This window comes from Haladaptatus sp. SPP-AMP-3 (genome assembly GCF_049568665.1).
Lineage (GTDB): Archaea > Halobacteriota > Halobacteria > Halobacteriales > Haladaptataceae > Haladaptatus > Haladaptatus paucihalophilus.
Genome location: NZ_CP145897.1, coordinates 1044326 through 1099610 on the forward strand (window position 1 = coordinate 1044326; position 55285 = coordinate 1099610).

The 55285-nt window shown below is 63.8% G+C and carries 59 protein-coding genes and 2 pseudogenes (1 of these 61 only partly in view); 32 read left to right on the forward strand and 29 right to left on the reverse strand.

Annotated features, from left to right (window positions below; translation table 11 throughout):
• Together V5735_RS06075 and V5735_RS06080 are read left to right on the forward strand one after the other, a co-directional pair.
• A protein-coding gene (locus tag V5735_RS06075) for a 1,4-dihydroxy-2-naphthoyl-CoA synthase (protein ID WP_423745534.1) crosses the window boundary here: on the forward strand, positions 1-215 show its 3' portion. Its footprint begins 682 nt before the window's first position; 215 of the gene's 897 nt are visible here — the last part of the coding sequence; the start codon falls outside the window, past its left edge; the stop codon is at positions 213-215.
• Between the two features lie 353 nt (positions 216-568).
• Entirely contained in the window at positions 569-964 is a 396-nt protein-coding gene (locus V5735_RS06080) for a hypothetical protein (protein ID WP_423745535.1), read from the forward strand.
• Between the two features lie 4 nt (positions 965-968).
• Here V5735_RS06080 and V5735_RS06085 read toward each other — a convergent pair whose 3' ends face one another.
• A complete protein-coding gene (locus V5735_RS06085; protein WP_423745536.1) occupies positions 969-1469 on the reverse strand; it encodes an N-acetyltransferase family protein in 501 nt (166 codons plus the stop codon).
• A 300-nt stretch (positions 1470-1769) separates the two neighbouring features.
• Positions 1770-2528, reverse strand: a complete 759-nt coding sequence (locus V5735_RS06090; RefSeq protein WP_423745537.1) for a DNA-directed RNA polymerase subunit epsilon — start codon at positions 2526-2528, stop codon at positions 1770-1772.
• A 128-nt stretch (positions 2529-2656) separates the two neighbouring features.
• Here V5735_RS06090 and V5735_RS06095 point away from each other — a divergent pair, with 128 nt between their 5' ends.
• Positions 2657-3040: a hypothetical protein gene (locus V5735_RS06095; protein ID WP_423745538.1), complete on the forward strand. Its 384-nt coding sequence runs from the start codon at positions 2657-2659 to the stop codon at positions 3038-3040.
• 332 nt (positions 3041-3372) lie between these two features.
• On the opposite strand, the gene V5735_RS06100 is transcribed toward V5735_RS06095, so the two are convergent.
• A complete protein-coding gene (locus V5735_RS06100) occupies positions 3373-4920 on the reverse strand; it encodes an ABC transporter (protein WP_423745539.1) in 1548 nt (515 codons plus the stop codon).
• On the reverse strand, positions 4917-5777 hold the full coding sequence (locus V5735_RS06105) for an ATP-binding cassette domain-containing protein (RefSeq protein WP_423745540.1): 861 nt from the start codon (positions 5775-5777) through the stop codon (positions 4917-4919). The genes V5735_RS06100 and V5735_RS06105 overlap by 4 nt, the downstream gene beginning before the upstream one ends.
• Positions 5778-5951: 174 nt before the next feature.
• On the opposite strand from V5735_RS06105, the gene V5735_RS06110 reads away from it, so the two are divergent.
• A complete protein-coding gene (locus tag V5735_RS06110) occupies positions 5952-6557 on the forward strand; it encodes a TetR/AcrR family transcriptional regulator (protein ID WP_423745541.1) in 606 nt (201 codons plus the stop codon).
• Between the two features lie 133 nt (positions 6558-6690).
• Here V5735_RS06110 and V5735_RS06115 read toward each other — a convergent pair whose 3' ends face one another.
• Positions 6691-7512, reverse strand: coding sequence for an IS5 family transposase (locus V5735_RS06115; protein ID WP_423745542.1), 822 nt, complete (start codon positions 7510-7512; stop codon positions 6691-6693).
• A gap of 283 nt (positions 7513-7795) precedes the next feature.
• Between V5735_RS06115 and V5735_RS06120 the strand changes: the two genes are divergently transcribed.
• The 5 genes from V5735_RS06120 to V5735_RS06140 all read left to right on the forward strand — a co-directional run bounded on the left by V5735_RS06120 (position 7796) and on the right by V5735_RS06140 (position 12413).
• Positions 7796-8737, forward strand: coding sequence for a 1,4-dihydroxy-2-naphthoate polyprenyltransferase (locus V5735_RS06120; protein WP_423745543.1), 942 nt, complete (start codon positions 7796-7798; stop codon positions 8735-8737).
• Positions 8734-9756: a mandelate racemase/muconate lactonizing enzyme family protein gene (locus V5735_RS06125; protein WP_423745544.1), complete on the forward strand. Its 1023-nt coding sequence runs from the start codon at positions 8734-8736 to the stop codon at positions 9754-9756. Before V5735_RS06120 ends, V5735_RS06125 begins: the two co-directional genes overlap by 4 nt.
• Entirely contained in the window at positions 9753-11216 is a 1464-nt protein-coding gene (gene menE, locus V5735_RS06130; RefSeq protein ID WP_423745545.1) for an o-succinylbenzoate--CoA ligase, read from the forward strand. Before V5735_RS06125 ends, menE begins: the two co-directional genes overlap by 4 nt.
• A gap of 119 nt (positions 11217-11335) precedes the next feature.
• Positions 11336-12037 (forward strand): NRDE family protein, encoded by a 702-nt coding sequence (locus V5735_RS06135; protein WP_423745546.1) that lies wholly within the window; start codon positions 11336-11338, stop codon positions 12035-12037.
• 25 nt (positions 12038-12062) lie between these two features.
• Positions 12063-12413: a helix-turn-helix transcriptional regulator gene (locus V5735_RS06140; protein ID WP_423745547.1), complete on the forward strand. Its 351-nt coding sequence runs from the start codon at positions 12063-12065 to the stop codon at positions 12411-12413.
• Between the two features lie 4 nt (positions 12414-12417).
• Here V5735_RS06140 and V5735_RS06145 read toward each other — a convergent pair whose 3' ends face one another.
• The 4 genes from V5735_RS06145 to gatC form a co-directional block, all read right to left on the reverse strand.
• Entirely contained in the window at positions 12418-13083 is a 666-nt protein-coding gene (locus tag V5735_RS06145; protein ID WP_423745548.1) for a bacterio-opsin activator domain-containing protein, read from the reverse strand.
• Between the two features lie 218 nt (positions 13084-13301).
• Positions 13302-13619, reverse strand: coding sequence for a cupin domain-containing protein (locus V5735_RS06150; protein ID WP_423745549.1), 318 nt, complete (start codon positions 13617-13619; stop codon positions 13302-13304).
• A 214-nt stretch (positions 13620-13833) separates the two neighbouring features.
• Positions 13834-15102, reverse strand: a complete 1269-nt coding sequence (gatA, locus tag V5735_RS06155; RefSeq protein ID WP_423745550.1) for an Asp-tRNA(Asn)/Glu-tRNA(Gln) amidotransferase subunit GatA — start codon at positions 15100-15102, stop codon at positions 13834-13836.
• Positions 15099-15377, reverse strand: coding sequence for an Asp-tRNA(Asn)/Glu-tRNA(Gln) amidotransferase subunit GatC (gene gatC, locus V5735_RS06160; RefSeq protein WP_423745551.1), 279 nt, complete (start codon positions 15375-15377; stop codon positions 15099-15101). Before gatC ends, gatA begins: the two co-directional genes overlap by 4 nt.
• Positions 15378-15646: 269 nt before the next feature.
• On the opposite strand from gatC, the gene V5735_RS06165 reads away from it, so the two are divergent.
• Positions 15647-16621: a transcription initiation factor IIB gene (locus V5735_RS06165; protein WP_007981643.1), complete on the forward strand. Its 975-nt coding sequence runs from the start codon at positions 15647-15649 to the stop codon at positions 16619-16621.
• Between the two features lie 40 nt (positions 16622-16661).
• Here V5735_RS06165 and V5735_RS06170 read toward each other — a convergent pair whose 3' ends face one another.
• The 3 genes from V5735_RS06170 to thsA form a co-directional block, all read right to left on the reverse strand.
• Positions 16662-16934 (reverse strand): hypothetical protein, encoded by a 273-nt coding sequence (locus V5735_RS06170; protein ID WP_423745552.1) that lies wholly within the window; start codon positions 16932-16934, stop codon positions 16662-16664.
• A gap of 85 nt (positions 16935-17019) precedes the next feature.
• Complete coding sequence (locus V5735_RS06175) at positions 17020-17283, reverse strand: DUF7520 family protein (protein ID WP_423745553.1); 264 nt, start codon at positions 17281-17283, stop codon at positions 17020-17022.
• A gap of 116 nt (positions 17284-17399) precedes the next feature.
• A complete protein-coding gene (gene thsA, locus V5735_RS06180) occupies positions 17400-18962 on the reverse strand; it encodes a thermosome subunit alpha (RefSeq protein WP_423745998.1) in 1563 nt (520 codons plus the stop codon).
• A gap of 147 nt (positions 18963-19109) precedes the next feature.
• Here thsA and V5735_RS06185 point away from each other — a divergent pair, with 147 nt between their 5' ends.
• Positions 19110-19934: an amidohydrolase family protein gene (locus tag V5735_RS06185; protein ID WP_423745554.1), complete on the forward strand. Its 825-nt coding sequence runs from the start codon at positions 19110-19112 to the stop codon at positions 19932-19934.
• 6 nt (positions 19935-19940) lie between these two features.
• Here V5735_RS06185 and V5735_RS06190 read toward each other — a convergent pair whose 3' ends face one another.
• Together V5735_RS06190 and V5735_RS06195 are read right to left on the reverse strand one after the other, a co-directional pair.
• Positions 19941-20864, reverse strand: a complete 924-nt coding sequence (locus tag V5735_RS06190; protein ID WP_423745555.1) for a glycosyltransferase family 2 protein — start codon at positions 20862-20864, stop codon at positions 19941-19943.
• A 51-nt stretch (positions 20865-20915) separates the two neighbouring features.
• Positions 20916-21623: a class I SAM-dependent methyltransferase gene (locus tag V5735_RS06195; protein WP_423745556.1), complete on the reverse strand. Its 708-nt coding sequence runs from the start codon at positions 21621-21623 to the stop codon at positions 20916-20918.
• A gap of 111 nt (positions 21624-21734) precedes the next feature.
• Here V5735_RS06195 and V5735_RS06200 point away from each other — a divergent pair, with 111 nt between their 5' ends.
• Positions 21735-21893, forward strand: coding sequence for a hypothetical protein (locus V5735_RS06200; RefSeq protein WP_007981657.1), 159 nt, complete (start codon positions 21735-21737; stop codon positions 21891-21893).
• Positions 21894-21960: 67 nt separating this feature from the next.
• Here V5735_RS06200 and V5735_RS06205 read toward each other — a convergent pair whose 3' ends face one another.
• Entirely contained in the window at positions 21961-22359 is a 399-nt protein-coding gene (locus V5735_RS06205; RefSeq protein WP_423745557.1) for a PPOX class F420-dependent oxidoreductase, read from the reverse strand.
• A gap of 146 nt (positions 22360-22505) precedes the next feature.
• Between V5735_RS06205 and V5735_RS06210 the strand changes: the two genes are divergently transcribed.
• The 4 genes from V5735_RS06210 (at position 22506) to V5735_RS06225 (ending at position 25102) form a co-directional block, all read left to right on the forward strand.
• Entirely contained in the window at positions 22506-22757 is a 252-nt protein-coding gene (locus tag V5735_RS06210) for a MarR family transcriptional regulator (protein WP_026177889.1), read from the forward strand.
• Between the two features lie 103 nt (positions 22758-22860).
• On the forward strand, positions 22861-23631 hold the full coding sequence (locus V5735_RS06215; protein WP_423745558.1) for an MBL fold metallo-hydrolase: 771 nt from the start codon (positions 22861-22863) through the stop codon (positions 23629-23631).
• 48 nt (positions 23632-23679) lie between these two features.
• Complete coding sequence (locus tag V5735_RS06220; protein WP_423745559.1) at positions 23680-24318, forward strand: YkgJ family cysteine cluster protein; 639 nt, start codon at positions 23680-23682, stop codon at positions 24316-24318.
• A 352-nt stretch (positions 24319-24670) separates the two neighbouring features.
• Complete coding sequence (locus tag V5735_RS06225; protein WP_423745560.1) at positions 24671-25102, forward strand: TRAM domain-containing protein; 432 nt, start codon at positions 24671-24673, stop codon at positions 25100-25102.
• Positions 25103-25430: 328 nt separating this feature from the next.
• Here V5735_RS06225 and V5735_RS06230 read toward each other — a convergent pair whose 3' ends face one another.
• Positions 25431-27158: a radical SAM protein gene (locus V5735_RS06230; protein ID WP_423745561.1), complete on the reverse strand. Its 1728-nt coding sequence runs from the start codon at positions 27156-27158 to the stop codon at positions 25431-25433.
• A gap of 497 nt (positions 27159-27655) precedes the next feature.
• Here V5735_RS06230 and V5735_RS06235 point away from each other — a divergent pair, with 497 nt between their 5' ends.
• The gene (locus V5735_RS06235) at positions 27656-27814 is read left to right on the forward strand and encodes a DUF7559 family protein (protein WP_007981673.1); all 159 of its coding nucleotides are present in this window, start codon (positions 27656-27658) and stop codon (positions 27812-27814) included.
• Positions 27811-28185, forward strand: a pseudogene (locus tag V5735_RS06240) (Hsp20/alpha crystallin family protein); the annotation flags it as partial. The gene V5735_RS06235 and the pseudogene V5735_RS06240, both read left to right, overlap by 4 nt.
• A gap of 71 nt (positions 28186-28256) precedes the next feature.
• Here the strand turns inward: V5735_RS06240 and V5735_RS06245 are convergent.
• The 4 genes from V5735_RS06245 to V5735_RS06260 form a co-directional block, all read right to left on the reverse strand.
• Positions 28257-29396 carry an NAD(P)/FAD-dependent oxidoreductase gene (locus tag V5735_RS06245; RefSeq protein WP_423745562.1) on the reverse strand — a complete coding sequence of 380 codons (1140 nt, stop codon included), beginning with the start codon at positions 29394-29396 and terminating at the stop codon, positions 28257-28259.
• Complete coding sequence (locus V5735_RS06250) at positions 29393-30157, reverse strand: creatininase family protein (protein WP_423745563.1); 765 nt, start codon at positions 30155-30157, stop codon at positions 29393-29395. The genes V5735_RS06245 and V5735_RS06250 overlap by 4 nt, the downstream gene beginning before the upstream one ends.
• Before the next feature lie 99 nt (positions 30158-30256).
• Positions 30257-31042 (reverse strand): DUF7388 family protein, encoded by a 786-nt coding sequence (locus V5735_RS06255; RefSeq protein WP_423745564.1) that lies wholly within the window; start codon positions 31040-31042, stop codon positions 30257-30259.
• Between the two features lie 373 nt (positions 31043-31415).
• Positions 31416-32942 carry a flippase gene (locus V5735_RS06260; RefSeq protein ID WP_423745565.1) on the reverse strand — a complete coding sequence of 509 codons (1527 nt, stop codon included), beginning with the start codon at positions 32940-32942 and terminating at the stop codon, positions 31416-31418.
• A 338-nt stretch (positions 32943-33280) separates the two neighbouring features.
• On the opposite strand from V5735_RS06260, the gene V5735_RS06265 reads away from it, so the two are divergent.
• Together V5735_RS06265 and V5735_RS06270 are read left to right on the forward strand one after the other, a co-directional pair.
• A complete protein-coding gene (locus tag V5735_RS06265) occupies positions 33281-34567 on the forward strand; it encodes a hypothetical protein (RefSeq protein WP_423745566.1) in 1287 nt (428 codons plus the stop codon).
• Between the two features lie 188 nt (positions 34568-34755).
• Positions 34756-35967, forward strand: coding sequence for a glycosyltransferase family 4 protein (locus tag V5735_RS06270; protein ID WP_423745567.1), 1212 nt, complete (start codon positions 34756-34758; stop codon positions 35965-35967).
• A 2-nt stretch (positions 35968-35969) separates the two neighbouring features.
• On the opposite strand, the gene V5735_RS06275 is transcribed toward V5735_RS06270, so the two are convergent.
• The 3 genes from V5735_RS06275 to V5735_RS06285 all read right to left on the reverse strand — a co-directional run bounded on the left by V5735_RS06275 (position 35970) and on the right by V5735_RS06285 (position 39154).
• Positions 35970-36683, reverse strand: a complete 714-nt coding sequence (locus tag V5735_RS06275) for a TOBE domain-containing protein (protein ID WP_423745568.1) — start codon at positions 36681-36683, stop codon at positions 35970-35972.
• A gap of 31 nt (positions 36684-36714) precedes the next feature.
• A complete protein-coding gene (locus V5735_RS06280; RefSeq protein ID WP_423745569.1) occupies positions 36715-37716 on the reverse strand; it encodes a M48 family metalloprotease in 1002 nt (333 codons plus the stop codon).
• Positions 37717-37801: 85 nt separating this feature from the next.
• Positions 37802-39154 carry a cytochrome P450 gene (locus tag V5735_RS06285; protein ID WP_423745570.1) on the reverse strand — a complete coding sequence of 451 codons (1353 nt, stop codon included), beginning with the start codon at positions 39152-39154 and terminating at the stop codon, positions 37802-37804.
• Positions 39155-39244: 90 nt separating this feature from the next.
• On the opposite strand from V5735_RS06285, the gene V5735_RS06290 reads away from it, so the two are divergent.
• The 3 genes from V5735_RS06290 (at position 39245) to V5735_RS06300 (ending at position 41844) form a co-directional block, all read left to right on the forward strand.
• A complete protein-coding gene (locus V5735_RS06290) occupies positions 39245-39907 on the forward strand; it encodes a helix-turn-helix domain-containing protein (RefSeq protein ID WP_423745571.1) in 663 nt (220 codons plus the stop codon).
• Between the two features lie 110 nt (positions 39908-40017).
• Positions 40018-41256: an MFS transporter gene (locus V5735_RS06295; protein WP_423745572.1), complete on the forward strand. Its 1239-nt coding sequence runs from the start codon at positions 40018-40020 to the stop codon at positions 41254-41256.
• A 51-nt stretch (positions 41257-41307) separates the two neighbouring features.
• Positions 41308-41844, forward strand: a complete 537-nt coding sequence (locus tag V5735_RS06300; RefSeq protein ID WP_423745573.1) for a 20S proteasome subunit A/B — start codon at positions 41308-41310, stop codon at positions 41842-41844.
• Between the two features lie 33 nt (positions 41845-41877).
• On the opposite strand, the gene V5735_RS06305 is transcribed toward V5735_RS06300, so the two are convergent.
• From V5735_RS06305 to V5735_RS06315, 3 genes are read right to left on the reverse strand one after another with little or no spacing between them, the layout of a single operon-like run.
• On the reverse strand, positions 41878-42639 hold the full coding sequence (locus V5735_RS06305) for an ABC transporter ATP-binding protein (RefSeq protein WP_423745574.1): 762 nt from the start codon (positions 42637-42639) through the stop codon (positions 41878-41880).
• Positions 42636-43706, reverse strand: coding sequence for a FecCD family ABC transporter permease (locus V5735_RS06310; RefSeq protein ID WP_423745575.1), 1071 nt, complete (start codon positions 43704-43706; stop codon positions 42636-42638). Before V5735_RS06310 ends, V5735_RS06305 begins: the two co-directional genes overlap by 4 nt.
• A 14-nt stretch (positions 43707-43720) precedes the next feature.
• A complete protein-coding gene (locus tag V5735_RS06315; RefSeq protein ID WP_423745576.1) occupies positions 43721-44920 on the reverse strand; it encodes an ABC transporter substrate-binding protein in 1200 nt (399 codons plus the stop codon).
• Between the two features lie 60 nt (positions 44921-44980).
• Between V5735_RS06315 and V5735_RS06320 the strand changes: the two genes are divergently transcribed.
• Both V5735_RS06320 and V5735_RS06325 read left to right on the forward strand, forming a co-directional pair.
• Complete coding sequence (locus tag V5735_RS06320; RefSeq protein ID WP_423745577.1) at positions 44981-45694, forward strand: hypothetical protein; 714 nt, start codon at positions 44981-44983, stop codon at positions 45692-45694.
• Positions 45695-45773: 79 nt separating this feature from the next.
• A complete protein-coding gene (locus tag V5735_RS06325) occupies positions 45774-46664 on the forward strand; it encodes a sulfurtransferase (RefSeq protein ID WP_423745578.1) in 891 nt (296 codons plus the stop codon).
• Positions 46665-46697: 33 nt separating this feature from the next.
• Here the strand turns inward: V5735_RS06325 and V5735_RS06330 are convergent, their stop codons facing one another.
• Complete coding sequence (locus tag V5735_RS06330; RefSeq protein WP_423745579.1) at positions 46698-46853, reverse strand: hypothetical protein; 156 nt, start codon at positions 46851-46853, stop codon at positions 46698-46700.
• Between the two features lie 176 nt (positions 46854-47029).
• On the opposite strand from V5735_RS06330, the gene V5735_RS06335 reads away from it, so the two are divergent.
• Positions 47030-47332: a HalOD1 output domain-containing protein gene (locus V5735_RS06335; protein ID WP_423745580.1), complete on the forward strand. Its 303-nt coding sequence runs from the start codon at positions 47030-47032 to the stop codon at positions 47330-47332.
• Positions 47333-47336: 4 nt separating this feature from the next.
• On the opposite strand, the gene V5735_RS06340 is transcribed toward V5735_RS06335, so the two are convergent.
• On the reverse strand, positions 47337-47636 hold the full coding sequence (locus V5735_RS06340; RefSeq protein WP_423745581.1) for a hypothetical protein: 300 nt from the start codon (positions 47634-47636) through the stop codon (positions 47337-47339).
• A 112-nt stretch (positions 47637-47748) separates the two neighbouring features.
• Between V5735_RS06340 and V5735_RS06345 the strand changes: the two genes are divergently transcribed.
• Complete coding sequence (locus tag V5735_RS06345) at positions 47749-48009, forward strand: hypothetical protein (protein WP_423745582.1); 261 nt, start codon at positions 47749-47751, stop codon at positions 48007-48009.
• A 353-nt stretch (positions 48010-48362) separates the two neighbouring features.
• Here V5735_RS06345 and V5735_RS06350 read toward each other — a convergent pair whose 3' ends face one another.
• Entirely contained in the window at positions 48363-49055 is a 693-nt protein-coding gene (locus tag V5735_RS06350; protein WP_423745583.1) for an SDR family NAD(P)-dependent oxidoreductase, read from the reverse strand.
• 143 nt (positions 49056-49198) lie between these two features.
• On the opposite strand from V5735_RS06350, the gene V5735_RS06355 reads away from it, so the two are divergent.
• The 5 genes and pseudogenes from V5735_RS06355 to ilvC all read left to right on the forward strand — a co-directional run bounded on the left by V5735_RS06355 (position 49199) and on the right by ilvC (position 55261).
• Entirely contained in the window at positions 49199-49825 is a 627-nt protein-coding gene (locus V5735_RS06355) for an SOUL family heme-binding protein (RefSeq protein ID WP_423745584.1), read from the forward strand.
• Positions 49826-50057: 232 nt separating this feature from the next.
• Positions 50058-51242, forward strand: a pseudogene (locus tag V5735_RS06360) (LeuA family protein); the annotation flags it as partial.
• A 343-nt stretch (positions 51243-51585) separates the two neighbouring features.
• Complete coding sequence (gene ilvB / locus V5735_RS06365) at positions 51586-53472, forward strand: biosynthetic-type acetolactate synthase large subunit (RefSeq protein ID WP_423745585.1); 1887 nt, start codon at positions 51586-51588, stop codon at positions 53470-53472.
• A complete protein-coding gene (ilvN, locus tag V5735_RS06370; RefSeq protein WP_423745586.1) occupies positions 53469-54188 on the forward strand; it encodes an acetolactate synthase small subunit in 720 nt (239 codons plus the stop codon). Before ilvB ends, ilvN begins: the two co-directional genes overlap by 4 nt.
• An 11-nt stretch (positions 54189-54199) precedes the next feature.
• The gene (ilvC, locus tag V5735_RS06375; protein WP_423745587.1) at positions 54200-55261 is read left to right on the forward strand and encodes a ketol-acid reductoisomerase; all 1062 of its coding nucleotides are present in this window, start codon (positions 54200-54202) and stop codon (positions 55259-55261) included.
• Positions 55262-55285: the final 24 nt, after the last annotated feature.

Consider the following 55285-nt stretch of genomic DNA (forward strand, 5'->3'; position numbering starts at 1 on the left):
TGGACTGGGCCGAGGAAATCAACGGCAAGAGTCCGACCGCGATTCGCATGCTGAAGTACGCCTTCAACCTCGAAGACGACGGCCTCGTCGGCCAGCAGGTGTTCGCCGGGGAAGCGACCCGCCTCGCGTACATGACCGACGAAGCGCAGGAGGGACGGGACGCGTTCGTGGAAAAGCGCGACCCGGACTTCTCGGACTATCCGTGGCATTACTAAGCACCTTTTACCACCCACCTTTTACGACGGTCACAAACGAGAGCGATGGCGAACGCCATCGCTCTTATTGGTTCCCTGTAAAAGCTGGACCAAAAGCACTCCTCCCTCGCTTCGCGTTGCTCCGGAAGACGCAAAGCGTCTTCCGTACTCTCGTTCGCTTCGCTCACGAGAACTCCGCTCGGTCGTCGGCCCGCTCGCTCGTCGCTACGCTCCTCGCTCGCGGTGAGTGACCGACCGCCTGGTGTTCGTGGAGAGGAACTTCGAAGCGGCGGGAAAGTCGTTCAGCGGAAGGTCAATCGACCGTTTCACCCTACAGAGGCATTATATTCTCCCGGAGAAACACAAAAACGAACATGACTGAGACAGTCGATGGAAACAACACCCTGCTACCGGGGATGGCAGCAACGGGTATTTCAGTGTTCCTCGTCGTCGTTGCGATGTGGTTCTGGACCGAATTCGCGTTCGCGAAGCCACCGCTTTCGATTCCAGTAATGGTCTACTTTCTGGGCGGGGTTTCACTCATACAACTCGCACGGAGTGTCTTCATGGACGATTGGACGCGTCGCAGCGCTGCTCTCGGCGTCGTCGTCGGAGTCCTCGTGATGCTCTTCGGCATGCGGCCGATGGGCCACTGTGCAGACACGACCGCATCGAACTGCGGCACCTCGTTCAATCCCGTTTTCCCCGTTCTCGCCCTTGGATTTCTGCTGACGACCACACTGCTGTACGTCGATATTCGACGACGGTAGGTCGTCAGAGTTCCTTATCGTACACGTATCGCTCACAGTCGAAGTCGTCGTCCCAGTTCTCCACGATTCGCTCGAATCCACGCGCTTCGTAGAAGCCGATGGCGTTCTCGTTCGGTCCGATGGCCGACAGTTGCAGTCGCATCACGTTCTGTCCCCGTAGTTCCGCCTCGAACCGGTCGAGCAGTCGCGTGCCGACGCCCGCTCCCCAGTGGTCAGGATGGACGTAGATTCGATAGAGGTGGAATCCCGCTTCGCGTTCCCCGTCCGGGATGCCGATGACGAACCCGACCACCGTTCCCTTACGCTCCGCGACGAAGAACGGGCGCTCGTCGCGATTCACGTCGGCGACGACGTTCTCGACCGCGAACCACGAATCGACGGTTTCCTCGACCGCTTCCGCGCCCATCACGTCGTCGTAGGCGGCGTGCCACGAGGCACGAGCGACGCGCTGGATGGCGGCAGCGTCGTCCTCCCTCGCCCCTCGAATCGGCACGGCGTCGTTCATACGACGGTGGTCGTACCGTCCGCACATATCGTTTTCCGAGTAACTGGAACCCCATCGCTCTCCATTTAAGTAGTTCTCGTGATAAGGTGGAGATATGGACGGTTCGAGGCCGGTTCTCCGATGCTCATTTCTCGCGAGTGACTGCTCTTTTCGCACTTGATGTCCCGCGACCGTCGATAGCTGCCGCGGTTTCGTTTAAGTAGTTCTCGTGACAAGGAGGGGCTATGGACGGAACGAGGCCGGTTCTACCGTACATTACATCTCAGAGCGACAGTGACGACAGTCGCCATCGTATCCCCGTTACGCCCTGTTCTCTCGACGGTCGTCGTCTCCCCACCGGTCCGTCAAACTCGGGAGGTTCGGGTCGCGGTGCGGATTTCGGCCGTGGACGGCGAACTCCAAGTCCTGTTCCTCGATTTGGTGTTTCAGGACCCGCCGAAGTCGATTCAGACTCGTGATATCCAGTCCGTGTTTCGTCGTGAGTTCGGTGAATTGCTCCTCGTCGGTGAGCGACTGAAACGACTCGTAGAGCTCCGTCAGTCGTTCTGGGGGCTGTTGGCGAATCCACCGGTCGTCGTGCAACCCGAGGTAGTGTTCGCGCTCACGGTCTACCACGTGACGGATAACGACCAGCGCGACCTTCGGGATGGCCCGCTGGCTCCCGAAGACGGTCAAATCCAACTCGCTCATGATGCCGATAACGCAGTCTCGCTGCCACGGCGTCACCGACAGGTCGTTACAGAGCGCGTGGCTAACCCGCAGTTTGTCGAGCTGGTGCATCCGACTGCTGTGGCCCGCCATCGCGGAGTGGCGCTCCTCGTGTAGCCGACGGACGTTTTCGCTCAAATCCGATTCCGGCGAGTCCGCCCGCCCGATGACCGTCGCGCTCGGCGTGACGGGACCCCAGCGACGAACCGACTGGTCGCGCTGGAGGTCGGCCCGTCGGACCGTCCCGTCCCCCGGGCGTCTGCTCAGTTGCAGTGGCATGTCGTCGCTCACACTCCGCCCGTCGTCGGACTGCCAGTGAACGACGTGCGAACCGCCGTCAGTTTGACGCATCGCGTCCCACTACTCGGTCGATATAGTTCAAAGGTGTGCCTCGGGAGAGACCGTTGACACTATCCGGCGAAATGTCGGCTACTCTTCCCAATGCAAAGATACTTTCCGCGCGTAATGGTAGTACAACTATGAAGAATCGAACGGCCGCGCTCGTCGGAGTCATCCCCGGTTTTCTCCCTGTTGCGGTCCTGTACGCGGATGGGTATTGGGACGTACAGTTGGCGGGGGTCATCTGGGGCATCTACGCGCTCGGTGGATGGCTAATACTCCGGCGGGAAGACATCTGGCGGACGCGGGGTAACCGATGGAGTGCCCTGCTCGTCGTCGTGGCGATGGGCGGGTCACAGTTCGGCGTCCACATGGACCTCCCGATATCGGAGAAACTAACCATCGCGCTCTGGTTCCTCGTCCTCGGCGTCGCGTTCGCGGCGGCAGCCATCGGCGTCGAGATGGCCGAAACGACCGGCGGGCGGGCGTCCGAGCAAAATAGCCACGTTCCGTCCGCCGACTGACGAATGTGGACGTGCGAGATGGTGGTTGGATACCCACCGCTCACAGAGGGCCATGGTTCACCGCAGAAGCGACCTCGTACCGTCCATATCTCCACCTTGTGACGAGAATCACTTAAATGACGTCCCGCGGAGCGTCGCCGACTAATTACGAGGAGATGGCTCTGTTGAAATCCTATCGTTCCAACATTTGTCTCGCTGGAATAGCCGTTCGGTGGGTGTGCATATGTATCACTACGATTCCTGCCAGATTGGGCGCATATTGTCTATCGGCGTGGCCGAGACAGAGAGTGTAGTCAGTAGAGAACGTACGATTGCTCGCTTGAGTCAGTGTTCTACCGTCTCGTGATCGTCTTCGGCACTACGAGTTTGGCGACGCTGACAAGCGCTATCAGATGAACACCGACTCCAATTACAAACAAGGCGAACGTATTTGACTGCCCGGTCACTCCTGCAACATACACTTTCACCGGCCAGTACATCGGGAGGATGCTCGCAAGAAATTGAAGCGGTTCAGAGACCACTGCAATGACCAGTGCTGGCCCGAGGAGAACGATATTCATGAATTTACTGAGCGCGATACCCTCTATCGAGTTCGAAGCCACCAGCCCCAATACTAAGCCGATGACGGGTCCACTCAGGGCGCCTAGAACCACCGTCCCGAGAAGGATCAGTGCCGATGACTGTACGAGACCGACGACGAGCAACGCCGGAAGCGTGGAGAGAAACGAGAAGAAGAACGTGGTACTGCCTCGGTAGAGCAGATATCCGTTTAGTGAGAGTGGGGATGTTCGGTACGCAGTGAGGATATCAGTATCGCGGTCTTCTAAGATGAGCATCCCGACGATGAAGCCGAAAATTCCCGGCCCGAACACCGCCATCGATCCCGCGATCACCGGATAGTACACCGTTAGATCAACGATTCCGGCGAGTCTCGTAGTGATGACTGGGGCAATCACTCGGATGACTCCCGCGAGGAGCAACGGACCCGCCGCTGCAAACGCTAACATCGGATCACGGAGCCAGTTTTTGGCGTCCGTCACGAGCAGACCGACCCACGGAGACTGCGGCATGGGCATCCATCGATCCATTCCAGTCGATTGAGTCGATCCGTGCCCGAGTTTCCGCCCAGGGTCACCCTGCCGAAGAATGTCACGGTCGAACGACCGACGGGCCCACAAAAACGTGAGAGTCGTTCCCACTACTAGATATGCGAACGCGTAAATGACCTTCCACAACGAGACGGAACGGACGCCCGCCTCGATAGTGATGAGGAGCGGTTGAACCGGGAGGAGGTAGAATGCGGGCGTATTGAATAAGCCTAGGTATCCAAGAATCGGTGAGAAGAGGATAGTACCCCAGACAGCGGCGCTCAGGAAAAACTCGTTTATCGAATCGAAGCGAGAGACGGCAACGAACCCAAGAAAAACGATAAGCAACGAGGAAAGAAGAACTCCGAACAAGAGGACCGCGATTCGGGGCGAGAGTCCAAATTCGGAGACCGCGACAGCGAACGATGCACTGACGGCAAGAGTAGAGAGCGAAGCGGCCTTCGAAAAGAGATAGCCGGTGGCGTCGAGCGGTGAGACAACGAGCGCTTGGAGGACTCCTTCTGTCTTCTCGTATAGCACCAGCACGGCGATAAAGTAAAATCCGAGCACAGCCGGGTCTGTTGCGATCAGTAAAATGACTATATCCGGGTTAATGTCCTGCCCGGCGAGCTGGAGTCCCAGCACTAACAGGCTCGTGAGTACCACATAGACAGGGATGATTCCATATCGAAACTGAAGGCGAATATCCCATTTGAGCATCTCGACGACCGGATGGACCGCCGACCGCTCCTGGTGAGCATCATCCTGTCTTGCGCTTTGATTGGACCTCATTGGAGTGTTTCACCAGTTATCTCGATGAACACATCGGCCAGGGTCGCCTCTTCGGAGTGAATCGTCTCAACCTCATTGCGCGCAAGAAGGTCTTGGAACGCATCGTTCGTCCCGAGGTCATCAAGCGGGAACTCCTGAGAGAGGAGCTCGCCCTCCTCCCGGTATTCGACACGGACACGTTGCTGACCATGTGCGATCTTCAGCTGGCGCGGCGTATCGACGACCGGGAGCGCACCGTTCACGATGAACGCGACGCGGTCGCAGAGTCGGTCTGCGACGGTCATGTCGTGGGTCGTGAGAAAGACCGTCGTTCCGTTGTCACGGAGGGATTCGATGACGCTCATCACATCCCGGGCGCTGCTCGGATCGATGCCACCCGTTGGTTCATCGAGAAACACGAGCTCTGGGTCGTGCAGTAGCGATCGGACAAAGTTCAGGCGCATCTGCATCCCTTTCGAGTAGGTGCCGACGCGACGGTCAACTGCGTCGGCGATACCGACAGTATCGAGCAGTTCGAGGGGGTCTCGTTTGTGTCCCCCGTACAGAGACCCGAACAGCTCGAGGTTCTCGCGTCCGGTGAGTTTCTGATAGAGAGTCGGCGTTTCCGGAGAGACACCGATGTGGCGATACAGGTCGGATCCCCACTCGACCACCGGCCGGTCCAAGACTGTTGCACCTCCCTCGTAATCGTCGAGGAGTCCAGTCAGGATTTTCTGCGTCGTGGTCTTTCCGGCTCCGCTTGGACCGAGAAATCCGAACACTTCGCCAGGCTGAACCTCGAAATCCAGTCCTTTCAGTGCCTGGTGGTCGCTGCCGTGGTATGTGTATTCGAGGCCTTCCGCACGGATCACACTCATTCGTCCACAAGCGACTCGTAGCTATGTGCTACAGGGAAGGTCCCCGAGGGATTGACCATTCTCTCACAGTGCTCTTGTCGTTGCATACCTGTGTCTTGAGTGTATGAGTAATTCACTCTTTCGCTCATGAGCGATGAGCAATACGCTCATTACTCTACAGAGCGACGGATCGATATGAGCGGTTTCAGTGACGAAGAGCGACGTGAGATAGAGGAACGGCTCGTGGAGACCGGGCGTGATCTTTTCACCAGATATGGGTTCCAGAAGACGACGATGCAAGACATCACGGAACAAGTTGGGATCGGTGAGGGGACGTTCTACCAGTTTTTTGATAGCAAATCGGGGCTATACATTCGGGTGCTCCTCCGCGAACAGAACGAATTGATTAACGCGGTTGAGGCCGAGCTAGAAGGGCTCACGGATTCCGACGAGCAGCTCGACCGGTTATTCCGGAGATGGGTAGCCGAGTTCGAACAGCGCCCCTTGCTTCTGCGAAGTCATCATAATCCACAGCAGATCGTGCAGGCCGTGAATGGACAGGACTTCGCCGAGCTGCGAGACGACATCTCGAATCGGATGACTCCCTTGATTGCAGATATTCAGAATCGAAGTGAGGGATACATCACAGAGATCCGCCCAGAGGCGGTTATCGAGCTGTTGTCTCTCCTGGAAGTCGTTGCAGCGAATAAGGACGCTCATGATGAACTCGGTTGGAGCGGGTATGATGGGTTCAAAGAGATTGTTATTACAATTCTGAAACAGGGTCTGCTTTGGCAATGAGAAGTTGCTATCTGTCGAATCGTGACCGGTGTCACTAATGACCGATACGCGCTGTGTATGCAGCACGATGGAATTGACAGAACTTCGAGAAGTTGAGATTCCCGCTGATAGACTGACGCTCTATATCTAACGTTCAGAGTGTCTTGTCGATGTTGTGAGTGAGACAGCCGACAACAAGTTCACGGAACTGTTTCCACCAGTGACGTGAGCGGACGAATGCACCGTATTTACGTTTGAGGCGAGAGTTTACCGTCTCGTTTTGACTGCGCTGACCGTAGAGGGCAGCGTCCAGTCGAGCATTCCACGCTTTGTGGAGTGACGAAAATTCGCGGTGTTTGATGAGCGGACGAGCACCAGTTTCACGGGCTAACGCGCGAACCTTCTGTTCGTCGTATCCCTTGTCACCGAGGAGAATCGCTACTTCCCCGGTATTCCGCTTGATGAGTGACGGTGCGATCTGTGAGTCGTGTTTCCGTGTCGTTGTCACGTCTAAGTCGATGATGGCGTTCACCCTCGTGTCCACGAGAAGTGTGACTTTCAACTGCTGAATCGTCAGCTTCGTCCGTTTCGTGTAGTGCTTCGAGGCGTGACTTCGGTCAAAACCCGAGGCATCAATCCCGACGACACCATTGGTCGGGAGAAGCGTGGCTGAGAGGTTGAGAAGAACCCGCCAAACAGCCGTGTCGAGTCGGTTGAACGCTTTACACAACGTTGAGGGCGACGGGAGTTCCTGAAGGCCAATAGCTCTCCGAATCCGGGGCATCTCGATAAGTTCGTCAAGAAGCATCCGGTACGTCGTATTCTTCCGAACCTTGAGGCAGAGTAAGACGATGTGTTGGTGGAGTGTGTACCGCCGTTTCGAGAACTTCGAGGAGTAGCGAGCAACAGCTCGCCGAGCCAAGTGATACGCCTGCTCAACGAACCGGAGTAACCGCGACTTCGGGAGGGCCTGCATTCATTCACACTACTAGCCGTATCTGTAACTCTCTGAGGATTTCAACAGAGCCGAGGAGATGTAACGTCGAACCGAGCGGTCGCCACCGAAAATCGAGCGATTGCTGTCGAACGACGAGTACCAGAGAACGACCGCCGTACCGTCCATAACTCCACCTTGTCACGAGAACTACTTAAACCACCGTCGCGGTATCGAGTTCGGCTCCGAGACAGTAAGCGAAAACGCCGGTGGAGTTTCCTGAAACCGTAGATGCTATACACCTCTCGCGGGAACTATCTCGATAATGAACGATACGGCCACCGAAATCTCCCGACGGAAAGCGTGGCTGATGGCGGCCCGCCCACACACGCTCCCGGCCGCCGCCGCGCCCGTCATCGTCGGCGTCGGCTTCGCGCTCCACGAGGGGCTGTTTGCGCCCCTCCCTGCGCTCGCGGCGCTCGTCGGCGCGGCGCTCATCCAAGTCGGCACGAACTTCGCAAACGACTACTACGACGCCGTGAAGGGCGTCGATACCGACGAACGAACGGGTTTTACCCGCGTCACTCAGTCGGGGCTCATCTCCCCGAGCAAAGTCAAGCAGGCGATGTACGGCACCTTCCTGCTCGCCATCGTCGTCGGGGTCTACCTGGTCTACGTCGGCGGCCTTCCGATTCTCGTCATCGGTCTCGCCAGCGTCGTCAGCGGCATCGCCTACGCGGGCGGGCCGTTCCCGCTCGGTTCCAACGGATTGGGCGACCTGTTCGTCTTCGTCTTCTTCGGCGTCATCGCCGTGATGGGGACGTTCTACGTACAGGCCGCACAGATTCTCGCCGCCCCGTTTTCCATCGGAGTCCCCGGGGGAACCGTCACGATGCACGCGTTTCTCGCAAGTCTCCCCGTCGCGGCGATTTCGACGAACATCCTCGTCGTGAATAACATCCGCGACCTGGAGAACGACCGGAAAGCCGGTAAGCGGACGCTCGCGGTGCTCATCGGCTACCGAGCGAGTCGCGGCGAGTACCTCGGCATGCTCGCGCTCGCCTACCTCGTCCCCGTCTACTTCGCCGCGACCGCGGCGTTCGGGGTCGGCGTCCTCCTGCCGCTCCTGACGGTTCCCTACGCCGCGATGGTCGCACGGACAGTCCTCACGAAAACGTCCGGGGAAGCCCTCAACCCCGCCCTCGAACAGACCGGAAAGCTGCTGGCCGCCTACTCGGTCTGCTTCGCCCTCGGAATGGTGGCATGAACGTCGAGACACACGAGTTTTCGCTTCCGTTGACATCGCCGCTCGACACGGCTCACGGAGCCATCGAGCACCGGAAGGGCATCCTCGTCCGCATCGAGGACGGCGACGAGGTAGGCATCGGCGAAGCGACGCCGCTTCCGGGGTGGACGGAATCGCTCCCCGCCTGTCGGGCGGCTATCGCACACGTCGATGACCCCGAAACGGAACTCTCCAGCCTCGAAGCGACGCCGGCGGCCAGACACGGCGTCTCGCTCGCGCTGGCGGATCTCCGATCGAAGCGGGCGGAAGAGCCGCTATATCGGTACCTCGGCGGGACGGAGCGGGTCGAAGCCGTTCCGACGAACGCGACCGTCGGCGACGCCCCACGCGACGAGACGGTGGCGGCGGTGAACGAGGCGGTCGATGCGGGTTTCGAGTGCGTGAAGGTGAAAATCGGCGCGCGGTCGGTGACGGACGACGTGGCTCGACTCCGAGCGGTACGGGACTCTGTCGGGTCCGAGGTGGAACTCCGCGCAGACGCGAACGGTGGTTGGTCGCGCACACAGGCGCGCGAAGCGTTCCACAAACTCGATACCCTCGGGGTCGCGTACGTCGAACAACCCCTTTCGTTGACGGACGTCGAGGGATTGACCGACCTTCGCGGTCGGTCGGTCGGCGTCGCGGTAGACGAGTCTCTCGTCGATTCGTCGGTCGATGCGATTCTGGAGGCCGACGCCGCCGACGTGCTCATCTGCAAGCCGATGGTGCTCGGCGGTCCGGACAGGGCCGTCGAGGTCGCCGACCGCGCCCGCGATTCGGGCGTCACACCTGTCGTCACGACGACCATCGACGGCGTCGTGGCCCGAACGGCGGCGGTTCACGCGGCGGCGGCGATTCCCGACCGCCCCGCCTGCGGGTTGGCGACCGGAACGCTGTTGGCCCGCGACTTGGGCCCCGACCGGACGCGACTCGTGGACGGGGCTGTCGGCGTCCCGCAGGAACCGGGCAACGGCGTGGCGGACACGTGGGGTGCGCGATGAACGACTGGCTGACACACCGTGCCGACGCGTCGCCCGCGGCGACCGCCATCGTCGAGGCGACGGACGGGATCGAATGGACCTACGAGCGACTCGATTCTGCGGTCGAGGTAACCGCGGGAAAACTCGCGGCGCTGGGGCTTCGGGAGGGCGACCACCTCGGCATGCTGATGGAGACGCGGATGGATGGCGTCGTCCTCGTTCATGCGGCGATGCGACTCGGGTGCGTACTCGTCCCGCTGAACGTCCGCCTCGCCACGCCGGAACTCCGGCGGCAGGTGGCCGTAACGGACCTCTCGGCGCTCGTCTGCGAAGCCGAGACGGAATCGGTCGCCCGCGACGCGGCGGGGGACGTCCCCGTCGTCTCGGTCGACCCGTCGGACACGACGCTCGCCGACCGCGGCCCGGCGGCGTTCACGCCCGCCGACTGGTCGCGCGAGGACCCGCAAGTGCTCCTGTTCACGTCGGGGACGACCGGCAATCCAAAGGCCGTCACGCTCACGATGGGCAACCTGTACGCCAGCGCGACCGCCTCGGCGTTCCGCCTCGGCGTCCTCCCCGCCGACCGTTGGCACCTCTGCCTTTCGACGTATCACATGGGCGGACTCGCGCCGCTCCTCCGTTCGACGCTGTACGGGACGGCGGTCGTCCTGCAGGAGGGGTTCGACGCGGAGGAAACCCTATCTCACCTCCGCGAGTACGGACCGACCGGCATCTCGCTCGTCCCGACCATGCTTCGGCGACTCCTCGATGGGGGGGACCTCCCCGACTCGCTCCGGTTCGTCCTCCTCGGCGGCGCGCCCGCCCGCGACGACCTCATCGAGGAGTGTACGGACCGCGGCGTTCCGGTGTGCCCCACCTACGGCATGACGGAAACGGCCTCCCAAATCGCCACCGCCAGCCCCGACGAAGCGGCGTCGTACGTCGGCACCGTCGGACGGCCGCTGGTGTTCACGGACGTCTCCGTCGTCCGCGACGACGGATCGCTGGCGCCGCGCGGAGAACCGGGCGAACTCGTCGTCTCCGGGCCGACCGTGATGGCGGGGTACTACGGGAATCCCAAGGCGACCGAGGAGGCGTTTTGCGAGCGCGGCTTGCGGACGGGCGACGTCGGGTACCGCGACGAAGGCGGCCGACTGTGGGTGTTGAACCGCCGCTTCGACCGCATCCTCACCGGCGGCGAGAACGTCCACCCCGGCGAGGTCGTCGACGTGCTCCGCGACCATCCGGACGTGGCCGAGGTCGCGGTCGCGGGCGTCGAGGACGACGAATGGGGCGAGCGAGTCGCCGCGCTCGTCGTGCCCGCCGACGACGCGTCCGTCACGCTCGACTCGCTCCGGGAATTCTGCGACGGACGCCTCGCGGGATACAAACACCCACGTCTGCTCGACACCGCCGCCGAACTGCCGCGGACCACCTCCGGGACGGTGGACCGCGAGGCGGTTCGGGAGCGATTTCGGTAGTTGCGAGTTCGGTGGGAGCGATTTCGGAGATTCCTCCCGACGATACCGCCGAGCACGGGACGGTGGCGACGACCCCGCGACGACCAACCCTTTTATCGAATCCGCGCCTATTCGTTGGCGTGTGTACACTCATCGTGGCGTGGCTGGTGTTCGAGGACGCGCCCGTCGTCGCCGCCGCGAATCGGGACGAAGCGTTCGGGCGGCCGTCGCGGCCGCCCGGCGTGCTGGACCGAAACCCGAGGGTCGTCGCCCCGCAGGACGAGGAGGCTGGCGGAACGTGGATCGGCTACAACGACCGCGGCCTGTTCGTCGGCGTGACGAACCGGTGGGTCGAACTTGAGGGCGAACGCTCCCGCGGCCTCCTCGTCCGGGACGCGCTCTCCCACGAGTCGGCCGCGTCCGCCCGCGAGTTCGTCGTGAACGAACTCGACGAACGAACCTACGCCGGGTTCAACCTCCTGCTCGCGGATTCGACGGAAGCGACCCTGTTCGAATGGGACGGAACGCTCGAAACGACGCGACTCGACCCCGGTGTCCACGTGGTCGTGAACCGAGGATTCGACGACGCGGCACCGAAATCGGAGCGGATTCTCTCGCTCGCGGCGGCGAATCCGGACGACCCGCCGTCGCTCGCCGACTGGCGGGAGCGAGCGAAGTCGGTCCTCCGAAATCACGAGGTCGAAGCGTGCGTCCACGGCGACGGGTACGGCACCCGCTCGTCGTCCATCGTAACTCTGTTCGAGGACGGGTCCGGCACCTACGAGTTCGCCGACGGCCCGCCCTGTGAGACATCGTACGATAACGCGGAAGGTCACATTTAAACGCCCGCCCGTCCCTGTATTGAACATGAGCACGGCAACGTCCGAGGAGGACCTCACCGAGGACGAGTACAACGGACTCGAACTCGTCCGCGAGACGGGCGGCATCCATCAGAGCGATTTCTGGAAACGGCTCGACGTCTCGTCGCGGAAGGGAAGCCGAATCGTCGAATCGCTGGAGCGGAAAGGGTTCGTCCAGCGACAGGAAACGGTCTACGAGGGACACAACACCTACTTCATCACGCCCGCCGCGAAGGACCTCGACTTCTCGCTGTTGATGGCGGGCGACATGCTCTCGCCGTTCATCGGGGAGGAGGAGATAGACCCCGAGAGCGACGCGTTCTCGCAGTGGATAATGAACCTCGCGTACGAGGACTAAACTCTTATTCCGGTTCGTCGGTGTCTCGGCCGATTATCAGCGTGTTTTTCACGAGGCTTCGATGCCCTCGGCGCAGTCGCTCGGAGACGGCTTGGTGCGATACGTCGAGGTCGTCCGCGAGGTTTTCGGCCGATGCCTTGCGTGGGATGTCGTAGTATCCCTCCTGGAACGCCAAGGTCAGCGTGTCCTGCTGGTCGTCGGTGAGTCCGAACCGTCCCTTGCGGCCCTCTTCCAACTGATAGATGTTCCGTATGTCGAGCGAGAGGTCGTTCTCACGGCAGTACTCGTAGGTATCCGACAGCGCGTCGCGGTCGGGAAACAGGATGCGGAGGTGCCAATGGGCGCTGTTGCCGGACGCGGAGAGGACGGTCGCCTCCTCGTCGACGAGGATGTGAACGAGCGTCTGAATGTGGTCGGTCCACTCCATCTGGTACAGTTGTTCGTCCTCTAAGTCGGCGAGCAACGTCAGGTTCTCGACGCTCGTGTCGTCTTCGAGTATCGATTTCGTTCCCTCGCCACCTCCGCTCACCCAGACGAACGGCATCACCCGGTCGTCTTCGTGGGCGACCACGCGCTCGATCTCGAATTCGATGTCCTCGTGTTCGGTCAACGTCTCCCAGAGCGCGAACTCGTCGGCGGGAATCTCGACTTCGACGACGGTACCAACCATAACAGCAATCGAACTGCCGGGAAGAAATATCCGTTGGCACCACCACCCTGGAAAACCGATTTCGGACGACTCCGTGGGCGAAAAAGGACGTCGTTCCGACGCCCGCCCCGAATCACGCGCTTCTCGCCCAGACGGAGTATCAGCACGGTCGGACACGAGCCCGGACCGTGAAACGTGCCTGTCAGTCGATTCGATACCGACGAGCGTCTCTGAATCGCTTACAGGTACTCCTCTCGGGGTGGCGAGAATACGTCGATGATCTCGCCGGAATCGATTATTTCGTAGCTGTGTTCGACGCCACCCGGTATCGAATAACTGTCTCCACCCTCTATCAGGTCGTCGTCGTCTCCGATGTGGAGCCGATACGTGCCCGAAATCACGTATCCGCTCTGTTCGCTCTCGTGGCTATGCGGCGGAACGTCGTTGCCTTCTTTCAGGTGCATCTTCGTCACCATCGACTCGTCGCCGATCGCGAGCACGTCGAACTCTACGCCTTGAAACTCGTTCGAATCCGCGTCTTCTGCTTTGACTATCATCGGAATTGCAACCGATAATAGGGCATTTATACTATAATATTGTTCCTAGTTTATAATCCGTGTTATTCTACCGACGAATAGTGTAGTTCCATCGCGGCACAGCTGATTGCCTCGTAAAACTGGACGCTCATCGAGTGATTTATAAACGATAGCTCTCCCGATTATCGTCGTCCGAACCGGCGTGACCGCCTCCCGCAAAAACTCGAAACGATTCTTACTCCAACGCGCTGCCGACCCGGATGACGCGCTTCTCGCCGAACTTCGGTCCGATGAACTGCACGCCGACGGGGAGGCCGTCGGTTTCGCCCGCCGGAACCGAAATCGCAGGGAGGTTGGCGAGGTTGACGGGGACGGTGTTCGCGTCCGCGAGGTACATCTGCAGCGGGTCGTCCAGACTCTCGCCGAGTTCGAACGGCGGCGTGGGCATCGTCGGGCTGGAGAGCACGTCCACGTCCTCGAACGCCGAGTCGAAGTCCTGCTTGAGCCACGCTCGGGCGTCCTGTGCCTTCTTGTAGTACTTGTCGTGATACCCCGCAGAAAGCGCGTAGGTGCCGAGCAGGATGCGTCGTTTCACCTCGTCGCCGAAGGCCTCCTCGCGCGTCTCGGAGAACGTCTCGTTCCAGTTGCCGTCGAACCCTCCCGAATTGCCGTAGCGAACCCCGTCGTAGCGCGCGAGGTTCGAGGACGCTTCGGACATGGCGATGACGTAGTACGCCTCGACGGCGTGTTCGACCGAGGGAAGCGACACCTCGTGGACCGTCGCGCCCTTCGCTTCGAGGTCGTCCATGGCATCCCAGAACCGCTCGACGACGCCTTCGTCCGCCCCTTCTACGAGTTCCGTCGGGACACCGATGTCGAGTCCGTCCACCTCGCCGTCCGCGGCGTTCGCGTAATCGGCGTCAGCGCCTTCCTCGCGGGTCGTCGCGTCGTGGTCGTCGGGTCCGGCGATGACGTCGAGCAGGGTCGCGGCCTCCTCGACGGTCGGCGCGATGGGACCGATCTGTTCCAGACTGTTCGCGTAGGCGACCAGGCCGTACCGCGAGACGAGTCCGTAGGTGGGCTTGATACCGACGACGCCACAGAACGCCGCGGGACAGCGAATCGACCCACCCGTGTCGGTACCGAGCGCGAGCGTGGCCTCACCCGCCGCGACCGCCGCCGCGCTTCCGCCCGACGAACCTCCGGGTACGCGACCCTCGGCGACGGGGTTTTCGGTGGGGCCGAAGGCGGACGTTTCGGTCGTCGTCCCCATGCCGAACTCGTCCATGTTGGTCTTGCCGACGATGGTCGCCCCGGCCTCCTTCAGTCGCGTGACGACCGTGGCGTCGTAGGGCGGGACGTACTCCTCCAGCATGGCCGACCCGCAGGTCGTTCGGACGCCCTCGGTGCTGATGTTGTCCTTGACGGCGACCGTCGTTCCGGCCAACGGACCGTCGTCCGCGCCGTCGATGATCTCCTCGGTGATGAATATCTGGTCGCTCATGAGACGTTCGGCCCCTTGAAGTAGCCGTCTTCGGTCTCCGGTGCGTTGTCCAGCGCGTCGGCTTGGTCGAGGCTGGTTCGCACCTCGTCCTCGCGCATGACGTTCACGAGGTCGGCCTCGCGCTCGACCTCGGGCACCTCGTCCAGCGTCTCGAAGTAGCCAAGAATATCGGCGAACTGTCCGGCGAATCGCTCGGCTTCCGCGTCGGAAACCCCGACGCGGGCCAACCGTGCGACGTACCGAACCTCGTCCGGTCCGGGAGGCGTATCGCTCATGTGTTGACGAACCCCCGGACGAGCGGTAAGGGTTTCGATACTCACTGCCGGATAGCTGATAAAGCTGGACGAATCACGAGTCGTGCGGGGAAATCGAATACTGCATTATTCCTGCCAAAAACCCGGATGAATCCGCCGTTTTCGAATCGAGAAAATGCCTCTTTTGCCCACCGGATTTAAGTTGCTGTGCGTTCTATAAGATATGTCTATCGATTCTACGGCTCTCGTAGTGCACCATGACCCTCTGTCTATGTTCCTGATAGTACGCCATGACTGATACACGTACCCGACCGACCGAAGAAACGGAAACAACCGGTGAGCAAACCAAGACGCAAGCCGACGAGCAACAGCGGTGTCCCGAGTGTGGCGGCCCGCTCGTCACCGACGAGGAGCGCGGTGAGCGGGTGTGTGACGATTGCGGCCTCGTCGTCGAGGAAGACGCGGTGGACCGCGGCCCCGAGTGGCGCGCCTTCGACGCCAGCGAACGCGAACAGAAGTCCCGCGTCGGCGCGCCGACGACGAACATGATGCACGACAAGGGGCTGTCGACCAACATCGACTGGCGCGACCGGGACGCCTACGGCAACTCGCTCGGCTCCCGCCAGCGCGAGAAGATGCAACGGCTCCGCAAGTGGAACGAGCGCTTCCGCACCCGCGACAGCAAGGAGCGCAACCTCAAGCAGGCGCTCGGCGAAATCGACCGGATGGCCAGTTCGCTCGGCCTGCCCGACACCGTTCGCGAGACGGCCAGCGTCATCTACCGCCGCGCGCTCGACGAGGACCTCCTGCCGGGGCGCTCCATCGAGGGCGTCGCAACCGGCGCGCTGTACGCCGCCGCGCGACAGGCCCGAACCCCGCGGAGCTTGGACGAGTTGACGGCCGTGTCGCGCGTCGAGAAGGACGAAATCGCCCGCACCTACCGCTACATCGCACGCGAACTCGGCCTCGAAATCGAACCCGCCGACCCGAAGAGCTACGTCCCGCGCTTCGCCTCGGAACTCGACCTCTCGGACGAAACCGAACGCCGCGCCCGCTCGTTGCTCGACACGGCGACCGAGAAGGGCCTCCACAGCGGAAAGTCCCCCGTCGGCCTCGCCGCGGCCGCCGTCTACGCCGCCGCGCTCCTGACTAACGAGAAAGTCACCCAGAGCGAGGTCAGCGACGTGGCGAACATCAGCGAGGTCACGATTCGCAACCGCTACCACGAACTGCTCGACGCCGAGGAAGGCACCATCGCGCCGTAAAATCGCGCGGAAAATCGAATTATTTTGCGTTTTTGCCCCGTTAGCGGCCGTTCCATCGCCGCGACAGCGACGGCCCGTAGGCGAAGAAGACGATGCCTGTCCAGAGGACGGCGAAGATGACCGCGCCGCTCATCGTCGTCGTGATGTACTGAACGAACGAGATATCCGTCGTCAGCGGGTTGTACGTGTCGAGGATGACGTAGAACGCGAAGAGCGTCGGCACGTTCGCCAGTAGAATCGTGGCCGCGACGGCGAGCAGGTCGCCGGTCGTGGCCCCTTTTTTCGACGTGCGCGAACGGGTTCCGGTTGCCATACCGAACGGAACTCCTTCGACAGGAAAAACGGTTTCCGTCTCACGTCACGGCGTAGTACCTCGCTCGCGTCCGTCGTTCGTCCGCTCACGTCACGCTGTTGCTGTCGAAGCGCGAGGCGAACGAAACGAGCGCGAACAGCAGGACGAGGACGACGGTCGTGAGCACCATTCCGAACACGGCCATGGAGACGGGACTCATGTCGAACAGCGAGAGACCGAACAGCGAGAGCGTCTTTCCGCGGTTCTGTCCGGTCGCACCGACCGTGAGTCCGATTCCCCCGGCGGCGAGCACGACGGTTACCGCGGTGGCGAGGAAGATAGGGCGGCTGGAGATGATGCGGTCGCTCATCGGCGGTAATTGACACCGGTCGGGGTTAGAACTTGCTACTTCCGGTCGCAACGAATCGAGACGAGTCGAGACGGACGGGGGTCCAAAAAATCGAAATCCGAGGGCGGAAACCGCGCTTATTCGGCGGCGATAACGTCGTCGATGCGGACGATCATCGTCGCGGACTCGGTTGCGCTCTCGACGGCCTCACCCTTGACGGCGGCGGGGTCGATGACGCCTTCCTCGACGGGGTTCGCGATTTTCCCGGTCTCGCCCGAGGAGATGATGCCCGCGCTGCCTTCCTCGTCGTCGTTCGCGGCGCGGAGATCCACGAGCGCGTCGATGGGGTCCATGCCGGTGTTCTCCGCGAGGGTTCGCGGGAGGACTTCGATGGCGTCGGCGAACGCCTCGACGGCGAGTTGCTGGCGGCCCTCGATGCCCGCGGCCTCGTCGCGGACGCGGCCCGCGATGCTGGTTTCGATCGCGCCAGCGCCGGGAACGACGTTCTCGGTTTCGACGGCGGAGGACACGACGTCGAGTGCGTCCTCGATGGCGCGCTCCAGTTCGTCGACGACGTGTTCCGTGCCACCGCGGACGAAGACGGTGACGGACTGTGCCTCGTCGGCACCCTCGATGAACACGAGGTCCTCGTCGCCGTACTTCTCGAGGCGGATGGAGTCGGCGTGGCCGAGTTCGTCGTCGTCAACGTCGTCAGGCTTGCCCGTGCGCTTGCCGCCCGTGGACTGGGCGATGGCGCTCGTCATGTCGTCGTCCACATCCTCGAAGGCGAGGATGCCGTGTTCGGCGAGGTACGCCGCGGTGCGGTCCTCGATGGACGAGTGCGAGAAAACGACATCGACGCCGGCGTCGGCGATGGCGTCGGCGAGTTCGCGGAGCTGGTCGTTTTCCGCGTCCATCGCGGCGGTGAGTTGCTCGACGTTATCGACCGAGTACTCGGCGTCGATTTCGGTCTCGCGGACGCCGAAGGAGCCGTCGGTGGCGAGGATGGTCGCGTCCTCGACCGAGCGCGGCATGTTCTTGTGTGCGGGTTCCGCGTCGGTGACGATGCCCTCGACGAGTTCCGTGGCGCTGGAACTCGACCCGGTTTGGGTGAGGACGCGAATCTCGTCGCGGTCGATTCCCTCGTCGCCTTCGACGCCGCGGACGGCGTTGACGACGACTTCGGCGAGGCGTTCGGTCGTGATGTCGCCGGTTCCCTTGCCGGTCATGCTGGATTCGGCGACCTGTCGCAGGAGGTCGTCGTCGATATCGACGTCGAGCGCGAGGTCGTCCACGGCCTCGAGCGCGATGTCGCGGGCGCGAGCGTAGCCTTCCACGATGGTCGTCGCGTGGACGTCCTGTTCGAGCAGGTTCTCGGCTTTTGCGAGGAGTTCTCCGGCGAGCACCGCCGCCGTGGTCGTTCCGTCGCCAACTTCGTCCTCCTGCGTCTGGGAGACTTCGACGATCATCTGGGCGGCGGGGTGCTCGATGTCCATCGAGTCGAGAATCGTCACCCCGTCGTTCGTGATGACCACGTCGCCGTCGTCCGAGACGAGCATCTTGTCCATCCCGCGCGGCCCGAGTGTGGTTCGTACGGCCTCGCTGACCGCTTTACCGGCGGAGATGTTGGAGGACTGAGCGTCGCGGCCCTGCGTCCGTTCCGTCCCCTCGCTGAGGATGAACATCGGTCGGCCGCCCATGCGTCGCTGTCCGAAGCCTGATTCTGACATACGTATAACGAATGATTGATGTTCTATATAAATCTTTTTACTCCGTTCGCCGGACGGGACGCGGTTGCGGCCATCGACCGATAGATACATGCCCGACCCTCATCGAGAAATTTTCAGATGCTGGAACTGGAGCACCGGTTTCGTGTGGTGGACGTTCACGCGCGGCTTCCCGTCGAGGAGTCCGTGACGGCGCGGGGACGAGCCATCTCGCCCGACAAACTGGAGCGCGAACTTCACCAAGCGGGCGTCGTCAGCGCGGTCGTGTTCCCCGGGCCACAGGAGGGAAACAGCTACCTCCGGGCGAACAACGCCGTCGCCCGACGGAGCGTCGAGCGCCCCTTCTTCGCGTTCGCGCGAATCAACGGCCCGCGCGACCCCGACGGGAGCGCCACGGCACGACTCAGGAACTTCAGGTCGCGCCGGAAGGACTGGCACACCTCTTCCGACGACATCGAGCAGTACGCCTACGACGACCGCTTTCACGGGTTCAAACTCGACCCGACGCGCGACGGACTGCCGGACGACGACGTGCTCTCACGACTGGAGGACGTGAACCTCCCCGTCCTCGTCCACGCGGGCGAAGGTTTCTCCCCCGAAACTGCGGCCGACACCCTGCTCGACCGTTCCTTTCCCGTCATCCTCTCGCACTTCGGCGGATTTCCGCTGAACCGCGACCTGATGGCGGACGCCATCGACCTGCTGGACTCCTACGACAGTTGCTATCTCGACACCAGTTTCGTCCGCTACCGCGAGCAGATGGAGCGGGCCATCATGGAACACCCCGACCGCGTGCTGTTCGGGAGCGGTGCCCCGAACGCCCACCCGAACGTCGCCGTGATGGAAATCCTCACCCTCGACGTGCCCGAGGACGCGATGCGAAAGGTGTTCACCAAGAACCCCTCGCGCGTCGTCGAAGCCCTCGCACCGGATTACGACGAGTAGCGACGGTCACTCGACCTCTGGTTCCACGTTACGCCAGTCGTAGCGTTCGACGGCGCGGTCGGCGCGCGAGGAGAGTCCGGCGGGGTTGCGCGCCTCGCTCCTGTCGCGAAATCGTCCGAGGAACCCGTCTTTGGTCCCACCAGCGATTCCTTTAAGCACTTCTTTGCCGCAACCCGCCCAGAGGGACGGTTTCGTCTCGCCCGAGGCGACCTCCACCCCGGCGGTTCGCGCGTCACGGATGGCGTCGTGGAAGGTTCGCCTGAACACCGTCAGCCGCGGGCCGTAGTTTTTCACCAGACGATAGGAGAGCGAGCGGTATTTCGTACACCAGTCGCGCTCGACGCCCTTCTCGTCGGTCTCGTCGCGGCGCACGGTCACGTCGGTCGACCACGTTATCGACCGTTCCTGTCCCGCGAGTCGATGGGCGCAGTCGCGCGCGCCGCCGGTTTCCAAGTTCTCGTCGAACCCGTCGACCGCTTCGATGCCGTCGCGGGTAAACGCCACGTTCTCGCCCGAAAAGTAGATCACGTCGCGTCCGGCTATCGTCCGCGTTTCGACCGTCTCGGTGGTCATCCCCGCCCGAACCACTCGGTGCACCGGTCCCGTCACCACGTCCGCGCCGTCCGCGATTGCGTCCCGGATACCGTCGTACCACGAGGCTTCGACGGTCACTTCCTGCCCGATGAACGCGACGACCTCGCCGCTCGCCTCGGCGAGTCCGGCGTTTCGCGCGACGTTCAAATTTCGGTCGGAAATCTCGACGAGCGCGCTCACGTCGGAGCGGTTACAGACCATACCGGACGTGCCGTCCGCGGAGGGCCCGTTGACCACGACGACCTCGGCATCGGGTGCGTATCGAGTAACGGCGTCGAGTGCGTCGCTCAAAGGTTCGCGACCGTTGAGCGTCGGGACCACCACGGACAAGTCCATATCCGCTTTTCAGATACCGAGTACGTAAAAGCAATTCGGCACGCGTCCGACTCACTCGACGCTCGTGTTCCAGTAGGAGACGGACGCGAGTTGGTCGCCGATCATCGTGTCACCGATAGCGGTGTCCATATCCCGGATACGCGACGCCACCACGTCGGGGATTTTTCGGTAGAAGCCGTAGGGGAGTACCCAGTCGTGGTCGGAATCGACCAGCGACAGGCCGGTTTCCCCGAGGAGCTTCTGGACGTCCTCGAGCGAGTACAACCGCGACCCCATCGGCAGCAACCAGTTGTAGAGGCTCCGCGTGCTCGGCCCGGCGAACGTATCGAAGAAGACCTGATTCTTCGAAACACGACGCATCTCGCTCAGGAACGAGGCAGGCGTGTTCGCGAGGTGGAAAAACCGCATGGCGAACACGGTGTCGAAGTGGTCGTCCGGGAACGGAAGACGGGCGGCGTCGCCGCGCATGAACTCCAGATGGTCCGCGACACCGGCGTTCCGAGCCTTGTGACGACCCTGTTGGAGCATCGCGGCCGAAATGTCGAGTCCAACGATGTCCGCGCCACGCTCGGCGAGCATGACGGTAAACCGGCCGGTTCCGCAGGCTATTTCGAGAACGCGTTTTCCCTCGACCGGGCCGATAGCGTCGAGGACGGCTTGCTTCTCGCGGCGGTCGATGAGTCTACCGCCACGGGAGAATCGCTTCTCTTCGTATTCCTCGGCCACCTCCGTAGCCTGATACCACTCCTGTCCCTTCACACTTTCTTCGTCCGAAGAACCTCACCCGAGGGATAAAACGGTACTGGAAGTGGATAGACGGACGGGGGAACGCCTTTGCACGTCCGGCGCGTACCCTATGCGGGGTTTCGAATGCCGACCTGTAACCACTGCGACGGCGAGTTCACCGCGGACGACCTCGTTCGTCACGAATACGAGAGAGTCATCGTCGTTCACTGCCCGGACTGCGGGTGCGTCCTCGGACAGTACAACCGCCACAGCGGACCGCCGAAAACCGACCGACGACGGTAACCACTCGTCGCGCGTCGGTCTATCCGCCGGTCGGTCTCTCCGTGTATCGGCCTATCCGCCCGTCGGTTCATCCCCCCGTGACCACGCGGTCGGGACGAATCCGAATGATGACTCGCGGGCCGCCCTCCTCCCCGAGGTTCGGGTACTCCTCGCGGTCCATGTACCGTCGGGTGAGTTCGTTGATGTGGTCTACCGCGCCGTCCTCCGTGACTTCCTCGACTTCGCCACGGACCGAGACGAACCGGTACGGGTCGTCCGGGTCGATGATGGAAAGGCCGACCTTCGGGTTTCGCTGTACGTTTCGCTCCTTCTGGCGACCTTTGGCGGTGTTCACGAGGAGGTGGTCGCCGTCGTAGCCGACCCAAACGGGCGTCACCTGCGGCGTTCCGTCCGGCATGACGGTCGCGAAGTTGGCGAACGTTTTCCGCTCGAACAAGTCCCGAAACTCCTCGGGTATCGATTCCATAGCGGGCTCACGTCGGGAAGAATCCTGTACTTTCTCCCCGACGTATCATTCCGACTAAATGTGATATTATGACGTTTAAGGTGTGGATATTGTATGAACACACCTATAGCCAACGTTTACCACTATGCCGTGGTCGCATGATATACATGAGCACGACTGTAGCAGAACCAGCGCGCGATTTCCGTGAACGACTCCGCGAACTCCCCCCCAGCGCCAAACTCGTCGCCAAGGTCCTTGAGACCGAAGAGCCGCTGACGCAGGGCGAACTCGCCGAGGAATCCCTTCTCCCCGACCGGACCGTCCGCTACGCGCTGACCCGACTCGAAGAGCAAGACCTCATCGTCTCGCGTCACAGTTTCCGCGACGCGCGGAAGCAGGTTTACCTGCTGAACAACTGATCCATTCGCTTCCCACCTCCCGCCTCCCACCTCCCGGTTTTCTCACCATCGGTTTTCGGACGCTTTTCCCGCCGCTCTCCTCCGTAGCGACCGCGAACGACTTTTGCCGCTGGCGTTCCTCGCCACGGACGTGAATGCTATCGCCGTCCCCACCGAGACGCTGGCCCCGCACGGTGAGACGAACGCCTACGTCGTCGATACCGTTCTTATCGACCCGGCGGGGCGGACGGCCGAACTCGACCGGGCGGTCGATGGCGTCGAACACGTCGCCCTCACGCACACCCATCCCGACCACGTGGGCGGCGTCGCGCATTACGCCGACGCCTGCGATGCGACCGTCTGGGCGCGACAGGGCCGCGAGGAGCGCTTCGAGCGCGCCACGGGCGTCGCCCCGGACCGAACGTTCCGCGAGGGAACGACCGTCGGCCCGCTGACCGTCATCGAAACGCCGGGACACGCCCCCGACCACGTTGCGTTCGCCACGGACGACGGAATCGTCGCAGGCGACCTCGCCGTCGCGGACGGGAGCGTCGTGGTCGCCGCCGGGGAGGGCGACGTGCGCGCCTACCTGACCTCGCTCCGGCGACTGTACGCGCGGAATCCCGCGATGCTCCACCCGGGCCACGGCCCCGCCATCGAAACCCCGCGACGGACAATTCGACGACTCATCGAGCACCGACTGCACCGCGAAGAGCGCGTGCTCGACGCGGTTCGAAGCGGTGCCCGGTCGCTTCCTTCGGTGACGGACGCCGCTTACGACAAGGACATCAGCGCCGTCAGGGAGTTCGCGGAGAAAACCGTGGCGGCCCACCTCGAAAAGTTGGTCGTCGAAGGGGACGTCGCGTGGGATGGCGAACGCGCCCGTTCGACGTGAAAGAAAAAGCCCACAACCGTTTTCCCTCCGCACGCGAACCATCACGCCGTGGAAACTCTCGAAGCCGAACTGGAACGGGCGAAGTCGCTCGACGTAACCGACCTCGCGGACGCAATCGAGGATATCGGGTTCGAGTGCACGCGCTGTGGTGCCTGCTGTACGAGCGAAGCGGACGACCCGCACACCGCGACCGCCTTCCCCGACGAAGTGCGCGAGTTGCAGGAGACGACCGAGTACGACTTTCGGGACGTTGCCCGACCAATGCCCTTCGGACTGACCGAGGACGGCGGAGAGACGTTCGAGTGGGCGCTCCAGACCGACGACTGCGGCGACTGTCGGTTTTACGAGGACGGAATCGGGGCGTGTTCGGTCCATCCCGACCGACCGCTCATCTGCCAGACGTACCCCTTCAGCGTGGCGCTCGGCGGGACGAGCCAACCGATGGGCGACCCCGTGGACGAGTCGGGGATCGTCCGCGCCCACGAGTGTGAGGGTCTCGGCCGCGATATCGACAGAGAACACGCCGAAGAACTCGCGGCGGCGCTCAAGGAACGTGCCGTCCGCGAACTCGAAGAGGCCATCGGCGTGCGCGATAACTACGACCCCGCGAACCCCGAGCCGGGCGAAATCGTCGTTCACGACTCGGAAGGCGCGAAGAACCCCGACGGAACGGCGTACGAAGGCTGACGACATCCCCGAGAAAACGACGATCCGACAGCGAGCGGCAGACGCGAACGGAGTGAGTGCCGCCGCGAGCGACAAGCCGGTGACACAGCTATCGGAAATCGGCCGGTGACACAACCGTGGAAGCTAGCAACCCCTCCGGAAAATCTCCGATTTTCCGGGTCGAGGAACCTCCAACGGAGTGCCCTTGGCCGACGGACGGAGGTGACGACGGCTTTTGGTCCAGCTTTTTCCAAGGAGGAAGGCCGAATCCGACGCGAACAACGTCGGATTCGGCTCCCGACTGCAGAAAAAGCTGGTGTTCGATAATTCTATAATGGTTGACTACTTGGATTCATGTGGAGGTCTACGACCCTTGGAAATCTCTGACAAGCTCCTGTGTCTGTTCAGCGCTGATGTTACTCTCAAAGGCGACGAATACGTCGTCAGTGTGCCACGACGTGAAATCGACACGGGTTCAGTCGAACCGGGAGAAACCTACCGTGTCGCGCTTATCTCGCGGGAGACGGAAGAAGAATCGGACGACGAGCAAACAGCGACGACGACAACACAATCGAGCACTAGCACCGGCTCCGTCTCGTCGGAACCACAGCCACCCGTCGAGGCCGGAGAAATCCGCTACGTCGAAGTCGAGGACATCGGCAAGCAGGGCGACGGTATCGCCCGCGTCGAGCGGGGCTACGTCATCATCGTCCCCGGCGCGGAAATCGGCGAGCGCGTAAAGGTCGAAATTACGGAAGTCAAGTCGAACTTCGCCGTCGGCGAAATCATCGAAGAAGAGTTCTGAAACGACCTTTTACGACGGTCGAAGGCTCGTCGTGGGTCGAATCGACCCGCGACGAACCGTCTCCTTCACGGCGAAGCCGTGAAAGAACGAGGGAGCTTCGCTCCCTCGCATTCCCTATAAAAGCTCGACCAAAAGCACGCCGCTTTCATTTTACATTGGGAGAGCTTCGCTCTTCCATGCGCCATTCAAGCGGCGGCCCGCTCGTTCGTTCCTCACTCGCGGTGGAACCGCTGGTCACTAGCGGGTGTGCCACTGGCTGACTTCAGGTGGATGTGTCACCGGCCTACCGCTCCCTCGCGTCGGCGACTCGCTGTGAAAATCGTCGTCGTCAGTCCGCGTTTCTGGAGACGCTCGCCCCGGCGAACTTGCTGAGGTCCACGTTCACCGTCTCGGCGAGGTCGTCCGGCGTCTCGTAGGGGCGGTTGACGATGACGTTTCCGGCGCGCTGTTTGCCGAGACCGGGAATCGCCGTGAGTTCGTCCATCGTCGCGCTGTTCACGTCCAGCGGGTACGGCACGCCGGTGACGGAGCGATAGCCGTGGTCAACGACGGCCACGTCGATGGTTCGGCCGAGTTCGCGCTCGCCCGGAATCCCGACCAAGAGCGGGTAGGTTCCCAACTGGCGTCCGAAGGTTCGCCCGTCCTTGTGGTATTCGAGGTGGACGTTCGGCAGCACGGTCCCCGGCGGGGTGACCCGCTGGAGCATCGGGTTGTCTATCTCCTCGCGGACCTCGCTCTTGTACCGCTTGAACAGTTGCTTGTGATTATCGGCGATGTCCGTCCCCACCGAGTTCATCTCCGTGCCCGAGAACGCCATGACCTGCCGGATGTTCACCCGGCGGAGCATCAGTCCCTCGTCGTAGACGCGCTGGAGGAACTCGCGGTTGTGGTCGAACGTCTCTTTTCGTTCACCTTTGAGGCCGTGAAGTAGGTTGATGCCGGGGAGCAGTTTCGGCAGTCGATTCGCGGCGTCCGGGCCGTGCGTCGGAGCGTCGTCGGGCGACTCTCCGGGTCGCCAGCCCGCCTCCTCGTTGACGATTTTCACCGCCTCGAAACACTCCTCGGCGGTGACGTTCAGGTTGTTCTGCTCCTGCACCACCGGGTCGGCCGATTCCAACCCGAACGCGGCGGTGTCGCCGGGCGTGTTGTGCTCTGCGATGACGCGAATCCCCTCGCGCGACAGTTCGGGCCATTCGACGACCGTGATGGGGTTCATGTTGTCGAGGTGGAGCGTCCCGAGGTCCGGGGCGACCTCCCGAATCCCACCGTACAACTCGCGGAGCGCGTCGGGGTTCGGCTTCTCGCCGTCCCCGCCGTAGGCGAGGATATCGGCCTGTCGCCCCAGTCGGAAGTGCCGGACGCCGCGGTTGGAGAGGCCGTCGACCTCCGCGACGACGGACTGGGGTTCGCGGAACGACGGGTTGCCGTACAGCGGTTCCGTGCAGAACGAGCAGCGGTAGGGACACCCGCGCGAGGTCTCCATCTCGCAGATGAGGTAGTCGGGATGGTTGGGGTGTTGTTCGACCACGAACGCGCCCGCTTCCGCCCAGCGGTCCACCTCCTCGTTGTCCCGCATCCGATTGTTGTACCCCTCCAAACCGCTTTCCACGAGGTCGAAGGCGGCGGCTTCCACGTCGCCCTTCGCCACGAAATCGAAGTCGAGGTCGTCGCGCTCCGTTTGGGTTCCCCCTGCGTTCTCGTCCCCGACGCCGAACTTCACGGGGCCGCCCATCAGACTTGTCCCCTCGGCGGTCCACGCCATCTTCCGCACCTCGTCCGGTTCGGCGGGCGTCCCGCCGACGTACTTGCCCGGAACGGTCATCCCGCCGATGTAGACGAACAGGTCGGCGTCGGCCACGTCGGCCCACTTCGAATTGTCCTCCCGGAGTTCGTCGATGGTGTGGTAGGTGATTCGCTCCTCCGGCACCCCCGCATCCACGAGCGCCCCGGCGGTGTAGCGCGGGTACGTCGAGATGTACGGCGGCACGCCGAAGTGAGCCGGTTCGTCGACGTAGCCGTCCACGAGCGTCACGTCGAGGGTCGCGGGGTCGGTCATACCCGCTTTTGCGACTGAACGGATAAAACGGTGACTACCCGCTACGAGAGCGCGGACGTGGTTCCTCGCGTCGGTTGCCACGGAACGACGACGACGCACCGCGATGAGACCCATTCCACAGTTCCACCGTGGCGCGCGCTGGCGGGACGACGCGGCCGAGCGTGGCCGCGTCGTCCCGCCGTAGCGTGCGAGGTCTTCGTGAGTGATAACGGAACGAACGAATGGCTCGTCAGAGCGTTGCTCTGACGGTGGGTGACTGCGCGAATGCGAAGGAATCGGTTGGGGAGGGTGTGGCTGTCGCAGTTGCGATGCGGTCTCGGTGACGTCTGTGCGTGCGGTCACAGCGACACCAACCACGAGTCAGAGAGCGGATGGAGCTTTCGGGGTCTGCTCCGTAGCAACGGTCGGTGTAACCTCGGAATCAAACCCGGTTCGTCGCAACGCGAATTCCGGTCGAAGTCCGCGCGTTTATTTTCGTCCGGGACGTACCGTCGCGTATGCCCGCGACGCTTGAGGTCAAATGCACGGACGACGGCTGCGAACTGGACATGTTCGAGATGCACTACACCTACGACATGCCGGATGACGTCGGCGTGAACGACTTCCAGTGCCCGTACTGCGGCGAAACCGACTGTCTCGAAGCCATCGAACTATGACGCTCCGAGACCTCGGGCGCTCGACCGTGACGGCCGTCGCGTCGAAAGTCGGCCGCGCCGCGAGCAAAGTACAGGAGTCCCGACCGATTCCCTCCGACCTACTCGAAAGCGAGGACGCCTATCTCATCGTCTTCGACGCGGCGGGAGCGACCGGCAGTGACGTGCAGGTCCGGTTCGTCCGGGATTCCGTCCTCGTTCGAATCGACCGGTTCCGCGACTTCCACGAGGGATTCGACATGGTGTTCCCCGGCCGCGGGATGTCCCTCGACGGGCAGGTCGAACTCCCGGCGGACGCCGAAGTCGACCCGAAAAAAGCGACGGCGACGCTGACCGACTCGGGAACCCTCCAAGTCACGGTGCCGAAAGCCGAGTGAAGAGCGGCTTTCGACGATTCCCCGTTTCCGACGATTCCCCTTTTGACGCCGCTCCGATTTCGACGTCCTCAGTCGACCGCCATTCCTTCCACGATTTCGAACTCCTCGTCGCCGGTGAAGCGCTTCGGATCGAACTCCGGGATGCCGCCCTCGCCGAGCACGTCCTCCGCGATGGCCTCGCCGAGCGCGGGAGAACGCATGAAGCCGTGGCCCTGCCAACCGGCGGCGACGTAGCAGTTCGGTCGGAGTTCCCCGAGCAGCGGGTCGTAGTCGGGGGTTGCGGTGCAGAGGCCCGCCCACGCTCGCTCGATGTCCGGGTCGTCTCCCTCGAAATCGAGCCGATGGGCGAGGCGTTCGTGCATCGCCGTTTCGAACGCGGCATCGCTCGCGTGTTTCCAGTCGGTTGGGTCACTTTCGACTTCCTCCGTCCCGTCACCGGCGAGCAGGCCGTCAGGATGCGGACGGAGGTAGTAGCCCTCCGTGGCGTCGTACAGCATCGGCGTGTCGGCGTCGAATTCACAGGTGAGCGCCTGCACGCGGTAGGGTTTGAGCGCGACGCGAATTTCCGCCTCCGCCAGCACGCGCTTCGTGTGTGCGCCCGCCGCGACGACGATGGCGTCGAACGGTTCGCCGTGGTCGCCGTCCGGGAAGATTCGGGGTTTCCCGTCGGCCGCCGTACCGTCAAGTCGGATGCGAACCTCGGTCTCGGTTCGAACCTCCGCGCCGTTCTTCTCGGCTTCCGCGGCCATCATCCGAGCGTAGCTTCCGGGGTCGGTTCGCCCCGTGTTCCTGGCGATGGCGGCGACGCCGATATCCTCGGCGTTCAGCGCCGGGTACCGCTCTTCGAGTTCCGAGGCGTGGATGAACGCGACGTCCCGCCCGTGTTCGCGCATCCGGGGCACCTGCTCGCGGATGACAGCCGCGCGCTTCTCGTCGCCCGTGCGGGCGAACCAGACGTAGGGCGTCTCCACGAACTCGAACCCGCCGGTGCCCGAGAACTCGCGGAAGCGTTCGATGGCGCGCGCACCGACGCGAGCGTCTTCCGGGGCCGCGAAGGCGTCGTAGAGCACGCCCGCCGCCCTGGCGGTGCTCTCTTCTTCGTTCGGGATTGTCCCCGCCTCGAACAGCGTCACGTCGACTCCGCGGACAGCGAGGTCCCGTGCGGCCGTCAATCCGACGGCACCGCCGCCGACGATGCCGACGTTCATCGGTGAGCCTCGGGCCAGAGGTGGTCGATATCCTGCTCACCGAGCCACTCGACCAGCGCGGCGAGTTCGTCGCTCGATGCGTCGAGCAGTCGCGCACCGGCCTCCCGCGACCCCCTGGTCGGATGGCCGACGACGCCGCTCTCGGAGAAGTCGGCCGTGTCGAAGCCGACGTTCGCGCCGTGGATGTCCTCGCCCCACGCGTCGTTCGCGCCCGCCTCAGCTTCTTCGAGCGCAGCCTCGCGGACGAGTTCCTCGGCGACGTCGAGGAGCATGCTCGTCTCTATCTCGTCGGCGTGCGTGATTCCCATCCCGAACTCGTCTTCGAGCACGTCGCCGATTCCGCCCCACCAGTTCCACGGAACGGCGTAGGCCACTTCCTCGCGTCGGACCCGGCGCGCGACGCGCCGGAGCGCGCCGTCGTTACCGCCGTGACCGTTCACGATGACGACCTTTTGCACGCCGTGGCTGGCGATGCTGGACACGATGTCCGTCACGTAGTCCTCGAACGTCGCCGGGTCGGTCCAGAGGGTGCCGTCGAACTGGCGGTGGTGTCCGCTGACTCCGACGGGAACCGTCGGAAGGAGAACGACGTTCTCGCGGTCCCCGAGCGTGCCCGCGACGGCCTGTGCCGCCATAAAATCCGTGCCGAGCGGGAGGGCGGGGCCGTGCTGTTCGACGCTTCCCGTCGGGAGCAGTGCAACGTCCACGTCCGCGAGCGCATCGCGGGCCGTGGTCGTCGTCTCTTCGGCAAGTCGACTCATGACGCTGTGATTGCGGCCGCGGTATTTGTAACTGGGTGTCGCGGCGAACGGACGACGCTCGCGGCGAGCGGAAAACGCGGCCGAAGACCGCGAAAAAGCTTAGCGGTCGAGGAACGAGTCGATGCCCCCCGCGGGATAGCCGACCACGAGGTCCACACCGGTCTTCTTCAGTTCCTCGACCCGCTCGCCGACCTCGGTGGCCGTCCCGACGAGCGCGAAGTCGCGGCTCGCCGCAGAGAGTACGTTCCGAGCGCGACCGTCGGCGTTGGCGTCCGTCGCCGCACCGTCGGGGAGCGCCCGCGCCACGGGTTTGCGCCGGGCGACGTACGCGCCAACCGCGTCGAGTATCGCGTCCTCGTCGTCGGTGAGGACGGTCGGCGCGTACACCGCGACCGTCCCGTCGAACCCGGCGGCGCGAAGCGCGCGCACGTCGCGGGTCGTCGAGCGGGACAGCAGTTCGAACTGCGTCGCCCCCGTCGCCGTGGCGACGCGTTCGATGCCCTCCGTGCCGACCCACCCGTCGGGCGACCGCTCCAGCGCGGCACCGAGTCGGGGCGCTATCGCCCGACTCCGTTCGTCCTCGGAGAGGTAGGCCGAATGCCCGGCGACGAACACCGTTCCGACGCTTTCCGGCAGTCGGCCGAACAGCGAGTCGTCGCCGAGCGGGTCGAACCCGTCCGCCCGGACGGGGACGGTCATCAGCACGTTTTTCTCCGCCGCCAGTTCGCGGAGCGTCTCCGTGTCGGGGAGGTGCTCGCGGCCCTCGTAATCTATCGTCACCGTCTCGAACGGCATCGAGTGCGCCCGACGCACGTCACACTCTGCGGGTTTGAGCGCGGCGGCGTCGAGGCCCGTTCGAGCGAGGGCGTGGCTACCGGCTAGCATGTACTATCACCTCTCGAAGTCAGAAGTAGTCGATTACTGTTCTCGCGGAACGCGATCCATCGTCTGTGCGACCATAATCTCCGTAACGCCACTGAGGTCAAAAGGCTGTCGGCAGTGGCAACGATTCGAGGGACACCGGACCGTCGTGGCACCGCGTCGTTCTCTATCGGAGTCGCTAGTCCGATTCGGTGCCACCCCGTTGGTTTGGTGTCCATCTGTTCGATTTAGTGTGAATCTCATCGAGTCAGTATGGTTTGATGGAATTCAGTATTAATTAGTTCTATAGGATATACTTTAGTGAAATACAGTAGTATTTAGTACCCCACTTCGGGTCGGATGTTCGTTCGATGGTCCGGCGGTCGTCCGCGTCCGGTCACTCGCCCTGCATCGGGACGTAGCGTTGAATCGCGGGGACTTCGACGCCGAGCGCCCCCTCGATGAACTCGATGAACGCGCCGTCTTCCGGTTGGAGACCACCGGCGACGGTGACGGCGGCGAGGCCGACGAGTCCGGTGCACACCAGGAAGACGGGGAGCGTCAGCAGAGAGAGCGTCAGCCAGCGCCCCGCGAGGAGACCGACGGGGAACAGGACGAGCGGCAGGACGACGTACGTCCGGTTCGTGTACGCGGAGAACGGGGTGATTCCGCACTTGGTCAGGAGGACGACGTTGAGCGCGAGGTTGCGCACCACGTAGGCACCCGACGACGCGACCGCGGCACCGACCATCCCGTACGTCGGAATCAGGAGGAGGTTCACGACGAAGTTGAGCGCGAGCGTGAGGATATCCACCCCGAGGATGGCCTTCGTGTGGCCGAGCGCGGCGAGCGTCGTTCGGTTTCTCCCCGCCGCCGCGCTCGTGAAGAAGCCGAGCGAGAGGAGCGCGAGGACGATACCGCCGCCCGTGTATCCGGACCCGAAGAAGAGCGAGAGCACGTCGTCCGGGAAGACGGTGAACACCAAGAACGCGGGGAAGGTGAGAACGTAAATCCACTTCGTCGTGATTCGGTAGATGTTCGTCACCTCCTCGCGTTCCCCGTCCGCGTCGAGGCGGGACGTGAGCGGCAGGTAGAGGTAGCCGAACGAGGAGATGACCATGAGCAGGCTGTTCGCCAGCGGGTACGCCGCGTTGTACACGCCGACCTCGTTCGAGGTGCGAAACTGGGCGAGCATGAGGGTGTCCATCCGCGTCAACAGGATGGAGAGCACCATCGTCACGATGAGCGGTGCCGAGTAGGTGAGCAATTCGCGGGTGTGGGTCCGAACCGGTCCAACGAGACGGACGAGGCGGTTCGAGAGGAGGTAAACGACGAGGAGCGTTGCTAGCGTGGCGGCAAAGTAGGCGTACCCCACCGACACGAGGTCGAAACCGCCCGCGACCAGCGCGACGAGCAGGACGATGCGGAGGCAAGGGTGGAAGAAATCCTTCGTGTACAGTTTGTAGCGCGTGTTCTCCATCCCGCGGAGCGCGCTCACGCCGACGGTCAGGCCGACGCTGACCGGAATCGTGAGGACGAACAGGCGGAGCAACTCGCGGGCGACATTCGTCTCGAACAGCGCGATGGCGATGCGGTTCACGTTCAGGTACAGGACGAGGCTGACGGCGAGGCTGACGGCCAGCGCGAACCCCAGTCCGAACAGCCACACGCCGCGAACGTCCCGGTCGTCGTCGTATCGGGAGACGAACCGCGGAATGCCGTCGTTCAGCCCGACGAGCGAAATCGTCGTTCCGATGGTCATGATGGCGAGCGCGATGGTCACTTCGCCGTACAGTTGCGGCGAGAACCAGTGGGCGATGATGATGCGTTCTATCAATCGACCGACGGACGCGACGACGACGCCGACGACGATGAGCACCGAACTCGACAGCAGTTTCGAGAGGTGGGAGTCACTCGTCGCCATTCGAAGCGGAAGAAACGGAGGGATACACGTTCGGCGAACGACCGAGGCGTTCGAATCGGGGCCGTCGGAGTCGTTCCACTCGCGGTCGGTCGAGTTCTCCTTGCATTCTCGGGGTCACGGTTGGACAACCAACGCGTCCGTGTGGCTTTGTTATAGGCACCGTACGCCGGAGTAATCGCCCTCAACCGCACGGTCCGGTCCGTCATCGACCGCACCACGTGAAAGATAGTCATGATATTTTCACACAATCATGGAGTTCGTTGTGACCTTCACATCGATTGAGACGTACAGCGCGACACCGAAAGAATATTAATCGGTCTCTTTGCATTGAAGACCGCATGGCACGCGATTGCAGTACGACAGCAGACGATAGTCGTGCGGATAGCGATTCCGTCGACCGTCGTTCGTATCTGAAGTTGACCGGTGCGGCCGCGGTTGCCGCGGCTGGCACGGGTATGGCGACCGGCGTCACGGCGGCGAAAGAGTACGAAACGATCACGATTCCCGCGAACACGGCGAAGCAGTTCACCGTCGGCAGCGGCGAGACGTTCGAGAACAAGCTCATCGACATCAGCGCGTCGGGCGCGGACGTTCGCATCGTCGCGAGCGGCTCCGACTGGACGATTCGCAACGTCGGGGTCACCGGTGAATCCGACACGAGCGGTCCCCACCCGCCGGGAAAGAACCTCGGCGGCTATCCCAACCTCATCACGGCGTCGGGTACCGGAACCATCGAGCACGTCTACCTCGGTGACGGCGTTTCGGGCGACATGGTTCGCAAGGGCGCCATCGGGATTCCGAAGTCCTTCGCGGGACACATCGACATCACCGAAGTCACGATGAACGGCTGGACCGGCAACGCGATTTACGCGGGTGGCGCGGCGAAATCGAGCGGCGGCGGCGGAACGCTGGCGTTCGACCGCTGTCTCATGAAGAACAACAACATCAGCCACCTCCGCATCGCGACGGACGGCACGACGGTGAAAAACACCGTCATCTACAACACGAACGACGTCCCGCTCCACCCGATAAACGGCGGCGTCGTGAACTCCCGCGGCGTCTACGACGGCTACGGGACGGAAAGCGACGTGGTGACGTTCGAAAACTGCGACATCGACTGCACTGACTCGAACACGAACGGCGCGGCCTCGGCGCTCGTCGCGGCGCACACCACGTTCAAAGTGAAGAACTCGCAGGTCAAGGGCAGCCTCATCGGCAACGTCGAGACGACGAACGTCGGCAGTAATCCCTCGCACGAAGCACCGACGGGTGCACCCACGACCGCGAAAGACGCCGCGACCGGTTCGACCTCGACCGGCAGCAGTTCGACGAAGAAAAAGAAGGGAAAGCAGGCGAAGAAGACCGAACAGGCGAAACAGAGCGAGAAGAACGGGAAGAAGGCCAAGAAAGGCAAGAAAACGAAGAAGCAGAAAAAGGCCAAGAAAGGCAAGAAGGCGAAGAAAGCCAAGAAAAGCAAAAAGGTCAAACCGAGCGACCCGACGATGAACCACGCGTCGGCCTCCGCCGCCGCGCCCGATTCGGCGGACTACTGTTTCACCTACAACGGTCGTCGCTACTGTTTCGACTTCCATCGTCTTCGCCGGTTGCTGTTCGGCATCCGTTGAGAACGAACCGAACATCGAAGGACGTATTTTTCGCCGCGTAGGGGGGACGTACCGGCGCGGAACGCGACCATTGACGAAATCACGACGAGCCATCGCGCCCGGACGGAAACGTCTCGGAGTGTGAACTCCGGCGGGAACGTCGTTCCAACGACGCATAACAAAGTGCAATTAACCCGTCGAGCAGGTAAATGAGCAGTGGTAATCGACTGCACCAACGCGGCGTCGAAACCCCGCAAACGGAACACGACAGCGGCGGCGTGCGGTGGCGGGTGGACGAGCGGGCGGAAGAGTTGAGCATCGGCATGTACTACCGGAAGGCCGGAACGAGGGACGCGGGCGGCGTCGTGATGTACGTTCAGGAGCTCCTCGACGCGCTGTCCGCCCACCAGTCGGCCTACCTCTACACGGAGAACGGTGAGTTGACGCCGAAGATGCGCACGACGGACGCCGAAATCGTCCCGCTGTCGGTGGCGGGCGCGCTCGATTCGCTCTCGTCGCGCGTGCTTCCCGGACTCGCGGAGACGCTCGTTCCCCTCCTCGGCGCGATACGCGACGGGACGATACGGCACATGAACGAGACGCTGGACGTGCTCGTGACCCACAACTATCTGGACGACCTCGTCCTCTCGAACCTCCTCGACGTGCCGGTGGTTCGTGTCTTCCACGGGTTCGAGCGAACCGGCTTGGGAACGACCGCCCACGGGTTGCTGTCCGACAGCTACTCGATAGTGAATTCGGTGCAGACGAGCGCGGAGTTCGTCGAGGAGTTGGGACGCGAACCGGATGGCATCGTCTATCCCGGCGTCGATACCGACCTGTTCCACCCCGACGCGCCGCCCGTCTTCGAGCGTGACGCGCCGTCGCTGCTGTTCGTCGGCCGGTTCGTGGAATCCAAGGGCCTGTTCGACCTCATCGACGCCCTCGCGGCGGGACGCGGCGCGGGGACCGAGGACGTGCACCTGTCCATCGTCGGTCGCGGCGACCGCGAGGCGGTGGAGCGGCGAATCGAACGGCACGGGGTGGAGTCGTCAGTCACCATCGTCGGGTCGGTGCCGCACGACGACCTCCCCGGCTACTACAGCGCCGCGGACGTGGTGTGCTCGCCCTCCCACTACGAGAGCTTCGGCATGGTCAACATGGAGGCGATGGCGTGTGGCACCCCCGTCATTACCACGACCGTCGACGGGGTCACGGAGTACGCCATCGACGGCGAAACCGCCCTGCTCGTCCCCCCGGAGTCCCCGGACGCCATCGCCGACGCGATAGCGACGGTCGTCGATTCGCCCGAGTTACGGACCCGCCTCGCGACCCAAGGCAGGGCGGTCGCGGAGCGCTATTCGTGGGAACAGTCCTCGAAACGGCTCGCGGACCTGTGTTTCGACATCGTGGACGGTAACTGAGTTCACGGGTCGGATTCCGTTCCCGCCGGAACCGCCCGCGTCGCCGTCGCCTTGAACGAGGCGACGACGTCCGCCCCGGATTCCAACCCCAACCGCTCTACGCTCGTGGTCGTGACGAGTGCCCGTAACGGCGTCTCGCCGCCCGCATCGACCGCGACGCGGGCGATTCGCTCCCCTTCCTCGACCGACCGAACCGTCCCCGAAAACTGGTTTCTGGCGCTCGTCGCGTCGCCGGTCGGCGCGGCGACCGGACTGTACAGCGTCACCACGTCCGAGCGGATGCAGGCCTCCACCGCGTCGGTGTCCGCCGGGACGAGCGCCCGGACGATTCCCACGTCGGTTTCCACGAGTCCGAACTCGCCGTCCCGCTCGGTGACGCTCCCGGCGAGCACCGTCTCGTCCACCTCGGCGAGCCCCGAGGACTCCGCCGTGAGTCGGCGGAACCGCTGGAGGAGTCGGCGCGCCCCGTCGGTCAGCGTGCTGCCGCCGCCGGACGACCCGCCGCGTTCCCGGCGGACGAGCGGTCCGAAACCCTCCTCCAAGGTCACGATTCGACGCTGCGCGTGTGCGTACGACCGACCGAGCGCCGTCGCGGCCGCGTTGAGCGACCCCTCCTCGTCTATCGCCCGGAGCAATTGCACGTCCCGCGCGTCGAACGTGACGTCGTCGGCGACGAATTGTGCGTCGAACGTCGCCCGTGGCGTCGCATCGTCCATCGTTACGTCTCCCGTCGCACGGCGCGGTACATCAGTTCTCCGCCCTCCCGTTCTCGAATCCGTCGGCCACCGCGTGCAGCCGTTCGAGGCGCGTTTCGAGCGGCGGATGCGTCGCCAGCCACGGCGTGTCGGCGGTCCCCGATGCCGCCGCCTCCGCGTCGGTCGCGATGGAGAGAGGGACGATGGCGCGCTCCGGCGGGATGTCGTAGGCGTCCCGCATGTCCGTCGGGGGTCGCGCGGCCGTCGCGTCGTACAGCGTTCGGAGCGCCGACGCGAGCGCCCCCGGATTCCCGGTGATTCGAACCGCGCCTCGGTCGGCCGCGAGTTCGCGGTACCGCGATAGGAGCGCGAGGAGAAGCCGCCCGACGAAACTGAACGCGGCCGAGAGCGCGAACGAGGCGGCGAAAAACAGCCCGACGAGCGGGTGGGCACCCCGCTCCGCGTCGAGCGCCCAGTGTCTGTCAGCGTATCGGCGCACCCGCAACGCGATTCGCAGGGGAACCGACGCGAGGGTGACGACGAGGAAATCCCGGTGGCGGACGTGGGCGAACTCGTGTGCTAATACGGCTTCGAGTTCGTCGGGCGAGAGCGCATCGAGCAGCGCCGTGGTCACCACGATGGTCGCGCTCTCGGGCGAATAGCCGGTCGTGTACGCCGTCGGGACGTTCGAGCTTCGGCACTCGATGTCCAGCCGCGGCACCGACAGCTGGCTGGCGATTTTGGTCGCGCGCGACTCGACGTTCGCCGGAACGTCCGCGACTACCGGGTCGGCGTCCTCGTCGTCCGAGTAGTCCGTCAGGTCGCTGTTCGCGTAGCGCTCGATGCAGTAGAACCCGAGCGCGCTCAATCCGCTCGCCAACCCGCCCATGACGAGAACGGCGGTCATCGTCGTCCCCGTGAACAGCGCGACGAACCGGGCGGTTTGCGTGGCGATGAACCAGACCGTGACCGGGATGGCGACCGCGAAGCAGACGATGAGTCCCATCGTGGCGACCATCCGTGCCTGCAATCCCCTGTCCGGTTTCCACGTCATAGAAATGAAATCGCCGCGGACGGCCATGTACGTTTTCCAATTTCGCTGAACTATCGGGAGGAATCGTCCCGCTCGGCTCCCGTCCTCAGTCCGAGCGGCGGTGGACCGTCATCGGAATCTCCTTCTTCGGGCGGGCGGTGATGGTCGCCATCAGGTCCAGTTCGGCCTCGGGCGCGAGTTCGATGTGGAACTGCTGGTAGATGGTGGCGAGCAGGAGACGCGCTTCGAGCATGGCGAAGCGGTCGCCGATACAGCGCCGCGGTCCCGCGGCGAATGGGAAGTACGCGAGTTTGGGGAGCGACTTCTCGAACTCGTCGGTCCAGCGCTCCGGACGGAAGGCGAGCGGGTCGTCGTACCAGCGCGGGTCGCGGTGGACGACCCATTGGTTCATCTGCACCGTCGCGCCCGCCGGAATCTCGTAGCCGCCGATGATGTCTGGTTTGGTCGCTTCGCGGACGATGCCCGGCACCGGCGGGTAGAGGCGCATCGACTCCTTGACGACCTGTTCGGTGTAGGTCAGCTCGGAGACGTCCTCCATCGTCGGCGTCTCGCCGTCGAGCACCTCGTCCAGTTCGGCGACGAGTTTCCTCTCCACTTCGGGGTACTGGGCGAGGGCGTACATCGTGAGCGTCAGCGAGAGCGCCGTCGTCTCGTGCCCGGCGAGGAGGAGCGTGACCACCTCGTCCCGAATCTGCTCGTCGCTCATGGGGTTCCCGTGCTCGTCGGTGGCCGAGAGGAGCGTCGAGATGACGCCCTCCCCGTCGGCGTCGTTGCGCCGCTCCCGAATCATCCGGTAGACGACGCCATCGAGTTTTTCGCGCGCGTCCTTGATGCGCATCCGCGACGGCGTGGGAACCTTCGGCGGCAGAATGAAGTTGGCGAGGTTCTCGGTGCCGAGCATGAACTCCTCCAGCGCCGACCCGATGGTGTCCACCTCGTCGTCGATGTCGACGCCGAACAGCGCCCGAGCGACGATTTTCAGCGTCACTTCCATCATGTCCTCGTGGACGAGCCGGGTCTCGCCGTCCTCCCACGTTTCGAGCGCCTCCTCGGTGAAATCCGTCATCATCTCGGAGTACCGCTGTATCTCCTTGGGGTGGAACGCGGGCTGGATGAGGTGGCGGTTCCGCCGCCACACCGCACCCTCGCTGTTCAGGATACCGTTTCCGAGGACGGGGCCGAGGATGTGCTGGAAGCCCTCGCCCTTGATGTAGTTCTGGTTGTTCTGGACGAGAACCTGCTCGATGTAGTCCGGGTGATTGAGCTGATACATCGGCCCGTCGAGTTCCTCCCAGTGGGCGATGTCGCCGTACTCGCGGGCGGTTCTGGTCATGAAGCCGAACGGGTCGCGGATAAATTCGAGTCGGGTTCCGACTATCGGCAGTCCGTCCGGTCCGGGCGGCGTCTCTCCGGTTGCGGGGGGTGTGTCGCTACTCATCCTTACCCGATAGTTGTCGCCCCGGCCGTCTATGTCTGTTTCCCATCATCCTAGGGGTGTTTAAATACTGCCGGGCACTACGACCTCGACATGCGGTACGCGACCATCGTCCTGACGTGGGGGGAGGGCGTGAGCGTCCACCCCGTCGACGACCTCCTGATGGGAACGAACGACGTGGCGGTCGAAACGGTTCAGTACGTCGGCCCGGTGTACGAAGGCCGGTACGTCGAGTTCGTCGAACTGCACGGCGACCTCGACGTGGCGCGCGCGCTGTTGGCCGACTCGCCGGAAACGGTCGAATACGATATCGTGGGCGAGGACGACCGTGGCGTCCTCTACCTCCACTGTCAAACCACCGGGTTGGTGGACGACCTCCTGACCATCCTTCGCGAGCAGCAGATCGTCCTCGACTGGCCGATGCGGTACATCGACACGGACAGCGAGCGCGGCCTGCAACTCACGGTCCTGGGAACCAGCGAGGCGATTCGCCGTGCGGCCGCGGAGATTCCCGAGGGAATCTCCCTCCGACTCGAACGGATGGGCGAGTACGAACCCGACACGGGAAAACTGTCGTCCATCCTCACGGAGCGACAGGAGACGTTGTTCGACCTCGCCGTCCGGGAGGGCTACTACGAGGTGCCGCGGGAGACGACCCATCGGGAACTCGCGGACGAACTCGGCCTCACGACCGGCACCGTCAGCGAACGCCTCCAGCGAATCGAAGCGAAGTTGGTCAGCACCTACGTCGATTGACGGCCGGGACACGGGCGAGACACGACAGACCACCGGAAGGAAGGGATGTGGCTAACTTCCTCCGCGGCGTCTCAGATGGTGTGGTAGCACGCACCACGAGGTAGGGGACCATGCCATCGTCACAGCCATCCGCACCGAGGAATCGGGGGGAAAACGAGAAATCGACGTCGCCGTGGCAACTGCCGACGGTGCAAATCGTGCTCGCGGCCACGCTCCTCGCGCCGCTCGGCGTGCCGCTCATCAGCCCGACGCTCCCCGCGTTCCGCGACGCGTTCGGCATCACCGACGCGCAAGCGAGCCTACTCATCAGCACGTACTTCCTGACGGGTATCTTCCTGTCGCCATTCATCGGCATGCTCGCCGACCGAATCGGACGGCGGGCCGTCCTCATCTGGGGCCTCGTCGCCTTCAGCCTCTCGGGCGGCGCCATCGCCGTCGCACCGAGTTACGAGGCCGTGCTGGTGCTCAGGACCATCGGCGGCACCGCCGCGGCGGGCATCTTCATCACCACCGTCACGCTCATCGGGGATTCGTTCGAGGGCACGCAACGGAACACCGTTCTCGGGATGAACAACGCGGTCCTCTCCGCGGGGGCCGGACTCTTTCCCATCGTCGGCGGGGCGCTCGCCACCGTCTCGTGGAACGTGCCGTACGTCGCCTACCTGCTCGGCCTGCCGCTCGCACTCTACGCGGTTCGACACCTCGAAGAGCCGGACCACGAACGCGATTCGAAGGGTCTCGCGTACCTCCGCCGCGCCGCGAGCGTCCTGAGCGGTCCCGACGCGCTCGTCTGCTACGGCGCGGCGTGCATGACCGAACTCCTGCTGTTCGGCACGGTGCTCACGATTCTGCCGTTCCTCCTCGCGGGCGATTTCGGCATGTCGGCGTTCGCCATCGGACTCGTGTTGTCCGTCACCGAAATCTCCTCGGTGGTCGTCTCCGCGAAGAACGGCTGGTTCGCCCAGTACGCCTCGAACTACGGCCTCATCGCCGCCGGATTCGCCTGCTACGCGGTCGGACTGTTCGGCGCGTGGTTGGCCCCGTCGCCCGTCTTCATCGCGGCGACGATGCTCGTGTTGGGCGCTGGCCTCGGCCTCTCCATGCCCGCCGTCGATGCCGCCATCAGCGACCTCGTGTCGGCCGGACTTCGCGGCGGGGCCTTGAGCCTGCGCAACAGCACGACGTTCCTCGGTCGCGCCGCCGGGCCGGTGCTGTTCGCCGGATTGGCCGAGGTGACGGGGTACTACCCCTTGTTCGTCATCAGCGCCATCGTCGCGCTCGTCATCTCGCTCTCCATCGCGTCGATGAGCGTCTACCGGACCCGTCGCCACCCCGCTGTCCGAGCGTAGGTCGGACCGGACGGCGATAACCCTCTTTTCGCTCCGTCGCGTTGCTCCCCCATGGCAACCGTACTTGGAATCCGATGCGACGGCGGGGCCGTTCTCGCGGGCGACCGACGAGCGACCGTGGACGGCACGGTTCGCTCCGACGCGGTTCGGCGGGTGTTCGACTACGACGACGCCGCCGCCGCTGTCGCGGGGGACGTCGGAGCCATCGAGGAGTTCGACCGACGCTTCGACTCCGAGCTTCGGGGGGACCGCCTCGAACGCGACGAACCCGTTCACATCGACCGAATCGCGCGAACGGCGGCCGACCTCGCGGGCGAAATCGGCGTCGATGGACTGGTCGCGGGGACCGACTCCGACGGCAACGCGGCCCTCCGCGAAATCGGAAGCGACGGTCTCGTGTTGGCGTCCGACGCCACCGCGCTCGGGAGCGGCGCGTCCGTCGCGTACGGCCGCCTCGAAGACGCCGACGCGGAGGCGAGCCTGGACGACACCGAAACCCTCGCTCGGGAGACGCTTTCGGTCGTCGCCGAGCGCGACCCCGACACCGGAAGTGACATCGACGTGCTCCGGTTCGAGGGGACGGCCTGAGCGCGGAAAGGCGGGGCAATCGGCGAAAGAGAGTCAGTCTCGGCCACGTTCGGGAACGAGAATCGGGGTTTCGTCCTCGACGAGTCGAACCGGAACGTCGAACGCGTGTTCGACGTGTTCCGGCGTCAGCACGGACCCATCGCCCAGAGCGACGACTTCGCCGTCGGCGACCAACAGGAACCGGTCCGCGTACCGCGCGGCGAGGTTGATGTCGTGCATGGCGTAGACGACGGCGTTTCCCTCCCGACTCACCCGCCGGACGAGTTCGAGCACGTCGAGTTCGTGCCGGATGTCCAGGTCGCTCGTCGGTTCGTCGAGGACGAGCGACGACGGGTCTTGCGCGAGAGCGCGGCCGAGCATGACCTTCTGGCGCTGCCCGCCGCTGAGTTCGTGGAGGTTCCGCATCGCCAACTCGGTGATGTCGAGCGAGTCGAGCACCGCCGCGACGCGCCGCTTGTCCTCCTCCGTCGGCCGCCAATCGAGGTACGGCTTTCTCCCCATCAACACCGCGTCGAACACGGTGGACGGGACGGTCGTGGATTCCTGCTGTGGCACGTAGCCGACGCGCCGCGCGATTTCGTCGCGGGAGAGGTCGGAAAGCGAGTCGCCGTCGAGCGCGATGCTCCCGCGAATCGGCGACTGCAGGCCGAGAATCGTCCTGAGAAGCGTGCTCTTGCCGACGCCGTTCGGGCCGAGGACGGCGAGCACCTCGCCCGGTTCGACGCCGAGCGTCACGTCTTCGAGGACGGGCGTCCCGTCGTACCCGACCGCCAGTCCGTCAAGTTCGATGCTCACCAGTGGTCCCTCCCGTTGACGATGAGGTAGACGAAGAGCGGGACGCCGATGAAGGACGTGATGATGCCGACGGGCAGGACGATGGGCGAGAGGAGCGTCCGGGCCGCCGTATCGGACGCGAGGAGGAGGGCACCCCCGCCGAGACAGGACGCGGGAATCAGGAATCGCTCGTCGCCGCCGACGAGTCGCCGGACGATGTGTGGGACGACGAGGCCGACGAAGCCGATGATGCCGAACAGCGAGACGACGACGGCCGTCAGGAACGACGCGACCACCATCCCGGACAGACGCGTACGTTCGACGTTGACGCCGAGGCTTCGAGCGGTTTCGTCGCCCGCGTCGAGCAGATTGTACTCCCACGCGTTCCGAACGAAGTAGAGCGTGGCGAGGGCGACGCAAAGCCAGAGGAAGGCGTTCGATTTCCACGTCGCGCTTCCCACGTCGCCGAACTTCCAGAAGACGAGCGTGGCGAGTTGGACGTTCGTGGCGAAATACTGCATCGCGGTCGTTCCGGCCGTGAACAGCGACGCGAGCGCGATGCCGGTCAGGAGCAGGGTTTCGGCGGACGCCCGCTTGTACTTCGCCACGGCGAGGACGAACCCCGTGGACCCGAGCGAGGCGAGGAACGCACAGACCGTCGTCGTGTAGGGATTGTGCAGGAGCACTGTAGTCCCGCTGTCCCGCACCGCTCCGGTTCCGAGGACGATGATGGCGAACGCCGCGCCGAACGACGCTGCCTGCGAGATGCCGAGGGTGTACGGCGAGGCCAGCGGATTCCGGAGCACGCTCTGGAGGACCGCACCCGCGATGGCGAGGCCGAGGCCCGCGCCGACCGCGGCGACGATTCGCGGCAATCGGATGTTCCAGATGACGGTCGCGTGGACGCCCGACGACCGCCCGAGGAGTATCGACGGTAGTTCCGAGAGCGGCACCGAAATCGGGCCGGAGACGAGCGCGTACCCGGCCACGACGACGAGCGCGGCGCCGAGACCGACGATGAACGCGAGCTTTCTCCGCGTCCGTTTGCGGTACCGGGAGAGGACCGCCGGTTCCACCGATTCTTCCATCTCGTATCGATTCCTCACTGGCCGCCGTTCATCCGACCGAATCCGTCGCCGTACGCCGCCGCCGCTTCGTCGTACACCGACTTGCCGACGAACCGCTCGTAGATGGCGTCCGCCTTCTTCGCCGGGTCGACGTCGCCGAACCCGTCGGGGAAACATGCCGTCCCGACGGCGTAGGCGTCAGCCAGCGCCGTCCCGAAGTTGATTGAGTAATCGCGCGTCGGGAAGACGCCGAACACGTTGCCCTCCTCGACGGCGGCGATGGATTCGTACTTCGATTTCGAGAGGTCGTCGTAGGATTCGGTCCCCAAATCCACGAAGACGTACTCGGGGTCCCACTTGATGAGTTGTTCCGCGTCGATGGTGACGCGCGGTGCACCCTTCTTTTTCTTCAACCCGTCCGTCACGTCGCCCGCGACGTTGTTCGTCCCGACGAAGGAAAACGGCGGGTACTCCGGTTGCGTGTACAGCAAACCGTGTTTTCCCCGGCCGAGATAGCCGACGTAGGTTTTCGGCGGGGTCGAAACGCCCTCCGTCCGCCCTTTCAGGTCCGAAATCGTCTCTTTCGTGTACGAGACGAGTTCGTCCGCGCGTTGCTTCTCGTTCAGCACCTCGCCGACGAGTCGGAGCGAGTCGTAGAAGTCGGGGCGAAGGGCGTCGTTCAAATCGCCCGGATTGATGCTGACGACCGGCGTGTCGAGTTTGCTCTGCAGGCCGTCGGCCTTTTTGGCGCTCGCGTAGGCCCGGACAACCAGGTCCGGGTCGCGTTCGAGGAGCAACTCCGGGTCGGGACTCTTTCGAGACCCGACGGACGGGCGCTCCTGGAGTTCGGGGTGGGCGAGAACGTACGGCCGAAACGGGCGTTTCTCGTTCTTCGTCTCCAGTCGCTCGACGCCGACCACGCGGTCCGTCGCGCCCAGATACGTGATGAACCGGAGCGCACCCGGCCCCAACCCGACGACGCGCTCGACGCTCGCCGGAACGGTCACGTCCCGTCCGGCGGCGTCCGTCACGGTCCGCGTGTCGCCGCCTGCACCTTCCGACCCCGACTCCGACTCGGATTCTGTCGTCGTGCCCGTTCCTTTCGAGCTATCCGCGTCGGTCGAAGTCGTCGTGTCCGTTCCCTTCGACCCGGAACAGCCCGCGAGCAGCGACACGCCGAGCGTGCCGGGGAGCGTCCGCCGCAAAAACCGCCGTCGCGACCGTTGTTTCTCCATCGGTACAACGAACTCACCGCGAACCCATAATCGTTAGGAACTCGGGTGTAATGGACGACCATGCAACTGCTGGTCGCCATCGACGACACCGACGACCTCGACAGCGAACTCGGCACCGGGAAAGTCAGTCGGCGGTTGGCGACCCGACTGGCCGACGAAATCGACGGCATCGAGCTGTACGGGAGCGTCCGACAACAACTGCTGGTGGACCCGCGCGTCCCGTACACGACCCACAACAGCGCGGCGTGTCTCGTCTTCGACTGTCCCGCTGAACCGTCGGTCGAGGCCGTGACGGCGCTCGCCGGTGACTACCTCGAAACCGTGCAGGCTCCGAACGCCGACCCCGGACTGTGCGTGGCGTTTCGGGCGGACGTCACCGAGGCGGTTCGGCGATTCGGCGAATCGGCCCAGAACGACGTGTTGGAAAAGGGCGACGCGTACGCGCTGGCCGAGGAAGTCGGACTCTTTCTCGACGAGTACGGCGGCACCGGCGACGGCGTTATCGGCGCGCTCGCCGCAGTCGGACTGACGTGGGGCGGCGACACCGGCCGGTTCATCGCGTTCGAGGGCATCCGGGAGTTCGAAGGAACGGTCGAAGTGGCCGCGATTCGGGACGTGGGAATAACGCCCGTCGCCGACGGCGGGACGGAAATCCGGGATGGAACCGTGGAAACGCACGATTGGATTCGACCGCAACTCCGCGGCGGCGACCCCGTGCTCCCGATGGAACGGACCGACCGCGGAACGTGGATACCGCGGAACGTCATCGGCTAGCCGTCCACGCGTCGAACGTACCATCGCGCGGTAACGTGCCCGTCATTCCTAAGTGGAAATAAGAAGACGGTCCGGACGTATGTCAGAGACTGCGCGGGACGACGTTCTCGTCACGGCCGAGTGGGTCGAAGAGCACCTCGACGAGTTCGGGAGCGACGACCCGGACTACCGCCTCGTGGAGGCGGATATCGACTACGACGAGTCCTACGCCGAGACGCACATCCCCGGCGCTATCGGGTTCCGGTGGGGTCCGCACCTACAGGATTCCTTCCAGCGCGACATCCTGAAGAAGGACGATTTCGCCGAGATGATGGGCGAACGCGGCATCGCCGACGACAGCACGGTCGTCCTCTACGGAGACGAATCGAACCAGTGGGCGGCCTACACGTACTGGCAGTTCAAATACTACGGCCACGACGACGTGTACCTGCTCGACGGCGGCCGAGAGTACTGGCTCGAAAACGACTATCCGACGAGCGGCGAGGAGCCGACGTACCCCGAGACGGACTACGAGGCCGGTGGCCCGTTCGACCACCTTCGAATCTACCGCGAAGGGGTCGAGGACGCGATAGAACTCGACCTGCCGCTCGTCGACGTCCGGTCGGAAGCCGAATATCGGGGCGAGAAAATCGCCCCGGAGGGAAGCCCTGAAACCGCCCAGCGGGCGGGTCACATCCCCGGCGCGACGAACATCACGTGGAGCGAGAACCTGAACGACGACGGGACGTTCAAGGACCGCGAGGAACTCGAGGCGATGTACGAAGGGTACGACATCACGGGCGACAGCGGCGTCGTCACCTACTGTCGTATCGGCGAGCGCTCCTCGATAACGTGGTTTACGCTCCACGAACTGCTGGGCTTCGAGGACGTGCGCAACTACGACGGGTCGTGGACCGAGTGGGGCAACCTCATTCGAGCACCCATCGAAGCCGAGACCGACGACCCGGCGAGTCGGGCGAGCAAAGGATAGGTCCCCGGTTTCGATCAGAGAGTTTCCGTTCCGTTACGCTTCTCGCTTCTGGTCCCGTCCGTCTTCCGTTTCGGATTCCGACTCCCGCGACTCGACGTCACAGAGGAGGTCGGGCGTTCGCTCGTGGCGCGGCGTCTGTGCGAATCGTTTGATTTGTCTGAAATCCTCGTCGGTTAATCCAGATTCCATACTAATCTTGGCGATTCTATGCGGTATATATCTATGCAAAATAGTGGGTTTTCTGAGCTGTCGGAAAACCGTTCTGTCACGCCAGCCTTCCATAGATATATAGACTATATATTGCTCCCGGGATTATTTCGTGAGGTTTTTATATGCCGTCGTTGCCACCAAACAGTAGCCGAACTATGTCTCCGGGAAACCAACTGACTCCCCCACAACCGACGGTACCGACGAACGAACCGCCGCGAGAGTTCACCGTCCGAGAGGGAGAGCGGGTGAGTGAGACGGTCATCCGCGCCATCGCGGAACAGGACGACGTGAGTCTGACGGACATCGTTCCCCTCTACGAGCGTATCGACCCCGACGCGCTGGACGATTTCTTCGAACCCACCTACGACGGCCGTCCATCGACCGCGACGAGCGTCGAGTTCGAGTACGGCGGCTACACCGTCGTCGTCCGCGGTTACGGCATCGTCGAACTCCACTGAGCATCTATCGACCCTTCTCGACCGCGGTCACGGTGACCGCTCGAACGCCGAACCCGTCCCGGAGAGCGGCCGCGATGTCCTCACGGTCGCGCGCCTCGCCGACCGTCAGTTCCGCGACGACATCGATTTCGATGTCCGTGGCCCGAGGGCGGAATCCGGCGTGTGCGACGTCGTGAACGCCCCGAACCCGGTCGATCGCCGCGAGCGCGTCCCGTGCCGCCGTCGTGAGGGTGCCGTCTGTTCCTCGCGGGACCAACACCGTGACTTCGGCAGTGACCGTCACTGCATGGAGTGCCTGTGGCATACTACTCCCGCGCGATTCGAACGCGTCGTCATCCGCGACCCATCGAAACCGATGGACCGCGGCGTGGGGTAGACCACTACCCGACGGGAGCGGTGGAACGGGGTGGGATGATATGGGGCGAGGCGCGTCGGTGCAGCCGACGGCGGCTCGAACCGTTCGACAGCGACGCCTCTCACGGGATTCGTCCGAGGACGAATCACGGCGTGGACGCTCGCGGACGCGTGCCCGTTCCGGCCACGACGCCCGTGAGGTGTTCGACACCCGACACTACGCCGTCACGAAAACGAACGCCGATGCCGGGACGAAAACGAGGGTGAACCGAGCCGATAGCGGCCCGAACCCACGCGGAACGGGGTCTCTCTCGATTCGGTGAAATCGAAGAAAGCACCCGCCGTCGCTGGCAGCGGCGTCCGCCTTACGCGACGAGCGTGGGTGTGGACCGAAGGTGACCATCGGCGACACCATACCACCCGTCGCGTCCGCGGGAACGATTCCCTTTGGAAGAGCCATACCGGCCCTTCCACACGGAAACCCCAACCGCGGACACGCCGCTCTCGAAGAGAACGGAGCGCATCGGGCGCGATTGGGTGGCAATGGTCATGATGATCACTCGGATTCGGTCCGGGTGTATCATCACGTATTTTGGCGAATATAATAATCGTTGTGCAACCGAGAGATTGTCTAGCACTCGAGTTCGCCCGACCGCAACAACCACTCGATGCCGTACTACCACTCGATGACGCTCCGGTCCCGCCACAGTTTCCCGCTGGGACCTCCGGGTTCGAAGCGCGCCAACCACACCGGCGTTTCTGCTCCCTTCTCGACGCTCCGAGGCGCGCCGGACCCTCCCATCTCCGTTCGCACCCATCCGGGACAGACGGCGTTGACGAGGAGGTTCGAGTACTGCGTCGAAAGCGCGTCGGTGAACGCGTTGACGCCCGCCTTCGAGACGCCGTAGGGGAGGTGACCGGTGTCGATGCCGCCGTCGAACTGTCCGGACCCGCTCGAAAGGGTGACGACGCGAGCGCCATCGCGGTCGGTCAGCAACGGCAGCGCGTGTTTCGTGACGAACATCGGTCCGTGAAGGTTCGTCCGAAGGGTCGTCTCGATAGTCTCGCCGTCGAGCGAGTCCAGCTTTCCCGTCGGGCCGTACGTCGCGGCGTTGTTGACGAGCACGTCGAGTCGCCCCGCTTCGTCCGCAATCGTCCCGACGGCATCCCGAATCGTCGCCTCATCGGTTACGTCGAGACGGACCGCCCGCTGGTCGGGTGCCGTCACGGCGTCCGGGTCGCGCGCCCCGGCGTACACCGTCGCGCCGAGTTCGGCGAGTCGCGTCGCTATCTCCTCGCCGATGCCGCGGTTCGCGCCCGTGACGAGCGCGACCTGCCCGTCCAGCGAATCGTACAGGTCGATGTTCATACGGGCTTCACGCCGCCCATCGCCATTCGTGTTGTGTCGGGAGGGATGGCGGGCCTCCGCCGACCGCCGCCTCCCGACCCCACCGTTCGAATCCCAACGACGGGGGGAGTAGCTACTTGCCGGTCGCTGTCGTATGCGATACGATGGCACGAAACATCACGAAATCCGCCGCGCTCGCCCTCGGAACCGTCGCCGCGCTCGGTGCGGCGTGGGTGGGGTGGGGTGCCTACACCCGGCGGACGACCGACCGAGTGCCGTACACGACCGCCCTCCACGTCGATGGCGTGGAGATTCGACGGTATCCCGATGCGGTGGTCGCCAAAACGACCGCGGACAATCAGGGGGAAGCCTTCCAACGGCTGTTCCGCTACATTCAGGGCAACAACCGTTCGCGGGACGAAATCGAGATGACCGCGCCGGTTTCGACCGGACGGGAGAAGATAGCCATGACCGCACCCGTCGCGTCCGAGTCGTCGGACGGAAGGATGGAAATGGCGTTTTTCCTCCCCGGCGAGTACACCGCCGAGGGAGCGCCGGAACCGGAAGACGAGGCCGTAACCATCGAACCCATCGAAGCCCGGACCCTCGCCGTTCGCCCGTTTTCGTGGTACGCGACGGACGGACGGGTCGCCGATAACCGACGGCGGCTGTTCGACACGCTCTCGGCGCACGACCTGACGCCGACGGGCGACCCGTTCCTCCTGCGCTACGACGACCCGTGGACGCCGCCGTTCATGCGCCGGAACGAAATCGCGGTGGAGTTGGAGTAGCGGCGAAGCGCAGCGACCGAACTAAGTCACCTGTCCGAATTAAATCACCTCTTATCTGATTTAGTGTATTTAAGGTCATGCCAACCCGTTGATGGCATGCGATTACGACCCGTCGTCGGCGATTTTCGATATTCAGTTCGTTTGAAAGGACCTGTCTAAGCACCACGCTTAAATAGGAGGTCGCCACTTCAATCGAGTACAATGTCACACAACGACATGACCCCTAACAGGGGGGGTCGAGTTCTTCGAGGGCACGTTAGCCCACACCGACGAGATTGAATCAGTTCGAATTTTCGACACGACGCTCCGCGACGGGGAGCAGACGCCGCGCACCTCGTTTACGCCGGACGAGAAACGCGACATCGCGGCGACGCTGGACGAGATGGGGACCCACGTCATCGAGGCGGGCTTCCCGGCGAACGGCGACGCCGAGTTCGAGGCCGTCCGCGACATCGCGGCGTCCACCCGCGCGACGACCTGTGCGTTGGCACGAATCGTCGACGGCGACGTGGAAACCGCGCTGGACACCGGCGCGGAGATGGTGCACGTCTTCGCATCGACCAGCGACGTGCAGATAGAGGATTCGATGCACACGACGCGCGACGACGTGACCGCCCGTGCCGTGAAAGCGGTCGAACGGGTCGCCGACGCGGGCGCGATTCCGATGTTCTCGCCCATGGACGCGACGCGGACGGACCCCGACTACATGGCCGAAATCGTCGAGGCCGTCAGCGAGGCGGGTGCCGAGTGGATAAACATCCCCGACACCTGCGGCGTCGGCACGCCGAGTCGGTTCGCCGACTTGGTGTCCCACGTCCGAGAGCACACCGACGCTCGCATCGACGTGCACACGCACGACGACTTCGGCATGGCGACCGCGAACGCCATCGCCGGAGTCGAGGCGGGCGCGGACCAAGTGCAGGTCAGCGTCAACGGCATCGGCGAACGCGCCGGAAACGCGGCGTTCGAGGAGGTCGTCATGGCCGTCGAGAGCGTCTACGGGGTCGATACAGGAATCGACACGGAACGCATCACCGAGCTGTCGGACACGATAGCGGAGTACAGCGCGGTGGACGTTCCGGTGAACAAACCGGTCGTGGGCGCGAACGCGTTCGCCCACGAGAGCGGCATTCACGCCGCGGGCGTCATTGAGAACAGCGACACGTTCGAGACGGGCGTGATGAAACCGGAGATGGTCGGGGCGCGACGCGAGTTCGTCCTCGGCAAACACACCGGAACCCACGCGGTACGGAAACACCTCCGTCAGTCCGGGTTCGCCCCGACCGACGCCGAGGTCCGACAGATTACGCGCCGGGTCAAAGACCGCGGCGCGGAGAAAAACCGCGTGACGGTGAGCGACGTACAACGATTCGCCCGCGAACTGGGCGTCGATTCTAGCGAGGAGGCGAACGCGTAACCATGGCCTTCCGCCGCTTTCCCACCCGCCGTGAGCCGCGGCCACCCCGACCGCGCAATAATTGCCCGGCACGTAAGGGCTATTTTGGTCGCAACGCGAACGGTGTTAACACAGATGCCACGACGACGTTCGACCCGCGGTTCGCAAGCGTCGAGCGTTGCGGCCGTGGAGCGCGTACGCATTATTGTAGGGGTCTAGCTACCCCTCACCTCTTCTCACCCCCGAACCGGAACGAATCGCAACCCAACAGCACGACGCATACGCGCATATCGATGACAGGCACACGACCGCAATCAGACCAGTATCGACCGACGAACACCGACCGAACCGAGGTGGCGGATTCGTGAGCGAACGCACGGTCCACCCCGTTTCCCGCGACGCGGACGAGGGGGAAGCGAACGCCACGGAACCGACGGAGGAACCGACCGAATCGGCGACGACCGATTCGAACGAACCGAACGCAACCGAGCCGACCGCGGACGAACCCACGACGGGCGCACAGTCGCTCGTCTCGACGCTGGAGGCCGCCGGTGTCGAAGCCATGTTCGGCGTGCAGGGCGGGGCCATCATGCCCGTCTACGACGCGCTGTTCGACTCGGACATCCACCACGTGACGATGGCCCACGAACAGGGCGCGTCCCACGCGGCGGACGCCTACGGCGTCGTCAAGGGCGAACCGGGCATCTGTCTGGCGACGTCCGGGCCGGGGGCGACGAACCTCGTCACGGGCATCGCCGACGCCAACATGGACTCGGACGCCATGGTCGCTCTGACGGGACAGGTCCCCTCCGGCATGGTCGGCTCCGACGCCTTCCAGGAGACGGACACGACGGGCGTCACGGCACCCATCACGAAGCACAACTACTTCGTGGGCGACGCGGACACGGTTGGGGATATGGTCGGCGAGGCGTTCGCGCTCGCCGAGACGGGCCGCCCCGGGCCGACGCTCGTGGACCTGCCGAAGGACGCGACGCTCGCCGAGACCGACGCCGAACCCGGCCGCACGGAAACGCCGGACACCTACTCGCCGCAAACCGAAGCGGAGTCCGACGCCGTCGCCGCCGCGGCGCGAGCCGTCAAGGGCGCGGAGAAACCGTTGCTCCTGTTCGGCGGTGGCGTGGTCAAGGGCGATGCGTGCGAGGAGGCGCGGCAGTTCGCCACCGAGCACGGCATTCCCGTCGTGACGACCATGCCCGCCATCGGGTCGATGCCCGAGGACCACGACCTCTGTCTGTCGTGGGCGGGCATGCACGGCACCGGCTACGCAAACATGGCCGTCACGCACTGTGACGTGCTGATAGCCGTCGGCTGCCGGTTCGACGACCGACTGACCGGCGGCGTGGACACCTTCGCGCCCGAGGCGGAGGTCGTTCACATCGACATCGACCCGGCCGAGATTTCGAAGAACGTCCACGCGGACTATCCGCTCGTCGGCGACGCGGGGACGGTCATCGAACAGGTCGATGCGGAAGTGTCGCCCGTGGACACGAACGACTGGGGAACGTGGCGCGAGCAGTGCTCGTCGTGGAAGGAAGAGTTCCCGTTGACCTACGACACTCCCGAGGACGAGCCGCTGAAGCCGCAGTTCGTGGTCGAGGCGTTGGACGAGGCGACGGACGACGACGCTATCGTCACGACCGGCGTCGGCCAGCACCAGATGTGGGCCGCGCAGTTCTGGACGTACCGCAGTCCGCGAACGTGGGTGTCCAGCCACGGTCTGGGAACGATGGGCTACGGTCTCCCCGCCGCAATCGGCGCTCGGTTCGCGGCGGACGCTGGGTCGAAGAGCCAGCGAGGCGGAGACGACGAAGCCGTCGGAGCAGCGGACGACGACCAGCAGGTCGTCTGCATCGACGGCGACGGCTCCTTCCAGATGACGATGCAGGAACTCTCCGTGGCTGTTCGGGAGAACCTCGACATCACCGTCGCCATCCTGAACAACGAGTACATCGGGATGGTTCGCCAGTGGCAGGACGCCTTCTTCGAGGGACGGCGGATGGCCGCCGAGTACGACTGGTGTCCCGAGTTCGACAAGCTGGCCGAAGCGTTCGGCGCGAAGGGCTTCGCCGTGGACGACTACGACGAGGTGGCCGACACCATCGAGGAAGCGCTGGCCTACGACGGCCCGTCGGTCATCGACTTCCACGTCGACCCCGGCACGAACGTCTATCCGATGGTTCCGAGCGGCGGTGCCAACGGCAAATTCGCCCTCTCGGAGGACCAACTATGAGCGGGGAAGACGCGACGGACGACCAGTCCGCACAGAACCCGTCCGGAGGAATGCCCGGCACCGCGCCCGACGACCGACCGCATCCCGACGGTCGCCGGAACGAACAGGGCATCCGAATCGACCCGGAAGCGGAGGCGGAACCGCGACGGCGAACCGCCGTCGTCTCCGCGCTGGTCGAACACGAACCGGGCGTCCTCTCGCGCGTCTCCGGGTTGTTCTCCCGGCGGCGGTTCAACATCGAGAGCCTGACCGTCGGCCCGACGACGGTGGACGGCCACGCGCGAATCACGCTCGTGGTCGAGGAGACGGAATCCGGAATCGACCAAGTGGAGAAACAACTGGCGAAGCTCAAGCCCGTCATTCAGGTGGGCGAGGTGGACGACCCGGCCGTCCGAGCCGAGTTGGTGCTCCTGAAGGTCCGCGGCGACAGGCCCGACGAGGTGCACGCCATCACCCAGATGTACGAGGGCCAAACGCTCGACGCCGGACCGCGGACCATCACGGTCCAGATAACGGGCGACGAGCAGAAGATAGACGACGCGGTGGACGCCTTCCGCCAGTTCGGCATCATCGAAATCGCCCGAACCGGCCAGACCGCGTTGGCTCGCGGCGACACGCCGACGACGCCCGGCGAGGAACCGGGCCACTCCACCCAACCGCCCGAGGACCCCCACGGCGCGGAGGACAGTGAGACGACCGACACGACCGAAAATTGAAGATTACAACAATGACTGATCACTACGACGCGACGATATACTACGACGACGACGCGGACGACAGCTATCTGAACGACAAGACGGTGGCCGTACTCGGGTACGGCAGTCAGGGCCACGCCCACGCCCAGAACCTCGCGGACAGCGGGGTGGACGTTGTGGTCGGCTTGCGGGAAGGTTCCTCGTCCCGAAAGGCGGCGGAGGCCGACGGACTCCGAGTTGCGACCCCGAAGGAGGCGGCCAGCGAGGCGCGGGTCGTCTCGGTGCTCGTGCCGGACACCGTGCAACCCGCCGTGTACGCCGACATCGAGTCCGAACTCGAACCCGGCGACACCCTGCAGTTCGCTCACGGCTTCAACATCCACTACGGTCAAATCGAACCGTCGGAAGACGTGGACGTGACGATGATCGCACCGAAGTCGCCGGGCCACCTCGTCCGCCGGAACTACCAAGCCGAGGAAGGGACGCCCGGCCTGCTCGCGGTCTATCAGGACGCAAGCGGCGAGGCGAAAGAGGAAGCACTCGCCTACGGCAAAGCCATCGGCTGCACCCGCGCGGGCGTGGTCGAAACCTCGTTCCAAGAGGAGACGGAAACCGACCTGTTCGGAGAGCAGGCCGTCCTCTGCGGCGGCGTCACGGAACTCATCAAGGCGGGCTACGAGACGCTCGTGGACGCGGGCTACTCGCCCGAGATGGCCTACTTCGAGTGCCTGAACGAAATGAAACTCATCGTGGACCTGATGTACGAGGGCGGCCTCGGCGAGATGTGGGATTCGGTCTCCGACACCGCCGAGTACGGCGGTCTGACCCGCGGCGAGGTCGTCGTGGACGACCACGCCCGCGAGAAGATGGAGCAGGTGCTCGAAGAGGTGCAGAACGGCGAGTTCGCCCAGCAGTGGATCGTCGAGAACCAGGCCGGACGCCCGTCGTACCGCCAGAAGCGAAAGGCCGAGAAGAACCACGAAATCGAGGAGGTCGGGGACCGTCTCCGCCAACTGTTCTCGTGGTCGGAGACGGAAGACGAGGAATCGGAATCCAAGGAAGAGGAACAAGAGCGGGTGACAGCAGATGACTAGCGATGTTCCGGAGGAACATCGAAA

Coding starts and splice junctions, on each gene's coding strand:
- V5735_RS06310 (WP_423745575.1), bottom strand. CDS start 43,706: ATGGAAGAATCGGTGGAACCGGCGGTCCTCTCCCGGTACCGCAAACGG.
- V5735_RS06255 (WP_423745564.1), bottom strand. CDS start 31,042: ATGCTAGCCGGTAGCCACGCCCTCGCTCGAACGGGCCTCGACGCCGCC.
- V5735_RS06330 (WP_423745579.1), bottom strand. CDS start 46,853: ATGGAATCTGGATTAACCGACGAGGATTTCAGACAAATCAAACGATTC.
- V5735_RS06115 (WP_423745542.1), bottom strand. CDS start 7,512: ATGCAGGCCCTCCCGAAGTCGCGGTTACTCCGGTTCGTTGAGCAGGCG.
- V5735_RS06270 (WP_423745567.1), top strand. CDS start 34,756: ATGAGCAGTGGTAATCGACTGCACCAACGCGGCGTCGAAACCCCGCAA.
- V5735_RS06355 (WP_423745584.1), top strand. CDS start 49,199: ATGGCACGAAACATCACGAAATCCGCCGCGCTCGCCCTCGGAACCGTC.
- V5735_RS06200 (WP_007981657.1), top strand. CDS start 21,735: ATGCCGACCTGTAACCACTGCGACGGCGAGTTCACCGCGGACGACCTC.
- V5735_RS06165 (WP_007981643.1), top strand. CDS start 15,647: ATGACTGATACACGTACCCGACCGACCGAAGAAACGGAAACAACCGGT.
- V5735_RS06325 (WP_423745578.1), top strand. CDS start 45,774: ATGTCAGAGACTGCGCGGGACGACGTTCTCGTCACGGCCGAGTGGGTC.
- V5735_RS06095 (WP_423745538.1), top strand. CDS start 2,657: ATGAAGAATCGAACGGCCGCGCTCGTCGGAGTCATCCCCGGTTTTCTC.
- V5735_RS06120 (WP_423745543.1), top strand. CDS start 7,796: ATGAACGATACGGCCACCGAAATCTCCCGACGGAAAGCGTGGCTGATG.
- V5735_RS06235 (WP_007981673.1), top strand. CDS start 27,656: ATGCCCGCGACGCTTGAGGTCAAATGCACGGACGACGGCTGCGAACTG.
- V5735_RS06340 (WP_423745581.1), bottom strand. CDS start 47,636: ATGCCACAGGCACTCCATGCAGTGACGGTCACTGCCGAAGTCACGGTG.
- V5735_RS06315 (WP_423745576.1), bottom strand. CDS start 44,920: ATGGAGAAACAACGGTCGCGACGGCGGTTTTTGCGGCGGACGCTCCCC.
- ilvN (WP_423745586.1), top strand. CDS start 53,469: ATGAGCGGGGAAGACGCGACGGACGACCAGTCCGCACAGAACCCGTCC.
- V5735_RS06290 (WP_423745571.1), top strand. CDS start 39,245: ATGCGGTACGCGACCATCGTCCTGACGTGGGGGGAGGGCGTGAGCGTC.
- thsA (WP_423745998.1), bottom strand. CDS start 18,962: ATGGGCGGCCGACCGATGTTCATCCTCAGCGAGGGGACGGAACGGACG.
- V5735_RS06245 (WP_423745562.1), bottom strand. CDS start 29,396: ATGAACGTCGGCATCGTCGGCGGCGGTGCCGTCGGATTGACGGCCGCA.
- V5735_RS06145 (WP_423745548.1), bottom strand. CDS start 13,083: ATGGTTGGTACCGTCGTCGAAGTCGAGATTCCCGCCGACGAGTTCGCG.
- V5735_RS06100 (WP_423745539.1), bottom strand. CDS start 4,920: ATGAGGTCCAATCAAAGCGCAAGACAGGATGATGCTCACCAGGAGCGG.
- V5735_RS06280 (WP_423745569.1), bottom strand. CDS start 37,716: ATGACGTGGAAACCGGACAGGGGATTGCAGGCACGGATGGTCGCCACG.
- V5735_RS06090 (WP_423745537.1), bottom strand. CDS start 2,528: ATGCGTCAAACTGACGGCGGTTCGCACGTCGTTCACTGGCAGTCCGAC.
- V5735_RS06300 (WP_423745573.1), top strand. CDS start 41,308: ATGGCAACCGTACTTGGAATCCGATGCGACGGCGGGGCCGTTCTCGCG.
- V5735_RS06295 (WP_423745572.1), top strand. CDS start 40,018: ATGCCATCGTCACAGCCATCCGCACCGAGGAATCGGGGGGAAAACGAG.
- V5735_RS06140 (WP_423745547.1), top strand. CDS start 12,063: ATGAGCACGGCAACGTCCGAGGAGGACCTCACCGAGGACGAGTACAAC.
- V5735_RS06105 (WP_423745540.1), bottom strand. CDS start 5,777: ATGAGTGTGATCCGTGCGGAAGGCCTCGAATACACATACCACGGCAGC.
- V5735_RS06345 (WP_423745582.1), top strand. CDS start 47,749: ATGGGGCGAGGCGCGTCGGTGCAGCCGACGGCGGCTCGAACCGTTCGA.
- V5735_RS06230 (WP_423745561.1), bottom strand. CDS start 27,158: ATGACCGACCCCGCGACCCTCGACGTGACGCTCGTGGACGGCTACGTC.
- V5735_RS06285 (WP_423745570.1), bottom strand. CDS start 39,154: ATGAGTAGCGACACACCCCCCGCAACCGGAGAGACGCCGCCCGGACCG.
- gatC (WP_423745551.1), bottom strand. CDS start 15,377: ATGAGCGATACGCCTCCCGGACCGGACGAGGTTCGGTACGTCGCACGG.
- V5735_RS06210 (WP_026177889.1), top strand. CDS start 22,506: ATGAGCACGACTGTAGCAGAACCAGCGCGCGATTTCCGTGAACGACTC.
- V5735_RS06150 (WP_423745549.1), bottom strand. CDS start 13,619: ATGATAGTCAAAGCAGAAGACGCGGATTCGAACGAGTTTCAAGGCGTA.
- V5735_RS06190 (WP_423745555.1), bottom strand. CDS start 20,864: ATGGACTTGTCCGTGGTGGTCCCGACGCTCAACGGTCGCGAACCTTTG.
- V5735_RS06265 (WP_423745566.1), top strand. CDS start 33,281: ATGGCACGCGATTGCAGTACGACAGCAGACGATAGTCGTGCGGATAGC.
- V5735_RS06085 (WP_423745536.1), bottom strand. CDS start 1,469: ATGAACGACGCCGTGCCGATTCGAGGGGCGAGGGAGGACGACGCTGCC.
- V5735_RS06125 (WP_423745544.1), top strand. CDS start 8,734: ATGAACGTCGAGACACACGAGTTTTCGCTTCCGTTGACATCGCCGCTC.
- V5735_RS06275 (WP_423745568.1), bottom strand. CDS start 36,683: ATGGACGATGCGACGCCACGGGCGACGTTCGACGCACAATTCGTCGCC.
- V5735_RS06175 (WP_423745553.1), bottom strand. CDS start 17,283: ATGAGCGACCGCATCATCTCCAGCCGCCCTATCTTCCTCGCCACCGCG.
- menE (WP_423745545.1), top strand. CDS start 9,753: ATGAACGACTGGCTGACACACCGTGCCGACGCGTCGCCCGCGGCGACC.
- V5735_RS06335 (WP_423745580.1), top strand. CDS start 47,030: ATGTCTCCGGGAAACCAACTGACTCCCCCACAACCGACGGTACCGACG.
- V5735_RS06320 (WP_423745577.1), top strand. CDS start 44,981: ATGCAACTGCTGGTCGCCATCGACGACACCGACGACCTCGACAGCGAA.
- V5735_RS06185 (WP_423745554.1), top strand. CDS start 19,110: ATGCTGGAACTGGAGCACCGGTTTCGTGTGGTGGACGTTCACGCGCGG.
- V5735_RS06250 (WP_423745563.1), bottom strand. CDS start 30,157: ATGAGTCGACTTGCCGAAGAGACGACGACCACGGCCCGCGATGCGCTC.
- V5735_RS06170 (WP_423745552.1), bottom strand. CDS start 16,934: ATGGCAACCGGAACCCGTTCGCGCACGTCGAAAAAAGGGGCCACGACC.
- V5735_RS06350 (WP_423745583.1), bottom strand. CDS start 49,055: ATGAACATCGACCTGTACGATTCGCTGGACGGGCAGGTCGCGCTCGTC.
- ilvC (WP_423745587.1), top strand. CDS start 54,200: ATGACTGATCACTACGACGCGACGATATACTACGACGACGACGCGGAC.
- V5735_RS06260 (WP_423745565.1), bottom strand. CDS start 32,942: ATGGCGACGAGTGACTCCCACCTCTCGAAACTGCTGTCGAGTTCGGTG.
- V5735_RS06205 (WP_423745557.1), bottom strand. CDS start 22,359: ATGGAATCGATACCCGAGGAGTTTCGGGACTTGTTCGAGCGGAAAACG.
- gatA (WP_423745550.1), bottom strand. CDS start 15,102: ATGAGCGACCAGATATTCATCACCGAGGAGATCATCGACGGCGCGGAC.
- V5735_RS06110 (WP_423745541.1), top strand. CDS start 5,952: ATGAGCGGTTTCAGTGACGAAGAGCGACGTGAGATAGAGGAACGGCTC.
- V5735_RS06080 (WP_423745535.1), top strand. CDS start 569: ATGACTGAGACAGTCGATGGAAACAACACCCTGCTACCGGGGATGGCA.